The following is a 57,671-nucleotide window of genomic DNA, read 5'->3' as shown; positions in this document are numbered from 1 at the left end:
TATAACTACAGTTTATGGAAACAATCTGATGATGTTATAAAAGCGGCATTAGATGCGGAAATGGGATTGTTGCGAAACATGGGCGTAAATGCAATTAGACAGTACACAGGTATTCAGCCTAAATGGATCACGTATATCTATGAAAACTATGGTATCTATACTATGCTTAATCATTCATTTGGACGATATGGTTTAACTATCAATGGTAGTTGGGTTCCTGTTACAGATTATAGAGATGATGCAACTCAAAAAATATTAATGTCTGAAATCACTGAATTATCAAAGACTTACAAGGATACTCCTGGATTATTAATGTTTCTATTAGGAAATGAAAATAACTACGGTTTGTTCTGGGCTGGTTCAGAAACTGAGGATTTTCCGGATGAAGAAGCTAAAAGAAAAGAAGTTGGTGAAAAACGTGGGAGACCAATGTATAAGCTCATGAATGATGCTGCAATTAAAATGAAGGAAATCAATTCTTCTATTCCAGTAGCTATTTGTAATGGAGATGTTTTGTTCATTGATATTATTGCCGAAGAATGTAAAGACGTAGACATATATGGAACAAACATGTATCGTGGTGTCTCTTTCGGTGATGCATTTCAAGTAGTTAAAGAAAAATTAAATAAACCAATACTGTTTACTGAGTTTGGAGCTGATGCTTTTAACGCTCTTGAAAACCAAGAAGATCAAAAATCTCAAGCGTTTTATATGGTAAATAACTGGAAAGATATTTATGAGAATGCTGCAGGTTTAGGAAAAGCTGGAAATGCTATTGGTGGTTTTACATTTCAATTTAGTGACGGTTGGTGGAAATTTGGTCAAACCAAAAACTTAGATGTTCATGATAATAATGCATCATGGGCTAATGGTGGTTACTACTTAGATATGAAGGATGGAAGTAACAATATGAATGAAGAATGGTTTGGAATTTGCGCTAAAGGACCAACAAATGAGAGAGGGCTATATACATTATATCCACGTGCAGCATATTACACCTTAAAAGAAGCACATCAATTAAATCCTTATGATGAGGATATGACTAATGATTTTATTGGAAATTATTTTTCTAATATTAATTTAATGGATGGTGTTTTAAGAGCTAGGGGAGATAAAGCATTACTAGGTGGTAATGATTCTCAAAAAATAAGAATTAGTAGACTTACTGCAGAGTATTCTACATTTAGTACTGGAGGAAGTTTAATTACAACACCAGATAACATAGATGAGGATTCAGATGCTTACCCAAATCAATTAGGGTTTGATCATATGGAATCTTATTTTATTGGTATTGAAGCTAATCCTGCTGCTAATATGAGAGCCAATGTAAACTTTAACGTTGTTGGTAATGTAGCAGGAAATCCTATAGATGAAATTTTTTATGAAAACAGATCTAGAGCAGTAACCGTAAATTCGGATGACGGTGAAGTAACGCTTACAGATGTAAATAGAGTGAACATATATGATGCTGAATTTGAGTGGAATGCTAAAGACTTTGATTTAAGAGGTTTTTACCGTACAGGTCATTATCATTGGGCTTATGAAGGCGATTTTTTCAACCTATATCCAGAAGCAAATTATGGACCAAACTTAGATATTTATGGTGGTGAAATTCTAGGATTAGAAATTGATGGAAAAGGTGATTTAGATGGTTTAAAAGCGGCTTTTGGTCCTCAACTTTGGTGGGGAGCAAATCCAACAGCTTTACTTAAGTACAGTCGTAAGGTTGGAAAATGGGATATGACTGGTGTTTACCATAGAGACCTTCAAACGTCACTTAAATTTGATGAAAATGGACAACGTATATTGGATGCAAATCAAGTTAGTAGTGGTATAATTCCTGCATGGCCAACCGAGAGAGCAACAATAGCTATAGAAAGAGATTTTGGTAAGTTCGGAATTACTGCTGGAGCTATTTGGGCAGGAAGTCCTTTAAATGGTAGTTCATTTCAAGATGTAACTGGCAGTTCAGGAAACTATACGGTTTATGAAGATAAAGTGACGAGTAAAGATAATTGGGGTGGAAAGGCCAAAATTACATTTCAAAGTGGAAAAATAAATGCTTATGCTCAAGGTGCTGTTATGGGGCTGGTTGCTAATGCAGGAGCAGACCAAACACAAACATTTACTGGTTGGAAATTAAAAGATAACGGAAGTGGAAACCAATCTAATATCCTTGCAGGATTTACATATACAGTTGGAGATTTTCAAATTGCGCCTAATTTCTTATGGCAAAAACCATTAGTAGATGCAATGCCAAGTGATGTTGAAGCTCCGGGAAGATTAAGAAATGTAATTTCAGATCCATTTGCTGTTAGAGGTAATAGAGAAACTACGGCAGGTGAAATGTTAATTACTTTCGATCCTACACCAGGAACATGGATGTACGAATGGGATAATGATCGTTCTGAAGACGCTAAATTCGCAATGAATCTTGGTTTTGTTTATCGTCACCTTCCTACACAGCAAGATGCACATATTGGTTTCTTAGCTAATCGACAATTCTTTGCATTTGCAGAGTCTGCACCAGCAGAAGATTTATGGGAGGCAAGCACAAGAATGGTTTCTAAGTTAACTCCAAATCTAGGGCTTATTGGAAATTTCTACTATGGTAACGGTCAGGCAAATGGTGATAGTGACAGATTGATTAAGAGATTTGGTGGAGATGTAAGAATGATTTATAATAATATGAAAGTTGAAACACATGTCAAAATTAATGATTGGGGACCTTTTGATTACCATAAAGATTTTAACCTAACGTATCCAGTACAGTTAATGCTAGATGTTTCTACGTCATTAGGAAAACCAGATTGGTTCATCTTACCAAGTACTAGAGTTGGTATAAGAGGAACTTGGCGTTCACTTGATGCTAATTCGCCAAGATATTCTCCTTTGGCAGCATCAGAATTTGAAGTTGCACCTATAAGTCCTGTTGGGTTCCCTGACGGTTCGGAATGGGAGATTAGAACGTATGTGCATATTAATATTGGAAAATAAAAAAAGCGAAAAATGAAAAATAAAAGATTAATTAAAATTAAAAGAGCATTCGTTTTAGGGTTGGTTTTAACACTAACATTAGGATGTGAAAGAGATCTTACTGATGATGCTGTACCTGCAACTTTCGCAAAGGTTGGTCAAGTATTTATTGATGACTTTATATCTATGGGAAGTAATTTTTATTTTCCTTTTGAAGGTTCAAAATTAGATGCATTCTCAGTAGACACTGAAGAAGGTTATGATAGCTCATCGTCTTACCGTATAGATGTACCTAATTCAAATGACCCAACAGGTAATTATGCAGGTGCTATTTTAAGAATAGATGGAGCCGGAAGAGATTTATCTGGGTATGACGCATTAACATTTTGGGCAAAAGCATCTCAAGGAGTTAGTGTAGATGCTGTTGGTTTTGGACAGGATTTTTTAGAAAACAAATTTCAGGTCAATGCTAGTGATTTAAGTGTAGGAACTAACTGGGCAAAGTATACAATCCCTATTCCCGATCCTTCTAAATTAACAGAAGAGCGTGGTGTGTTTTGGTATGCTGCAGGTACACAAGCAACAGGTGGTTCCGGTTATGTGGTTTGGTTCGATGATATTCAATTTGAAAACCTTGGAACAGTAGCTCAACCAAGACCAGCAATTTTATTTGGTAACAATCAAGCTGAGGAAACTTTTACAGGTGCAACAATTGAATTAACAGGTCTTACACAAACCTATCATTTAGCGTCTGGTATTGATCAAACAGTAGAAGCAGCACCAAATTATTTTGCTTTTACATCTTCAAATATTAGTGTTGCAACAGTCAATGAATTAGGAGTAGTTTCAATAGTTGGTGGTGGTGAAGCAATAATAACGGCCACTCTAGATGGAGTAGATGCGGATGGATCTTTAAATATTACATCTTTAGGTAGTTTTAGTCCAGCTCCGGTGCCTACCGTAAATGCCACGAATGTTATTTCAATTTTTAGTGACGCTTATACAAACGAACCTGTAGACTATTACAATGGGTATTGGGCTCCTTATCAAACCACACAAGGCCAGGATGATATTGAGGTTGATGGTGATAATATTATAAAATATACAGAACTTAACTTTGTTGGAGTTCAATTTGCTGTAGATGTATCAACGATTGATGTATCTCAAATGACGCATTTTCATGTAGATATTCAAGTGCAAGGTAATATTGGCTCAGGAGATTATTTACAAGTCAAACTTCAGGATATTGGAGCAGACAATGCGTTTGGTGGTACTGATGATTCTGCAGACCAATTAACATTAACTAATACGACTTTAGTAGCAGATAATTGGGTGAGTATAGATGTTCCAATCTCAGATTTTGCTGCTTTAACAAGTAGATCAAATTTGGCTCAAGTGGTATTTATTTCTGACGCAACGATTACAGATGTTTTTGTAGATAATATATATTTTTATGAATTATCTGCGGTGCCTTCTGAGGCAGCACCTACACCAACTTTACCAGAAGCTAACGTAATTTCAGTTTTTAGTGATGCTTATGCTAATGTAGCAGGTTCTGAATTAAACCCTGATTGGGGACAAGGTACTGTAGTTACACAAGAATCTGTTGTAGGTAATAATACGTTAAAATATGCAGGCTTAGATTATCAAGGTCTTCAATTGGGTACTACCCAAGATGTATCTGGAATGACGCATTTGCACATCGATTATTTCACAGCAAACTCTACAGCACTCAATGCTTTTTTAATAAGTTCTGGGCCAGTTGAGAAGGCTAAAGCTCTAACAGTGCCTACAACTTCTGGTTGGGTAAGTTTAGAAATTCCATTAGCTGATTTTAATCCTGTAGATCTTGCAGATATTATTCAATTAAAATTTGATGGAAATGGGGATGTTTACTTAGATAACATTTATTTCCATAATTAAAATCAGAAAATTAAAAATATTTAAAAACAAATTAATATGGGATCATCAATAAAGAACAAATTATCTATAACAGTATTTTTATTTACTGTTGTTACATTAGTTACATTTATTAGTTGCTCAACTGATGAGACACAAACAGTAACAAACTTAACAAGTTTAACTATGTCTGACGAGTTTAATGCGCCAGGTACGCCAGATCCTACAATTTGGGGTTACGATATTGGTACAGGTCAAAATGGTTGGGGAAATAATGAATTACAATATTACACAGACCGTTCAGAGAATATTATAGTAGAAGATGGCATGCTTAAATTTACAGTGCGTCAAGAATCTTTTGAAGGCTCTAACTATACTTCGGCTAGAGTATTAACTAGAGGTAAATTCGAACAAAAACACGGACGTTTTGAAGCTAGAATACAATTACCTTGGGGACAAGGCATTTGGCCAGCGTTTTGGTTGTTGGGTGATGATAGTAATGGTACAGAAGTTTGGCCACAGATTGGTGAAATAGATATCATGGAAAATCGAGGGCAAGAGCCAACTTTAGTAAGCGGGGCAATTCATGGTCCTGGTTATTCAGGAGGAGAATCAATTTTTAAATCTTATGAATTAACAAACGATCGTTTTGATACTGGTTTTCATGTTTTTGGTGTTGAATGGGGAGAGAATTATATCAATTATTATGTAGATGATGTTCTTTATAATCAAATTACACCAGCAGATGTTCCAGGAGAATGGGTATTCAATGATGATTTTTATATCATTATGAATGTTGCCGTAGGAGGAGGATTTGTTGGGTCACCGACAGATTCTACTGTGTTTCCTCAAGAAATGCTTGTAGACTATGTGAGAGTTTACCAATAAAATATAAATAATTATTAGTGTTATTTGATTAATGCATTTAAATAACACAAACTTTTTGTAAAATTTAAGATTAGAAATATTGAAATTACCAATGACTAAAAACGCCATTTATATAGGAAATAAATTAGCTTCAAATGATGAGTTTGAAGTGAAAGGAGAGCTTGTTTCACTTCATAACGAAGACTATTACAAAATCTCTAATAGTGATAAAATGAGACCGTTTTTTATGAGTCTTGTTAGCAATTCTAACCACTGGATGTTTATTTCAAGTAATGGAGCATTAACTGCCGGAAGAAAAGATGCCAATAATGCATTGTTTCCATATTACACAGATGATAAGATAACGGAATCATTAGAGACTACAGGCAGTAAAACCATAGTTCAGGTTCATAAAGATGATAAAACCTTTTTATGGGAACCGTTTTCAGATCGCTATCAAGGTGTTTATACAACAAATCGAAATCTTTACAAAAACAGCTATGGTAACAAGGTGCTTTTTGAAGAAGTAAATGAAGATTTAGGATTGACATTTCAATACCAATGGAACACTAGTGATCAGTTTGGTTTTGTGAGAAGAGCTTACGTTCTAAACAACAGTAATGAAAAAGTTGAGATAACTATTTTAGATGGAATTCAAAATATTCTGCCATACGGTTTAACGTCAGTTTTTCAAAACTCTACAAGTAATTTAATTGATGCCTACAAAAAGTGTGAATTAGAAGCAGATTCTGGAATGGGAATTTTTGCTTTGAGTGCAATAATTGTTGATAAAGCAGAACCAAGTGAAGCCTTAAAGGCGAATACCGTTTGGTTTTCAGGATTAGACAATCCAAAACATTTAATATCGTCTTTGCAGTTAAATGCTTTTAGAAATGGTAAAGCTATTTCACAAGAAATAGATATTAGAGCAGAAAAAGGAGCCTACTTTATATCTAAAGATTTAAGTCTAGAACCAAATAGCGAAAAGAGTTGGATGTTTGTTGCAGATGTTAACCAAACGATAAGTGCTATAAATAATATTTCAGAAAAAATTAAAAGTAATACAAATCTTGAAACGCTTATTCAAGACGATATAGATGCTGGCACCAAGAATCTTTTAGAGTTAGTAGGAGCTTCAGATGGCATTCAATTAGGTGATGACCAATTAAGAAATACAAGACATTTTGCAAACACACTTTTCAATATTATGAGAGGTGGAATTTTTGATGATGATTATAAAATCGAAAAAGAAGATTTTGTAATATATATAGCTAAGGCTAATAAAAAAGTATCTAAAAGCAAAGAAGCTATTTTAAATAATTTGCCTAAGCTTTTCAATGTAGATTTTATCAAAAATATTGCAGACAACGATGATGATAGCAATTTTAAAAGATTGTGCTACGAATATTTACCATTAAAATTTAGTAGAAGACATGGAGATCCAAGCAGACCTTGGAACAAGTTTTCAATTAATACAAGAAGTGAAATAGACGGTTCTAAAATTCTAGATTACGAAGGCAACTGGAGAGATATTTTTCAAAATTGGGAAACATTAGCACATTCATATCCAGCCTTTATGGAGGGCATGATCCATAAGTTTTTTAACGCAACAACTTTCGAAGGTTACAATCCATACAGGGTTACAAAAGATGGCTTTGATTGGGAGGCTATTGAACCTGATGACCCATGGTCTTACATTGGATATTGGGGCGATCATCAAATTATATATTTGTTGAAGTTTTTAGAATTTATTGAAAAGCATTACCCCAAAAAATTAGCAAACAGTTTTACGCAAGATGTCTTTGTGTATGCAAACGTTCCTTATAAGATTAAGAGCTATCAAGATACTTTAAATAATCCTAAAGACACGATTGATTTTGATTACGAATTGCATGATAAAATTAATGTTGTAAAAGAAAGATTAGGAGCAGATGGTGCTTTATTGCGTGATAAAAATTACTTCATTCATAAAGTTAACTTAATCGAAAAATTATTAGCAACCGTTTTAGCTAAAGTTTCTAATTTTATTCCAGAAGGTGGTATTTGGTTAAATACACAACGACCAGAATGGAATGATGCCAACAATGCTTTAGTTGGTAATGGAGTGTCCATGGTAACGTTATATTACCTGAGGCGATTCATCAATTTCTTTGAAAGTATTGTTGAAAAATCTTCAGAAACAGAATATAATCTTTCAATAGAATTAAAAACGTTCTTTGATGCTGTGGTTTCAACACTTCTTACTAATGAAAACGTATTATCTGGAAAAGTATCAGATAAAGAACGTAAAACAATCTTAGACGGTTTAGGATCTGCTGGAAGTGATTACAGATTAAAAATCTATGAAGCAGGATTTACGAGTGATAAAAAAGCAATTTCAAAAGCTGATTTACTAGAGTTTTTCAACGTATTAAAACACTATTTAGATCATACTATTAAAGCCAACAAGAGAACAGATAACTTATATCACGCTTATAATCTAATGACTGTTGAAAATGATGCGGAAGTATCTATTTCATATTTGCCAGAAATGTTAGAAGGCCAAGTGGCTGTTCTAAGTTCTGGTTATTTAAAACCAAAAGAAGCTTTAGAATTATTAGACGGATTAAAAGCAAGTGCGTTGTTTAGAGAAGATCAATACAGTTACATTTTATATCCTAATAAACAATTATCTCGTTTTGTAGATAAAAATAATATTCCATCTCAATCTGTTGAGAAGTCTAAATTGCTGAAGCAGCTTATTGCAGATAATAATACGCAGCTCATTGAGAAAGATGCAACTGGTCAATTTCATTTTAATGGTAATTTTAATAATGCAGAGAGTTTAAAAGCAGCTTTAAATCAATTGCCAGAAGGAAAATATGATGCCTTAATTAAAGCTGAAAAGTCATTGTTGTTAGATGTTTTTGAAGAAATGTTTAACCATAAATCTTTTACAGGTCGTTCAGGAACTTTCTACGGTTATGAAGGTTTAGGGTCTATCTATTGGCATATGGTTTCTAAGTTGTTATTAGCAGTACAAGAAAATTGTTTGTTAGCTGTAAATACTAATGAAAGTAAAGCAACTATAGGCGGATTATTAGAGCATTACTACGAAATTAATGAAGGTATTGGGGCACACAAATCACCAGAGTTATATGGTGCATTTCCAACAGATCCATATTCTCACACACCAGGCGGAAAAGGAGCTCAACAACCAGGAATGACTGGTCAAGTTAAAGAAGATGTGTTATGTCGTTTTGGGGAATTAGGTGTTTTTGTTGAAGACGGAAAATTATTTTTTAATCCAAGACTTTTAAGAACTGAAGAATTTTTAAGTGAACAAAAAGATTTCACCTTTACAAATATCAATAAAGAACTAAAAACAATTCAATTAGAAAAAGGCGCACTTTGTTTTACGTATTGTCAAGTGCCAATCATTTATAAAAAGGATGGTGATAATAATATAACCGTTTTATTTAATGATGGATCTGTCACAAAGTTTGATACCCTAAAATTAGATGAGACTATAAGTGATAAAATTTTTAATCGTACAGGTGAAGTGAATCAAATTATAGTGTCATTGAAGAAGTAATTAATAACGGTCAACATGAGTAAGAGGTTAAAATTAGTGCTGTCCGTTTTTTTAATGCTCTTGGTGTTTTCATGTAATGATGCTAAAAAGGCAGTTGGCAACGAAAAAACTATAAAAGAACAACAAATTGTGAATGCAAAAGAGATATTAGGAAATCCAGAGTATTTGGCAATTTCTTACGGTGGTTATAGAGAAAAACAGAGAGAAGTACAACCCACAATCTCGGAACTTAAAGAAGATCTGAGAATCCTAAGTGCTATGGGGATTAAAGTACTTAGAACTTATAATGTTCATTTCGATCAAGCAGCAAATCTCTTAAAAGCAATTGACCAATTAAAGGCTGAAGATTCAACCTTTGAAATGTATGTTATGCTCGGTATTTGGATTGATTGTAAAAACGCATTCAATTGGGAAAACGGAGAGCCAGACCATAATCAAGAAAGTGAACGGAACCCTGTTGAGGTAAAAACGGCTATAGAATTAGCAAAACAATATCCAGATATCGTTAAGGTTCTGGCTGTTGGAAATGAAGCTATGATAAGATGGGCAACCAGTTATTACGTAGAACCATGGATTATTTTAAAATGGGTAAATCATCTTCAAGATTTAAAACAAAAAGGTGAATTGCCTCAAGATTTATGGATTACCAGTTCAGATGATTACACATCTTGGGGAGGTGGTGATGAAAGTTACCACACTGAAGATTTAGTGAAATTGGCGCATGCTGTAGATTATATTTCTATGCATACGTATGCATATCACAATTCTCACTATAATCCAGAATTTTGGAAAGTTCCTGAAGCAGAAGAAAGTTTATCTGATAAAGAAAAGATTGATGCAGCAATGCTACGAGCATTAGAATTTGCAAAAGTTCAGTACAATAGTGTTTCAAGTTACATGAAAAGTATTGGTATTAATAAACCTGTACATATTGGAGAAACAGGTTGGGCGTCTATTTCTAGTGGTCACTATGGAAAAAATGGATCAAGAGCAAGTGACGAATACAAACAAGGACTATATTTTAATCTTTTACGTGAATGGACCAATAAAGAAAAAATTTCGGTATTCTATTTTGAAGCCTTTGATGAACAGTGGAAAGATGGCACAAATGATTTAGGTTCAGAAAATCACTTTGGTTTAATTAATTTAAAAAGTGAAGCGAAATATCCATTATGGAATATGGTAGATCAAGGATTTTTTAATGGTTTAACAAGAGACGGAAAACCAATTACAAAAACCTATGATGGTAATATTGATGAATTAATGAAAGATGTATTAGTGCCCAATACAGACTATCCTAGACAGTAGTTTTTTACAAAATAGGTAGGTGTAGCTATTGTTTCGCTGTTTATTTCATCGAAACAAGGTTAATAATGAATAAGTAGTTGCATTTAATGAAGTATAGGTATTACGATAAATGCGCAATAAAAATAAACACATGAAAATATCAAGAAATAGCATATTGGTGCTCTTAATTTTTACTGTAATGAGTTGTACTACCCCAAAAAAAGAAATTAAAAGCTTAATTGTTGAGGTTTATGAAACTTCAGAAAGTGGAAACAAACTCACTAGAATTACTGAATTTTCTAAAGTAGATTCCTCTGCAGTAATTAAGATTTTACCAGAACAGAAATTTCAAACAATAACTGGTTTTGGTGGCTCATTCACGGAATCATCAGCATACCTATTAAACAAGCTTAGTCAAAAAAATAGAGATACAATTCTTCGAGCTTATTTTTCTAATGAAGGTGCACGTTATTCATTAACGAGGACACATATCGCTTCTTGTGATTTTTCATTAAACAATTATACGTATGCACCAGTTGCGGATGATATGGAGTTAACAAGCTTCAATATAGATGAAGATCGTAACGATTTAATTCCAATGATTAAAGATGCTCAAGCAATTTCAAAAGAGGGATTTAAGATTATTTCTTCACCTTGGACATCGCCACCATGGATGAAGGATAATAAAGAATACGTCGGAGGAAAATTATTACCTAAATATTACGACTCTTTTGCGCTTTATTTTTCTAAATACTTAGAAGCTTATAAAGCTGAAGGAATTAATATTTGGGGTTTAACACCCGTAAATGAACCTCACGGAAACGGAAATAATTGGGAAAGCATGCATTTTTCACCAGGAGAAGAAACGGATTTTGTGCAAAATCACTTAGGCCCAAAATTAGAGGCTGATGGATTTGGAGAAGTCAATATTCTAGGATACGACCAAAACAGAGCAGGATTAAAAGAATGGGTAGATGTAATGTATGCTACAGAAGCATCTTCTAAATATTATGATGGTACTGCCATTCATTGGTACGAGAGTACTTATGATTTCTTTCCAGAAGATTTACAGTATGCACATAGCAAAGCACCAAATAAATATTTAATAGAAACCGAAGGTTGTGTCGATTCTGAAATTCCTAAATGGCAAGATGATGCGTGGTATTGGAAAAAAGAAGCGACAGATTGGGGTTGGGATTGGGCTTCAGAAAAGGATAAACATTTACACCCTAAATATGCACCTGTTAATAGATACGCGAGAGATATTATAGGTTGTTTAAATAACTGGGTAGACGGTTGGGTAGATTGGAATATGGTACTCGATAAACAAGGTGGTCCAAATTGGTTTAAAAACTGGTGTGTAGCTCCAGTGATTGTAGACACGGATAACGATGAGGTTTACTTTACTCCATTATACTATACTATGGCACACTTTAGTAAATACATAAGACCAGAAGCTAAAGTTATTGGTGTAGATAAAACAGATGATGCACTTATGGTTACTGCTGCTAAAAATCCTGATGGATCAATTGCTGTTGTCGTGTTTAATGAAGGAGATGTCGCAAAAAACTTTGTTTTATCATTGGATGAAAAAAATGTAGCTATTAAAATTAATGGGAAAGCCATACAAACAATTTTAATACCAAATAAATAACAAAAACTATGTCAACGTCAAGTTCTTCTTCAAAAGTACCAATGAGCAAAAAGATTGCTTTTGGATTAGGCATGTTGGCTAATCAAATGTTTCCTGCCGCTTTAGGAATTTTTATGGTGGTGTTGGTTAAGGATTTAGGTTTCCCGACTTGGATGTGGGGAATTTTATATTTCTTACCTCGAATTTTCGATTCTATTACAGATCCAATAATGGGTTTTATTTCTGATAATACAAGATCTAAATGGGGAAGACGACGCCATTATGTATTCATTGGTGCCGTAATTATGGGGATTTCATTTGCATTAATGTGGCAATTGCATAGAGAGAATAGTCTCGATTATAATTTTTGGTATTATTTAATTTGGTCGTTAGTATTCTATCTTGGTTTAACCATTTTTAGTGTGCCTTACGTTGCTATGGGTTATGAAATGAGTGATGACTTTCATGAACGGACTAGTATTATGGCTGTATCGCAATGGATTGGACAATGGGCTTGGGTGCTTGCACCATGGCTATGGGTTATTATGTACGATCCTGCTTGGTTTGAGTCTGGTGATGTAGCAACGCGGACTTTAGCAATTTGGGTCGCTATTATTTGTGCACTTTTAGCAATGGTTCCTGCGTTATTTATTAAGGATGAGTCTACGCTTAATGATAAAAGTTTAGTGCCATTAACCATGAAAAATATTGGAAGTAGTTTAAAGGAAATCGTTAAAGGTTTTCAGGAAGCTTTCAAGATAGTACAATTTAGAAAATTATGTATTTCAACGTTCTTTATTTTTAATGCCTTTAATACGGTTGCAGCATTCTCTTTTTTCATCATTGTATATTATTTATTTAATGGAGATGCAGGTGCGGCTTGGATTTGGCCAACATTATTTGGAAGTATTGGTGCATTGATTACAACATTCTTAGTTATTCCTGTAGTGGCTAAGATGTCTAAGAAAATGGGTAAAAAGAATGCCTTTTTAGTATCTCAAGGGATTTCGATTATCGGTTATATTTTACTTTGGTTTCTATTTATTCCAGGTAAACCTTATATGTTTCTATTGGCGTTACCATTTTTCTCTTTTGGAATTGGTGGTTTATTTACGCTTATGATGTCTATGACAGCTGACGTTTGCGATTTAGATGAACTTAATTTTGGACAAAGACGTGAAGGTATTTTCGGAGCTATTTACTGGTGGATGGTGAAATTTGGTTTTGCTATCGCTGGTGGTTTAAGTGGTCTAATTATGTATTTGGTAGATTTTACGCCAGATGCACCTACGCAACCCGAAGGAGCTGTTTTTGGGTTAAGAATTTTCTTTTCTGTTTTTCCAATTGTTGGAACAGCCATTGCGATGTATGTGATGCGTAATTATGATCTCACAGAAGAACGTGCTTTAGAAATTAGTAAAGAATTAGATAATAGAAAAACTAAAAAGAAAATGATGGGCTTATCATCCTCTCATGGTATAGGTAATTTTTTGTCGATATTAAATAACACAATTAAACTAGAAGATTATAAACAAGTAGACTTTAGTAATCTTAAGCCAGAAGAAGTTAAGAAACTTTATAAGAAACGATTGAATGCTAAATTACATGGTTTAAGCTTTAGTCCTTATGTAGAAGGCCAAGATACGGACGATATTTTATCAGAAACTCAAATACGTCGTCGTATGAATATTATTTCTCCGTATACCAATTGGGTAAGAGCATTTTCTTGTACGGAAGGTAATGAGCTAATCCCAAAAGTAGCTCATAAAAAGGGATTAAAGTCTATTGTAGGCGCTTGGATTAGTAATGATAAGGAAAGAAACGAAAGAGAGATAGAAGCATTAATAAAACTTGCAAAATTAGGACATGTAGATATTGCCGCCGTTGGTAATGAGGTATTACTTCGTGGCGAAATTACAGAGGAAGAATTAATAACTTATATCAAAAGAGTTAAGGAAGCATTATCAGGATTACAGATTCCTGTAGGCTATGTAGATACATACTACGAATATTATAAACGTCCTGAATTAGTTGAAGTTTCAGATGTGATTTTAGCGAATTGTTATCCGTTTTGGGAAGGCTTCAGTATCGATGATTCCTTAGATTATCTAAGACAAATGCATGCAATAACCAAGGAGGTTTCAAAAGGAAAACAAGTGATAATTGCAGAAACAGGTTGGCCAAGTCAAGGTCAAACAGTAGAGGATGCACATCCATCGCAACTAAATGCCATGAAATATTTTATTCAAACTCAAGAATGGGCAAATTCTAAAGGTGTAGAAATCTTTCATTTCTCTTCATTTGATGAGTCTTGGAAAGTTCGTTTTGAGGGAGAATTAGGTGGACGTTGGGGAATTTGGGATAAAAATGAAAAACTAAAGTTTTAAAAGCTTAAAAATCAACCATACAATAACACAACATTAACACAACATAGTAAAAATAATGACGAAAAATAATAATTAAAAAATACTTGAATGCTTTTGTTTTGTTGAGATACCGAGTATCAACCATGTAGAGTTACGATATCGTAATAGTTGTATGTTTTTTGTTGTGGTTAAATTATTCAATACTCAATATTTAATATGTAAATTTATAAAAACGCAATTTTAACCTGTAAAAACTAAGAATAATTAATATAAACTTTAAAAACAATGATTATGAAAAAATTTACTTTTTTATTTATGATGCTAACAGTAGCATTAGGTTACTCGCAAGGGCCGTCAGACAATGCAGCAACACCACCAACGAGAGATGCAGTCGATGTTATTTCAATTTTCAGTGGGGAATACACGGATGTAGCAGGTTCGGATTTTAATCCAAATTGGGGTCAATCTGGTTTCGGTGTAGCAAATACTGCTTTTGACCCAGGTACTGGAAACCTAGTTTTAGGTTATCCTACTTTTAATTATCAAGGAGTTCAGTTTGGAAGCGCTCAAAATGTAGCAGCTATGGAGTTTTTGCATGTTGATATTTGGATAGATGGTACATTTAATCCTAATGTATTTGTAATTAGTTCAGGAGGAGAAATTGCTCACCCAATAACAAATGCAGGTTCAGGTACGTGGACAAGTGTAGATATTCCTGTATCAGGAATTACTGGTGACACATCAAATGCTATTCAATTTAAGTTTGACAATGGTAATGGATCTTCTGATGGGATTTATGTAGATAACTTATATTTTTGGAAAAATCCAACGGCACCTGGATCAGATGCAACTTTAAGTGATTTACAAATTGATGCTTCAACAATTAGTGGTTTTAGTTCTGGTGTTTTTGATTACACTTATGGTTTAGCTCCTGGAATAACAGATATTCCTCAAATTACTGCTGCGACTTTAACAGATGCAACAGCAACATCTGTAACTATAACTCAAGCTACTGTACTTCCTGGTGATGCAACGGTTGTGGTTGTTTCACAAAATGGAATGTTTACAGAAACCTATACTGTTTCGTTTATTTTCGAAGGTCCTCCTTCAGCGGCAACAGATCCAATAGCTAGAAATGCTTGGGATGTTATTTCTTTGTATAGTGATGCTTATACGGATGTTGCAAGTACGTTTGATGCAGGTTGGTGTGGTTTTTCTTCAGTTGAAGAAGTTATGGTTTTTGGTAATCCAACTCAAAAATACTTAAATAATGCTTGTCAAGGAATCGTATTAGACACAGCTGTAGATGCTAGTGCTTTTAATACTGCTGCTGGCACTAATTTACATGTTGACGTATACATAGAAGCTGGTACAGATTTAGTTTCTTCTGTTTTTAATTTGAAATTTGTAAACCAACCAGGTGGTGCAGCATTCGAAATTAATTTAAATGCTGGTTCTTCTCCTGCTTTAGTAGCTGGTAGTTGGATGTCAATTGATATCCCTGTGGATTTAACAACTTTCACTGGTTTTAAGGAGTTTGGTATCACTTCTAATCTTCCTAGTAAAGTTTGGTATGATAACTTATATGTGTATAGAGCACCTACGTTAAGTACTAACGAATTTGAATTAGAAAATGTTAGTGTATATCCAAACCCAACAAATTCAGTTTGGAATATTAAAACAATTAATCAAAACATTAGTTCAGTGCAAGTTTTTGATATCTTAGGAAAACAAGTTCTTACTTTAAATCCTAATTCTTTTGAGGTTACACTTGATGCTTCAGAATTAAATAATGGAATTTATCTAGCTAAGATTGTATCTGCAAATAGAACTAAAACAATAAAACTGGTTAAAAACTAGTTTAAATAATTTTTATTACTAATATTAAAGAGCGTATATTATACGCTCTTTCTTGTTTATATAAAAGATTTAAAATAATGACAACACTTAAAGAATTAGCAGCACTTTTAAATATATCAATTTCTACCGTTTCCAAAGCTTTAAATGATAGTCATGAGATAAGCGAAAACACCAGAATTCGGGTAAAAGAATTAGCCACAAAGTTAAACTACAAACCCAATAGAATAGCGCAGCAATTAAAAACTAATACATCTAAAACTATTGGTGTTATACTCCCAACGGTTACCAATCCGTTTTTTGCTGAGGTATTACACGGTATTGAAATGGCAGCTACAAATAATGATTATGATATTATTGTTTGTCTGTCTAACGAAACCTTACATAAAGAAAAACGAAGTCTCGATTTGTTATCTAACGGAAGTGTAGATGGTTTTATAATGGCCGTAGCTAGAGAAAGCCAAGTGACAAAGCAAACCGACCATATTAAGGATGTTATAGAAAGTAAGCTACCTGTTTTAATGTTCGATCGTGTTGTGGATGATATCGAATGTAATAAAGTTATAGTTGATGATTTTCAATCTGTTTATGACGCCGTAGAACATTTAATTGTAAATGATAAACGTAAAAATATTCTTTTGGTAAGTAATATTGAAGAATTAAGTGTTGGTCAATTAAGAATTAGTGGATATACTAAAGCCTTAGAAGATCATAATTTGAAACCTAATATTTTAAAATTAGATCACGCAGTAGATGTTGATGTTGAGAAAAAAATATACAAATATTTAAAAGCTAACCCAACAATTGATGCTATTCTATCTATAGACCATGTTACAGGAATAGTTGCTATTAACATGGCGAAAAAAATAGGAAGAGAAATTCCTAAAGATTTGTCAGTAGTTGGTTTTGGTTATGAGCATACGCAATTATTATCAAGTCCTAAAATTTCAATTATCCATCAGAAGGCTCATAGAATAGGAGAGATGTCTACGCAATTGTTAATAGATAGTTTAAAAGGAGAAAATCATAAACTTCAAACTATAGTGGTTCCTAGTGAACTTCAATTGAGTGAGTCTTCGAACTAAATCTCAATTTTGAGCATAAAAAAAGCCTGATTTTCATCAGGCTTTTTTGTGTTTGTAAAATGAGGAAATTACATTCCTTTTACTTTATTTACAGCATCTGTACCTTTAGCTTTAGCCGCATCTATAGCGTCTTGACCTTTAGTTTTTGCTGCATCAACTGCATCTTTACCTTTTTCTTTAGCTGAATCTACTGCACTATTAGCAGCATCTTTAGCGCTATCTACTGCATTTCCAGCAGCATCCTTAGCACCTTCAACAGCATCACTTGCAGCTCCTGTAGCACTTTCAACGGCGTCACCTGTAGCGTCAACAGCATCATTGGCAGCACCTTCTATAGCATCACCAGCTTCTTCCATAGCATCACCTGCAGAATCAACAGCATCTTCCATAGCGTCACCAGCATCTTCTAATGCATCTCCTGTAGCATCAGCAGCTCCTTCCATAGCGTCAGTAGCTTTGTCAGCAGTTTCTCTACAAGATGTAAATGATAATCCTAATACAGCAACTAGTGCTAAACTTAATACAACTTTTTTCATTTTAATAGTTTTAGTGTTAATTTATGTTAATATGCGAAAATACTAATTTCAATGAATCTTTAATATGTTTTATTCATTTATTCATCGTATTGGTGTTCTATATACGTTGCGCATAGGGATTTGGATGTTGTTGGTGTCACTTTTTTTTAATTAAAAATCGAAAGTAAAGCTGATGTCTTCAATATTGAATTTATATTTACAAAGAGGAACTTTCATAATAAATTAATAAAATGAATTTAAAATCTAATTCTAAACAAATACTTTTCATTGCTTTTTTGTGCTTATCAATTCTAGGATTTTCTCAAACCAATAGAAAAGAACAAAAAATTATAAAAGCAGTAGATGCACATTCTGAGGATGCTATTAATTTAATTAAAACAGCAGTTAATATTAATAGTGGGACTATGAATTTTGAAGGTGTGAAAGAAGTGGGCAGGCTATTTCAAAAAGAACTCGATAAATTGGGTTTTTCAACGCAATTAACTAATGGTGATGCTTATGGTAGAGCAGGACATTTAATAGCGACTAGAAAAGGAAAAAAAGGACCAAAGTTTTTAATGATAGGTCATTTAGATACCGTTTTCGAATTGGAAAGTCCATTGCAAGAATATACTATGCTCAACGATTCTATAATAAAAGGACCTGGAGTTGCAGATATGAAAGGTGGAGATGTTATTATCATTTTGGCTATGCAAGCTTTAAAGGAAGCAGGAGTTTTAGATGACATGTCTATTGAAATTATAATGACAGGTGATGAAGAGAAAAGTGGTTCACCCTTAGAATTGTCTAAGAAAGATTTGATTGATGCTGCAAAACGTGCAGACATAGCTTTGGGTTTTGAAAATGGTGATAATAACCCAAAAACAATTGTGGTGTCTCGAAGGGGTTCTACAGATTGGAAAATTAAAGTAACAGGTAATCCTTCCCATTCATCTCAAATTTTCACAGAAGAAATTGGTGCAGGAGCCATTTATGAAACGTCTAGGATTTTAAATGAATTTTATCTTCAACTCGCAAAAGAAAAGGATTTAACTTTTAATCCAGGGTTTATTATTGGCGGCACCACATTAAATCCTGATGGAGATAGCACTGGAGGTCATGCTTTCGGAAAAACAAATGTAGTATCTCAAGAAACAATTGTTCGTGGAGATTTAAGAGCTGTGTCTTTAAATCAATTGACAAAAGCTAAAGCAACTATGAAAAAGATTGTATCAGAGAATTACCCTAAAACGAATGCGGAACTTATTTTTTCAGCAGGTGGCTATCCACCTTTAACTTTAACAGAAGGCAATACTAAATTATTAAACTATTTTAATACGGTTAGTCAAGATTTAGGCTTCGGATCTGTAACGGCCGTAAACCCAAGAAATGCAGGTGCTGCAGATATTTCCTTCACATCAGGATTTGTAGATATGGCTATCGATGGTTTAGGGCTTACAGGTGGAGGTGGAGATCATACTGTTAATGAATCAGGGAATTTAAATACCGTAGCAAGACAAGCAAAAATAACCGCTGTTTTGATGTATCGATTAGTGAATTTAAAACTATAAAACATTAAAATATGTAGTGCTAAAGCTTTATTAATGAGGTTGTAAATCTTGTAAGGAAATAGTTGATTAGCAGATTAATTATCTAAATAATCCATAATCTGAAGTACAGCACCTGTGTTAGAATCAATATAGGATTTCGTAATGTTTCCTTGCTTGTTTCGCAATACATTGTCTGTGATTAACGCGTTTAAAGTGGAGTTAAAAGCGGTAGGACTTGCAATACTTGTAACTCCACCTAATTCAATTAAGGTTTTAGCCTCAAGAAATTTGTCGTAATTCTTGCCAATAAGAATCGGAATCCCAAAAACTGCAGGTTCTAATATATTGTGTAAGCCTGTTGTGCCAGCTCCGCCACCAACATATGCAATATTGGCATAACTGTAAACTTTACTTAAATAGCCAATGGTATCTAAAATAAAGACATTGTAGTCTGCTAAATTTTCATTTTTAGTTAACTCAGAATAACAGATCGTTTTTACTTTTAATTGCGTTTTAAGTGAAGCAATATAATTCGGCTTTATATTATGAGGTGCAATTACAAACTTTACATTTTTGTTTGTATTCGTATTAATAAAATCAAGATATAATTTATCGTCATCTGGCCAAGAACTTCCAAAAACCACACATAATTTGTCGTCTTTAAACGCTTCAATAAAAGAAACAGAATTATTTGTTTTTAGTTGATTCGAAACACGGTCAAAACGAGTATCTCCAGAAACAGAAACTGAATTATAACCAATACCATCCAATAATAATTTCGAGTTTTCGTCTTGTGTAAAAATATGTTTGAAACCAAATAAAGCAGATGTTATATAACTGCCATACCATTTAAAAAATGCTTGGTCTTTACGGAATACAGCAGAAATTAAAATGGCGTTTAAATCACGTTTTTTAATTTCATTTAAAAAGTTTGGCCAGATTTCATATTTCACAAATAAGATATAATCTGGATTAACAAGATCTAAAAAACGTTTAGCGTTAACTGTCGTATCCAATGGAAGGTAAACCACAACATCTGCGATTTCTGCATTTTTTCGGACTTCATATCCAGAAGGAGAAAAGAATGACAATACCACTTTGTAATTTGGATGTTTAGCCTTTAAAGCCTCGAAAACGGGTAAGCCTTGCTCGTATTCTCCAAGAGAAGCAGAGTGAAACCAAAATGTTTTATCTTCTGGTTTTATAACTTTTTTTAATTCTGAAAAAGTGATTTTTCTACCATCGTTACCTTGTTTCAATTTAGTGTTGAAAAAGCCTAAGATATATAAGACAAAACGAGCAATATAAATTCCTATGGAATAGAGTCCTTTCAAAAATAAAGATTTGTGCTAAAATACATTTCTTTCATTTAATTGCATTGCCATAGCGCTTACATTTTTGTATTTTCGTTGAACTCATCTTGACTTTTTGTTTTTAACCGAAAATGATATAGAATATTTATAGATAGAGCTATTTTTGAGGTGCATAGCATTGTTAATTATAAGGAAATAGCTAAAACATAAACTTGTTTTATCCGTTTTATAGGAAATAGAATAAATGCTTATGAGTTTACATGAAGCTTCATGCTTTTTATTTATACACTAAAATGTAGTCTTTAGAATGAAAAAAATTCAAATGGTTGACCTTCAGAGTCAATACGCAAAAATAAAAGATGTTGTAGATCCTTCAATCGCTGAAGTGATGGAAAGTGCAGCATTTATAAATGGCCCCAAAGTTCATCAATTTCAAAAAAACCTTGAAGAATATTTAGGAGTTAAGCACGTCATCCCTTGTGCTAACGGAACAGATGCATTACAAATTGCAATGATGGGTTTGGGTTTAAAACCTGGTGACGAGGTTATTACGGCAGATTTTACATTTGCAGCAACAGTTGAAGTTATTGCATTATTGCAATTAACTCCCGTGTTAGTAGATGTAGATCCTATTACATTTAATATTGATGTAGATGCTATTAAAAAAGCCATTACACCAAAAACAAAAGCCATTGTGCCTGTTCATTTATTTGGTTTACCAGCAGATATGGATGCTATAATGGATTTGGCAAAAGAACATAATTTATATGTGATCGAAGATAATGCGCAAGGTATTGGAGCAGATTATACGCATCGCGATGGTACTAAAACTAAAACCGGAGCAATAGGTCATGCAGCATCAACGTCATTTTTTCCTTCCAAAAATTTAGGTTGTTATGGAGACGGTGGAGCAATTTTCACTAACGACGATGATTTGGCTCACAAAATTCGAGGTATCGTAAATCATGGTATGTACGAAAGATATCATCATGATGTGGTTGGAGTCAATTCGAGATTAGATTCTATACAAGCAGCAGTTTTAGATGCAAAATTACCGCATCTTGATGAGTATAATACAGCAAGACGAAATACAGCTAGAAAATATAACGAAGCATTTAAAAATCATCCTAATATTACCATTCCTGGTGGTATAAGCGATTGCGAGGGTATATGCGATACTTGCGATTGTCACGTGTTTCACCAATATACACTAAACTTAATAGACATAGATCGTGATGCTTTAGTGGCACATTTACAATCTAAAAATATTCCTTGTGGAGTCTATTATCCAATTCCTCTACACCGACAAAAAGCGTATTTAGATGAACGCTATAACGAAGCTGATTTTGGTGTTACAAATCAGTTAGTTAAATCGGTAATGTCTTTACCAATGCATACGGAACTTGATGATGAACAAATTGAATGTATCACAACTACTGTGCTTAATTTTATAAATAGTAATTCTTAAATATGAAAATTTTAGTAACAGGAGGTTTAGGCTTTATTGGCTCGCACACCGTTGTAGAATTACAAAACGAAGGTTTTGAAGTCGTTATTATCGATGATTTATCTAATTCTTCAATAGAAGTTGTAGACGGTATTACCGCTATCACTAACAAAAAACCAATTTTTGAAAAGCTTGATTTGAAGGTAAAACTAGACGTTCAAGATTTTTTTAAGCGTCATAATGATATTATTGGAGTTATACATTTTGCGGCAAGTAAAGCTGTTGGAGAAAGTGTGGCAGAACCATTAATGTATTATGAAAATAATATTACTACGTTGGTTTACATGCTTCAGGAATTGTGTGGTTTAACTAAAAAGAATTTTATATTTAGTTCGTCTTGTACAGTTTATGGACAAGCTGATGAATTGCCAATTACAGAAAATGCACCTATAAAACCAGCTGAATCTCCATATGGAAATACCAAACAGATTGGTGAAGAAATTATAAGAGATACTTGTAAAGTAAATAGTGATGTTAATGCTATTGCTTTACGTTATTTTAATCCTATAGGAGCACATCCTTCGACCGAAATTGGTGAATTGCCCATTGGAGTACCACAAAATTTAGTGCCTTATATTACACAAACAGGTATTGGTATGCGAGAGCAACTTTCTGTTTTTGGAGGAGATTATCCAACATCAGATGGTACTTGTATTAGAGATTATATTCATGTGGTTGATTTGGCTAAGGCACATGTTATTGCTTTGCAACGCCTAATTGCAGGAAATAATGATTCTAATTTTGAATATTTTAATTTAGGAACAGGAACAGGAAGTACAGTTTTAGAAGCTATTCAATCTTTTGAACGTGTTTCTGGAAAGGCCTTAAATTATAAAATTGTCGATCGAAGAGAAGGTGATATTACAGCAGCTTACGCAGAAACATCAAAAGCTAATAATGTCTTAGGTTGGAAAACGGAATTGACATTAGATGATGCTATGGACTCAGCTTGGAAATGGGAACAAAAAATCAGAAACAAATAAATTTTTAGATATGAAAACTTTACTTAGAGTCTTAGTATTGCTCTGTACTATAACTGTTACGGCACAGGATACGTATTTGCATTGTGGAAAATTGATTGATACTAAGTCTGGTAAAGTTCTCAAGGAAAAAACAATTGTTGTATCGGGAAATAAGATTATATCGGTTGAAAATGGTTATGTTAATCCAACTGATGATAAAGACGCAGTCATAGATTTAAAATCTAAAACTGTAATGCCAGGATTAATTGATATGCATGTTCATATTGAAGGCGAAACCAATCCAAAATCGTACTTAGAAGAGTATACGTTGAATGATGCTGATGTGGCTTTCAACTCCGTAAATTATGCAAAAGTTACTTTGATGAGCGGTTTTACAACGGTTAGAGACTTAGGAGGTTCTGGGGTAAATGTATCTTTAAGAAATGCCATAAGCGCTGGAAAAATTGTTGGACCAAGAATCTTTACAGCAGAAAAGGCTTTAGGGACAACAGGTGGTCATGCAGATCCAACTAATGGTTATAAGAAAAGTATCGTTGGTAATCCTGGACCAAAAGAAGGTGTTGTAAATGGAGTAGAGGATGCCGTAAAAGCAGTGAGGCAACGTTACAAAAATGGAGCCGATTTAATTAAAATCACTGCAACTGGAGGTGTATTAAGTATGGCAAAAAGTGGTCAGAATCCACAATTTACAATCGAAGAAATCAAAGCCATTTGCGAAACAGCCAACGATTACGGTTTTCATGTGGCTGCACATGCGCACGGAGATGAAGGCATGCAACGTGCTATTTTAGGTGGTGTAAAAACAATAGAACACGGAACTTTGATGAGTGCAGAAACCATGGAACTCATGAAAAAACACGATGTTTATTTAGTACCAACCATTACTGCCGGAAAATTTGTTTCAGACAAAGCCAAAATTCCTGGATATTATCCCGAAATCATTGTGCCTAAAGCCTTAAATATTGGACCTAAAATTCAGGGTATGTTTGGTAGAGCTTATAAAGCAGGAGTTGGAATTGCATTTGGTACTGATGCTGCTGTTTTTTATCATGGAGATAACGGAAAGGAGTTTGGATATATGGTTGAAGCTGGTATGCCAGAAATGGAAACTATTCAAAGTGCGACTACAACGAATGCCATGTTGTTAAAAATGGAAACTGAAATAGGGCAAATAAAATCAGGTTTTATAGCCGATATTATTGCTGTAAATGAAGATCCTACAGCAACCATTTCTACAATGGAAAACGTCGTTTTTGTAATGAAAGATGGTGTTATTTATAAAAAATAGTCCGTTTTTATCTAATAATCGATTATTGTATCTACAATTGATGCTTAAACCAATTACGAATCTGCTAAAGGTTTTGTAGTCTGATTTTCAATATGATAATACTAAAAGGACTTAACGAGGTTTTAACGTCTATTCCTTGGGATTGGTTCTCATTCTTTGTTGCTTTGCAGTGAATGATAATTGAACAACATGAAATTGATTAGTATTAAAAGAGAGACCAGAATTGAAGGTCGTTTCACGAAAAAAATGGGAGCATTACAAACGAATGTTACCTACATCAAAAAACAATTTTTAAGTATTCCTTATAAGACAATTCACAAATATCGTGAAACTTACTATGGAGAAATTAAAGATTGTGAAGACTGCTTATTAGCACGATAAACACTCTAAGCGATATCTTTAACTTTTTTTCTGTTTAAAATCCCACCAAATAGTAACATTACCATTCCTGTGGTTACAGAAATATCTGCGATATTAAAGATCCCTGTTTTAAATACGCCTCCTAAATTAATAAAGAAGAAGTCGGTAACTTGTCCAAATACAATACGGTCAAAAACATTGGCTATGCCTCCTCCTGCTATACAACAGAATGCAATAAGACTTAAGCGGTCTAATTCTTTTGTTTTTACGATGTAATAGATAACATAGCCTAAAACAATAGTAGGTAACACTAATAAGAATATCAATCTTAGTGTAGGATTCATATCACTTCCCATGCCCAGAAAAGCACCTTTATTTTCAACCCAAATTAATTGAAAATAATCGCCAATAACATCTATTTCTTCTCTAAAAACTAGAGTATTTCGGACTACAACCTTAGATATTTGATCGATTGCAATATTAAAAATAATGAGTAATGTGATAAATAAGTTTCTATTCAAAACAGTAAGAGAGATTAAGCGTTAGTTTCAAAAGTGGCTGAAGCAGTATCTGCTTCTCTATTTATTTTCTTAACAAGACCTTGTAATACTTTACCAGGACCAACTTCTGTGAAATGTGTAGCACCATCTGTAATCATTTGCTCTACCGATTGTGTCCAGCGTACAGGTGCTGTTAATTGTGAAATTAAGTTCGCTTTAATTTCGTTCTCATCTGTAATTGCAGATGCTGTAACGTTTTGGTATATAGGACAGTTTGGTTTGCTAAAAGTCGTGTTTTCTATGGCAGCAGCTAATTCTTCACGAGCAGGCTCCATTAGAGGTGAATGAAAAGCTCCACCAACAGGTAATACCAATGCACGTCTGGCACCAGCTTCTTTCATGGCTTCACAAGCTTTATTTATAGCTTCAACATCTCCAGAAATTACTAACTGACCTGGACAATTATAATTAGCAGCGACAACAACGCCATCAATCGTTTTACAAACGTCTTCTACAACAGCATCTTCTAATCCTAAAACAGCAGCCATAGTACTTGGTTGTAATTCGCAAGCTTTTTGCATAGCTTGAGCTCTCTGAGAAACCAATTTTAATCCGTCTTCAAAAGTTAACGCTCCTGCAGCAACTAAAGCAGAAAATTCACCAAGTGAATGACCAGCAACCATATCAGGTTTAAAACTATCTCCTAGGGTTTTAGCTAGGATTACAGAATGTAAAAAGATAGCAGGTTGTGTTACTTTAGTTTCTTTTAAATCTTCCTTTGAACCTTCGAACATAATATCTGTAATATGAAAGCCTAATATGCTGTTGGCTTTTTCAAACAATTCTTGTGCTAAAGGAGAATTTTCGTAAAGATCTAATCCCATTCCTGAGAATTGAGCACCTTGACCTGGAAATATATATGCGTTCATTTTGTTCTAATTTTAGAGTTGCAAAAATAGGAATAATATCTTGAAAAAGAAGGAAGACTCCGTTGCTGTTAGAATCTTGTTAGACTATAGTTAGATTCTGTTTTATTGAAGGTTAAATTAAACACAAGCTGCCTCAGCACAACGCTCTCCATCCATTGCAGCAGAAACAATACCACCAGCATAACCACCACCTTCTCCACATGGAAATAAATTAGTGATTTCAGGATGTTCTAAAGTTTCTGTTCTTGGGATACTTACAGGCGATGAGGTACGCGATTCTACACCAATAATATTCGCTTCTTCCGTATAATAACCTTTCATTTTTTCGCCAAAAGCTTTAAATCCTTTTCGTAAAGAACCACCAATTATTTTTGGTAATAAAGAATGTAATGGTGCGGATTTTAAACCAGGTTGATAAGAGGTTTCGTTTAAGCTTGAAGATAATTTACCTTCTACAAAATCCGTCAGTCTTTGAGCAGGAGCAGATTGTCTTCTGCCTCCAGCAGTGAAGGCTAAACGTTCTAAATCTTTCTGATATTCGAGGGCTTTTAAAGGGCCAAAATGTTCGTATTTATAAAGATCTTTATCAGCATTGATTTCTGTTACAATTCCTGAATTTGCAAATTTGTTATTTCGTTTTGAAGGAGACATGCCATTAACAACAACTTCACCGTTTGCAGTTGCAGCAGGAACTATAAATCCGCCAGGACACATACAGAAGGAATACACACCTCTATCATTTACTTGTTGCACTAAACTGTAAGGCGCTGCAGGTAATAACTCATCACGTTGTTTACCTTCGCAGTGATACTGAATGCCATCAATAATTGCTTGAGGATGCTCTACACGAACTCCCATAGCAAACGATTTTGCTTCTAATTTGATTTTTTTGTCATTCAATAAATAGAAAATATCTCTAGCCGAATGTCCTGTGGCTAAAATCACTTTTTCAACATCAATCTCTTTTTCGTTTTGAAGTTGAATGGCAACTATCTTATTATCCTTAATTGTAAAATCGGTAACACGAGTTTCAAAATGAACTTCGCCACCAAATTTGATGATATTCTCTCTTATATTCTGAACTACTTTGGGTAATTTATTAGTCCCAATGTGTGGATGTGCATCAACTAAAATCTGATCCGTTGCACCATGATACACTAGGTTTTCAAAAATTCTACGGACATCACCACGTTTTAAACTTCTGGTGTACAATTTACCATCACTATAAGTTCCGGCTCCACCTTCTCCAAAGCAGTAGTTAGAATCTTCATTTACAAAATGATCTTGATTAATGGCTTTTAAATCACGACGACGGTCTTGTACATTTTTACCACGTTCTAAAACAATAGGTTTAAAACCCAATTCTATACAACGCAATGCAGCATACATTCCTGCAGGTCCAAAACCAATGATATGAACAGGTTTACCTTTAGAGACATCTTTATAATCAAAATGATAATCTGAAGTCTCAGGCATGGGTTCATTGATGTAAACTTCAACTTTATAGTTAAACATAATGTTGCGCTTACGTGCATCAATAGATTTTCTTAAAATCTTGACTCCTATAATTTCAGAAGGTTTCATGCCTAGATCGTAAGCTGCTTTGTTAAGCAAGCCATCTGGTTTTCCTTCTTGATGTAAATTGATGCGTAGTTGTAAGGCTTTTATCATGTTGCAAAATTAAAGAAAAGAAATGTCTTCAAAACTTTTTAAATCGTATTAAGTGATACTATTTGTATTTGGATTTAAAGCTGAAAAAACCACGTTAAATAACGTGGTTCTTTTTCTACTTCTAATATGTTGAATTAAGATTTTGTTTTAGGTTGATCTCTATTCATTTCTGTAATATCAATGTCTGTAGCTTCAGAATTAAGAAAGTGCTTACTAAAATGATCTGCTCTTAACCAAAACGAATATTCTGTCATTTTTCCAAAGCTATGGCGTTGTCCTGGCATTAGCATAAAATCGAAACGTTTGTTGGCTTTTATTAAAGCATTTGCCATACGAATGGTTCCTCCTGGATGTACATTATTATCAACATCTCCTGTAATCAGCATTAAATTCCCTTTAAGGTTTTGTGCTAAAGATGGATTGGTGTCTATTAGATATTTGTACTTCACATTTCCATCCTCATCCATTTCTTCTTGCACACCATGATGTGTTTCACTCCACCAGCTATTATAAATATTATTATCGTGATTTCCTGCTGAAGAGACTGCAGCTTTAAAGAAATCTGGATATACTAACATGGCAGCTGTAGACATAAATCCACCACCGGAATGGCCGTAAATACCTACTTTATTAATATCAATAAAATCGTGCTTGTCTGCCAATTGTTCTGCAATATGTCTTTTATCTGCTAAACCGTAATCTCTTAAGTTTCCATAACCATAATTATGATACCATTTAGAACGGTCTGGATGTCCACCACGATTTCCTGTGGTTACCACGATAAAACCAACTTGAGCCATACGATCTAAACGATCCATACGAACTGAAAAAGATTTGTTAACCGCTTCGGTTTGTGGACCTGGATATACGTATTCTAAAAGTGGGTAAGATTTAGTCTCATCAAAATCGAAAGGTTTATACATTACACCATAAATATCTGTAATTCCATCATCGGCTTTCATCTTAAAAGTTTCTGGGAATTGATAACCCGCCGCCATAAGTTGAGACAAATCAGCTTCTTCTAATTCCATGATTAGTTTTCCTGTATTCGATCTTAATTCAGATTTAGGAACTGTGTTTACTCTAGAATAATTACTTACAAAATAGCCATTTGAATCTGCCATGTTTGTACTAGAATTATAGTCACCAGGATTTAAAGCTTTAAGTCCTGTTCCGTTCAAATTAATTTTATAAAGGTGTTCGTAATAAGGATCTTGATCTTTAGGAATACCATGTGCAGTAAAGTAAAGTGTTCTACTTTTTTCATCTACACCAATAGCATTTTCAACATGATAAGAACCGGAGGTGATTTCGTTTTTTAAATTCCCTTCTGTATCATATAAATAGTAATGTGCCCAACCTGAACGTTCTGCCCAATGTAGCATTTCAGTTTCATTATTGAGTAATACTAAAGGACGAGATTCTATATAGGTGTTAAAACGTTCTTCTATTAAAACTTTAGTTTCACCTGTGTTTATATCGGCAACGCATATATCTAATTTCTTACGATCTCTACTAATAGTATTATAATAGATTTTTCCTTTTTTAGATAAAAGTAATGAAGGTGCGAAATCATCATCGTAACTCGATTTTTTTCTTGGTTCTCTATATACCTGAATACTTTGTTGTTTTACCGTATCGAGTTGTACCAAAATGTTACTTTTTGAAGGAATATCGAAAACATGAAGTTCAGTTTTGTAATAGTCATCTTCGCCAGGCATGTGGTATTTGTAAGTTTCTAAAGTTGGGCGTTTGCTAGAAGTGGTGTTAATAACCCATAGGTCATTTATGTGTCTAGAATCGGTTCTTTCAAAAACGAACTTTTTAGAATCGTGAGACCAAATACCACGTACATATTTACGTTTATCTTTATTTTTTAATTTGGTTTCATTGTTCTCACCACGACTGCTTCCTCCAAAATCGTAATTCTCTTCGCCGTCTTTTGTCCATTGGTTTTCTACAATAGTGGTGTCTTTTTCATTTTTTACAGCTTTAAGAAAGTTTTCTTTGTCCATCCAATATAAATTGTAATGTTTAGAAAATAAAACTACAGAACTGTCTGGTGCAATATTTGCCCATTTTTTCCAATCTTCTTTTTCCTTCTTTTTGTTATCTAAAACAGTTAAGCCATTACTACCTAAGCGGTATTCAAAATGATATACTTTATTGACTTTTTTAGCCTTCTTCGCTTTTCCTTTTTTCTTTTTATCTGTTTTAGTTGAATCCGTTTTTATAGTATCCTCTTTTTCTTCATCTGAATCTTCATCTAAATCTTCGTCTTTTTTGTCCTCATCAACTTTTTCAGTTGAAGTGACATAGAAACGAATAGCCGTTTCATTTTTTACAAACTCGAAATTAAACTTTGGTAAATGCTGAGCGTCATAAGGATCTTTAGTGATTTCAGTTAACCATTTTGCCATTTTTTCATTATCAAAAAGCTCTTTTTTGCTGCTATTGTCTGCATTAACAATATAATATTTAGAACCTTCAGTGGTTTTGTATTGGTACCAAAATTGATTACCGTTTTTTAACCAATGTGGTCTTACAGAAGTAGAGTGCACTAATTTCCCTAAATTGTTAGGAGAGAATTTTGCTGCAGCTCTGTAATTAGGCGTAGGTGTTGTATTTTCTTGTTCGTTTTGCTGCGCATTTATTAACGTAAATGACAAGCTTAAAAATAGTAGAAGTAGTAATCTTTGCATATTTAGTGGGTTGGTTTTAGATGTGTTATTTTCTAGATCTGACTAAAATACTTTGAATAATATATAGTTGGTAAATATTTAACATTAGACTAACGAATTACTTTAGTAAGTACGTCTCATATAAATTGATTTTACTATCTTGAAAATTCTAAAAATTATCTTCAATTGGGCTGGTTCAAAAAAGATCCTTTACAAATTATCGCGTTTCAGAGTTATGGAACAAATTCGCATTTTTATGGTCGAGGTAGAGCTTTGGAGGATGAGTCTATTGATTTAGACGACCAGCATATTTGGCACCTTATTGTTAATACTTGGAAACGTTTTGAAACGGATGAAATTAAAAATGTTAGTTTAGATTTAAAGTTACCCAACAATAAAATCATAAAAGTTACTACAGACGAAAATGGTTATTTTATTGCAGAAGAACCTTTAGATAATTTATGTGAATTAACGAACGAAGAAGGTTGGTTACCTTTTGAACTTTCTTTTAATGATGGTACTCTTAACCGAAAAATTCAGAATAAAAATAGGTTTCCTGGTGAGTTATTAATTCCTTCTACTAAAGCAGAATTCGGTGTTGCAAGCGATATAGACGATACTATTTTGCATACAGGAGTTGTCTCTATTTTAAAATGGCGCGTTATTTATAATTCTATATTTAAGCATGCTAAGAATAGAATTCCTTTAGAAGGTTCTGCAGAGTTTTATCACAAATTGCATCGTGGAGCTTCAGGTAAAAATGCGAATCCTATTTTTTATGTAAGTCATAGTCCTTGGAATTTATACCGTTATTTAGAACTTTTTTTAAGACAAAATGATTTCCCAAAAGGGCCCATTTTATTACGAAGTCTTAGTAATCTTCTGCGGAAAAAACCTCAAGACGAAAAACCTCAAAAACAAAAAGAAATTCTTAATCTCTTAAAGACCTATCCTAATTTACCTTTTATTTTAATTGGAGATAGTGGAGAACACGATCCTGATATCTATATAGAGATAGCTGAAAGTTTTCCTAATAGAATTTTAGCAATTTACCTAAGAAGTGTAAAACATAAAAAGAGAATGTTGCGTGTTAAAGGTATTGTAGATAATTACAAAACCACACCAATCTTACTTGTAGAAACAAGTAAACAAGCTATAGAACACGCTAAGAAACATGGCTTTATTTCTTAAAATAAACCGTTGATTTGAGCATCAATTTTATTTAAAATACTCCCTAAATCTTCAGGATTAGCAACAAAATCAAGATTGTCTACATCTATGATTAATAAATTTCCTTTATCGTATTTAGAAATCCAAGCTTCGTAACGTTCGTTTAATCGGCTTAAATAATCAATACTAATGGTGTTTTCATAATCGCGTCCACGTTTATGAATCTGACTCACTAAATTAGGTATTGAGCTACGTAGATAAATTAATAAATCTGGTCCTTTTACAAACGATTCCATTAATTCAAAAAGAGAAGAATAATTTTTAAAGTCACGATTTGTCATTAAACCCATAGCATGTAAGTTGGGTGCAAAAATATGCGCATCTTCATATATGGTTCTATCTTGGATAATATCTTTTCCGCTATCATGGATTTGATTTACCTGACGAAATCTACTATTTAAGAAATAGACTTGCAAATTAAAACTCCAGCGTTCCATCTGATTATAAAAATCATCTAAATAAGGATTGTCAACTACATCTTCAAGTTGCTCTTCCCATTTGTAATGTTTAGCGAGTAGTTTTGTAAGTGTTGTTTTTCCAGCACCTATATTTCCAGCAACAGCAACATGCATAATCTATTTTATTTTTAATTGGTAATGACGTAGTAAGTTTTCGTCGTAAAGATACACTGTTTCATTGGTTACCAAAAACTGTTTTATAAACATTTTAGGAAGTTGAATAGGGAGAATTTCGGATTCATTTTTTCCTAAGATATAAAGACGATTTTCTTTTTTTAGAATTAAATGTGCTTTGCTGAAAGCCAGACTTTCAAAACCTGAATTCTTTGTTTTTTGAATTAAACTGCCAAAGTAATTATATACGTAAAGAAAATTCTCAGTGAGTAAATAACAATAGTTATAGTCACTCTTTAGATCTAAAACATTAGACTGAACAGGCATTGTTTTTAGTTTTACCTTCTTGGTTTTATAGTCGTATAATTCTAAATATTGAAAATCTTGATTAAATAGCCACAACGAACTATCGTAGCCAGAAGACACAAAAGATATATTTTTATAGGGTTGAATAGTATTAAAATTCACTTTTGAAATTTCAGCCAAACGATTATCTAAAATCACAATAGTATTAAAGTCCTTATAAAAGAGGTTTATTTTTAAAGGGTTAAAGGTGTTTGCAGATGTGATTTCTCCCAATTGAAAATTAGAATACGTAATTGTGGTATCCTTTGATTTTTTATGAAACGAATTGTTTTCTGTAGAATAGTATAGGGTTTTAAAATTATCTATTCCCCATATGGTTTTAGCAGTAAGTGCAGTTGAGTCTGTTAAAGTCGCAGAAATTTTAGGTGTTGTCTTATTTTGCGAAAAGCAGAATAAACTACAGAAAAGAAACAGAGTGATTAACTTATGCATAATTTTGGGTGAATAAGCTTGAAAAATACAACAATTGCATCAGTTTTGAAGAAAAGACCTTGTAGGTTTTTTAAGTTTAGCAAGGGAGCATTAGCCTTAATCCGTTAATTTATATCCAAACCCACGCACATTAATAATTTGAATGCTGTCATCTCTTTTAAGTTTTTTACGCAGTTTGGTTATAAATACATCCATACTTCTAGCGGTAAAAAAATCGTCTGTTCCCCAAAGTTTATTGAGAATAAGCGAACGGTCTAAAACTTGGTTTTTGTTTTTAATGAGATGAAATAATAAATGTGCCTCTCTATGAGTTAATTGCGTACAATCTTCATTTTTGAATTTTAGTTGTTGTTTAGGGAAATCAAAACTAAATGCGCCAATCATTATCGTTTCTGATGCTTTTTGAGTCTTAGTCCTATCCACTAAATTATGAACTCTAACAATGAGTTCTTCTATACTAAATGGTTTTTTAAGGTAATCATTTCCTCCAATAGAAAAGCCTTCAACTACATCTGCGGTTTGCGATTTTGCCGTTAAAAATATAATAGGAATAGCATCATCAATAGCTCTAATGTCTTTGGCTAAAGTGAAACCATCTTTTTTAGGCATCATAACATCGAGCACCAAAATATCTGGAGATTCAGATTGATACTTATTAAAAGCGACGTCTCCGTTTTCGCAGAGAATAACATCAAAATCTCTAGTTTCAAGACTTTCTTTAATGATGAGTCCTAAAGCTGCTTCGTCTTCAGCTAATAGTAATTTAATTTTATTAGCCATTTGGAAGTGTGATTTTAAATGTGGTTAAATTTTTATTCAAAACTAAAGCTATTAAACCGTTGTGCTTTTCAATAATAGATTTTGTGTAATATAAGCCAATACCAAAACCTTTTACATCATGCGTGTTACCTTTTGGGACACGATAGAATTTATCGAAAATCTGATGTTTGTTTTCATTGGTTAAGCTGTTGCCATTATCTGAAACTAAAATGTCAAAGTTGGTTTTCTGCGCTTTTAATTCAATAGAAATTAGATTACCTCCATATTTTACGGCATTATCTAAAATGTTATTTAAGGCATTTTCAATATGAAAGATATCTGCATTAACAACTAAACTTTCAAGCTGAATATCACTCTTGAATGTTTTATCAGGAAATTGAATAGTATACTTACTAATTAAAGCGTAAACTAAACTGGTAACATCAAAATTTTCTTTATTCAATTCTAAATTGTTGCTGTCTAAAGTTGCGGTTTCAAGTAGTTTCTCGACCATAGTATTTAATTTCCCTAATTGAGTGGAAGACATATTGAGATACTTTTTGGTTTTTTCTTTATCATCGATAGCATTAAAATTACTAATGCTTTCTAATGCTGCGCTAATGGTAGCGATAGGCGTTTTAAACTCATGCGTAATATTACTGATAAGGTCATTTTTCACTTCGGCTAATTGCTTTTGTTGTTTTATGATTTTTAGGAGGTAGAATAAACTGCTAATTACGGCTAAAACTAATAACGTTGAAATTAAGATGCCTCCAAGAATGCGATATAAAATAGTTTTAGTGGTGTTAGTAAATAGAATGGTTAAAAAAGTACCTTTTGGAAGGAATCTAGATTTTGTGTCTGTTTGCAAATAATTATCAGACATATGGTTAGGGTCCAATTCTGGTAAGGATCCGTTTACCTTAAAATAGTTAACGTCACGTTCAATGTCTTTATAATCTAAATAAAAATCGACATTAATGCTTTTGCGTTCTAATTCTTTAGCTATTAATTCTTCAACAGCCTTAACATCGAGTGTGTCATTTTTTATCGATATCATCACTTTAGAGGTGAGAAATTCGGCGTTTTTTAAATTGACATCTTTATTGTTGTTTTTTAGACTATCTATTTTTAATTTAAATTGCTCTGCTGATAAGGGATTATGTTTTTTATTATGTGCTTCTGACATTGAATCTGCCTTGAATCCTCTAAACACAGTTATGCCTTCAATAGTATTTTTATCTAAAGAATCAAGGTTTGTAAACTCATTTTTAGATTCATCAATGGTTTTAAAAATTTTTTCTAGTTCACTACCTTCTTCGAAAGCTTTTTTCTGTTGGTCGCCTTCAAGAATAAAACCAAAAGTGGTGCGCTCTGCTAAAGCTGCGTAATAATCATCTACCGCTTTATCTAAGCTGACTTGTACATCGTTTATTAATTGCTGTTTATTGGTTTGGTAATTTTTGTAGTTCCAATAGACTTGTATGCTAATCGTGGCAACAATTACGACAACAATGGTATATAAAATCCACCTGTATCTTTTATTATTCATATTTCAAATGTATAACGTAAAAATTTATAATCAACGCTCGGTTAACAGACGTTAACACTCGTTAACTTATAAAACTAAATAGTGTTCTGATATTTGTAAGGTATTAATTATAAAACCATATTAAAATGAAATCAAAGATTCATGACTGTTTTAGTCTAAAAAAAGTATTCACGTGTTTAGTCTTATTAATTTCGGTTGTTGGATATAGTCAGTCTAAAGTTGAAGACAAATCAGTAAAAATTGATGCGATTAGTATTGAGGTTACAATTGATTCCTTTGAAGAATTAGAATCTACTTTTAAAGCGGAAGATTTAGATGGGTTATTTAAAATGATGGATGGAAATGAAGAATTAAGTTTTACTTTAAACTGTAGCTTTTCAGAGGGTAAGGATAATTTAAAAGGTAGCATGACTTATACTGTTGTAGGAAGTACAAATGAAAAGTCAAAATTTCTAAAGAATATTGAAAAAATGAAAGCTACAGTATTGAAATTTTATAATTTAAAAAACAGAAAATAATGACAACAATTACTAGAATTCTAATTTTTATATTAATAGGAGTCGTTTCGTCTGTTAACGCTCAAGATTTTCAAGGTGTAGCGACATACAAAACCCAACGAAAAATTGATATTAAGATGGATAGCACCAAAATGAATGATGCTATGCAGAAGCAAATGATGGAAATGATGAAGAAGCAATTCCAAAAAACCTATACATTAACTTTCGATAAATCTTCATCTTTATACCAGCAAGAAACGGAGTTAGATAAACCACAAGTAGGAGGCGGTTTTCAGATGTCTTTTGGTAGTAGTGGGTCTGATGTGTTTTATAAAAACGTCAAGAATAAAACTTATGTTGATCAAAAAGAAACTATGGGGAAAAATTTCTTAATTAAAGATTCTATATCTCCAATTGAATGGCAATTAGAATCTGATACTAAACATATTGGTGAGTACATGTGTTTTAAAGCCACCTTTACAAAACAAGTTCCTAAAATAAATTTAAACTTTAATAGTAATTCAAAAATAGATAATGAAGATGATGAAGAAAAGAAACCTGAAATGGAAGATCGTACTATTACAGCTTGGTACACCCCTCAAATTCCAGTGAGTAATGGTCCAGCAAAATACCAAGGATTGCCAGGATTAATTTTAGAAGTGCATGATGGAAAATTAACTATTATCTGTAGTCAAATTGTTATCAATCCAAAAGAAAAAGTAGAGATTGAAGAACCAACGAAAGGTAAAGAAGTTAATCAAAAAGAGTACAATGATATCATGGAGAAGAAAACTAAAGAAATGATGGAGCGGTATGCACCAAGCAGAGGATCGAAAGATGGAGCAATTCATATATCAATAGGTGGTTAATTTTCTTAACACAAGTTTAACAAGTTGAGGCTTTACTTTTCTTCATTTAGGGAGTCTTATTGAGGTAAGATTAACTTAATTCGTTATTGAATTTAACTAGAATACTAAAAATGAAGAAATTACCGCTAAAAATAGCATTGTTGCTAACTGTACTTTTTGCAAGTTCTAATTTATTTGCACAAGATTTTCAAGGAAAAGCATATTACATATCTAAAACGACTATGGATATGGACCAATTTGGAGGACAAGACATGACTCCAGAACGAAAAAAGCAAATTCAAGAACGAATGAAGAGCTTTTTAGAAAAGGAGTATACGTTAACGTTTACAAAATCAGAGTCTATTTATAAAGAAGAAGAAAAGTTAGAAGCTCCCGGTAGTGGAGGTGGAAGAAGAGGTTTTGGAGCTAGTTTAACGGGAGGTCCAAAATATAAAAACATTCAAACTAAAGAGTTACTTCAGGATCAAGAATTTTTTGGTAAACAGTTTTTAGTTAAAGATGAATTAAAAGATCTGGAATGGAAAATGGGTACTGAAACTAAAAAAATAGGTCAGTATACATGTTTTAAAGCTACAGCAACTGTAGTGCCTAGTGGGATTAGTTTACAGAGTTTTAGAGGTCCAAGAGGAAGAAACCAAAGTAATAACACTGAAAAAAGTAAAGATTCTGCAAAATCTAAAGAACCTGTAGCACCTAAAACAATAGAGGTTGTTGCATGGTATACACCTCAAATCCCTGTAAACCAAGGTCCAGATGATTATTGGGGTTTACCAGGATTGATATTAGAGATTAATGCAGATCGTACAACCATACTTTGTACTAAGATTGTTTTAAACCCTACAGAAAAGGATACTATTGATAAGCCTAAAAAAGGTGAAGAAGTAACCCAAGCGGAATACACTGAAATCACAACTAAAAAGATGGAAGAAATGCGCGAAATGTATAGTGGACGTAATGGTCGAGGTGGCGGACGCGGTAGAAACTAAAAATGTAACAAATTAACTCTTATGAAGCACAGAGTTTAAACCACGCTCTCAATTACCAACCCAAAGAAATTATTTATATGAAAAATATTTTAGCACTGCTATTTACATTAGTGGTTATGAGTTCTTTTGCTCAAATTAAAATGCAAGGTATCGTAAAAGATAGTATTGGTTCACCTTTAGAACTGGCAAATATTATAGCTATTAATAAAGATACTAATACTTTAGAGTCCTATGCTATTACTAATGCTAGCGGGAAATATGTTATTTCTTTAGCCGAAAATGGATCTTACAGTATTCAAATAAGTTATATCGGTTTAAAATCGCTCGATGAAACCCTAGAAACTAAGGATGTTGATATCACAAAAGATTTTCAGATGTATTCTGATAACATGCTAGACGCTGTAGAGTTAACTTATGATATGCCAGTAACTATAAAAGGAGATACATTAATCTATAATGCAGATTCTTTTAAAAACGGAACAGAACGAAAACTTGAAGATGTTTTAAAAAAATTACCTGGTGTAGAAATTACATCTGAAGGAAAGATTGAAGTAGAAGGCAAAGAAGTGACAAAACTTATGGTTAATGGTAAAGATTTCTTTGATGGAGACTCTAAACTAGCAACTAAAAATATTCCTTCAAATGCTGTAGATAAAATTCAGGTGTTGCGTAATTATGCAGAGGTAGGACAATTAAGTGGTGTTCAGAATAATGAAGATAGTGTAGCTATAAATATTAAATTAAAAGAAGGTAAAGAAAACTTTTGGTTTGGAGATGTTACTGCAGGTGGAGGTGTTGCACCATCGCCAAATGACAATTTGTACTTGGTACAACCAAAGCTTTTTTACTACAGTCCTAAATATAGTATTAACGTTATAGGGGATTTAAATAATGTAGGTGAAGTAGCATTAACAGGTCGTGATATTCGAAATTTTGGTGGTGGTTTTAGAAGCCCTAGTTCTAATAGTGGTACAAGTATAAATCTTGGAGATAACGGATTAAGTGGTTTAACAAATGTAGCAGATTCACAATCTATAGAATCTAAATTAACCGCAGTTAATTTTAGTTATGCACCCAATAAAGCGTTAGATCTTAGTGGTTTTTTAATATATAATGCCAATCGTTTAAAAACGAAAGAAGAAAGTTTTGTGCGTTATACAAATCCAGAACTAGAAATTCCGGATGAAGAAACAGTTCAGACAGGAAGAGAAGCTACAAACCAAGGTTTGGCAAAATTGAGTGCAAGCTATAAGCCAAATGCAAATAATCAATTAAACTATGATGTTTTAGGTCGAATCTCTAATGATTCTGAAACGCAAAATGAATTTTCTAGTGTTGTTGGTGCTACCAACCAAATAGATAAAGCAAAACCATTTAGTATTAATCAAAATTTTAATTACTACTATACCTTAAACGAGAATAATATTTTTGCTATTGAAGCACAACATTTAATTAAAGATGAAGATCCTTTTTACAATGCGGTGTTGGTAAACGATCCTACTAATAACACTGCTACTGATCTAGATGATAGAGATGCTTTTGATAACACGGCAGCTGAACTAGGATTAGATGGAAATCAGTTGGGTTATGATTTGAATCAAGAACGTCGTATAAAATCGAATCAACTTGATGCTAAATTAGATTACTACAACATTCTAAATTCAAAAAGTAATATCAACCTTACATTAGGGACTATTTTAAGTACTCAAACCTTCAACTCTAATATTTTTCAATTTTTAGATGATGGTTCTTTTTTCGATCCTGTATCTAGTGTAACCAATGATGATGGAGAGGTATTGTTAAATGAAAATGATGCGGAGTATAATTTTAGCGATGTTTATTTAGGGCTGCATTATACGTTAAAAACAGGTAAATTTACATTTACACCTGGTTTTTCTGTACATGCTTATGGAAACAAAAACACACAATTTGGTGAAACTTATGAAGATAATTTCTTAAAAGTATTACCAGATTTTGAAACCCGAATTCAATTTAAAAAGAGTGAAAGTTTAACCTTACGTTATAATATGAAAAACTCATTTACAGATGTAACGAGTTTAGCTGAAGGTTTGGTTTTAAATAATTATAATAGTCTTCAGTATGGAGAAGCATCGTTACAAAATGCTTTATCGCACAATGTAAGTTTACGTTACTTTAGTTTCAACTTATTTAATTACACTAATATTTTTGCAATTCTTAATTATAACAAGAATATTGATCAAGTAAGATCATCTACAGATTTTGATAACGTAATTAGAACCAATACTTATTTTAATTCAAATTTTGCAGATGAAAGTGTTACTGCAATAGGTCGTATTCAACGTACATACGGTAAGTTAAGAGCGAGTATGCGTGTTAATTTAAATTATAGTAAGAGTAACCAATTTGTTGAAGATGTAAGATCTGTAAATGAAACATTTTCTCAAAGTTATACTCCAGAATTAAGTACTAATTTTAGAGACGCACCAAACGTATCTTTAAAATATAGGTACAGTATTTCAGATACAAATCAAGGAGATAATGATACTCAGTTTATTACTAATGCACCATCAGTAGAATTTGATGCATATATATGGAAAGCATTAACCTTTAGAACCGATTATTCATATACAAGTCAAAGTAGTAACGTTCAGGATACATCGTCTTACCAAACATGGAATGCGAGTTTAGCTTACAGAAAAGATCAAGACGCTAAATGGGAATACCAACTAAAAGCGACTAACTTATTAAATATAGATTCTGAAGTTAGTAATGGTTCTAGTAACATTTCTGTTTACAGTTCAGAAACGTTTGTTTTACCTAGATTTCTTACGTTTAGATTAACTTATACGCTTTAAGAAGCAGTTGTAATTATATAGAAAAAGCCTCACATTCTTAATATTGAATGTGAGGCTTTTTTACATCTTGTTTAGAAGGTTAGTTAATAGCTTCCGTATCTTTTATTGCGATAATAAGCGTGTCTTCAGCTTCAACAGAATTGGTTGTTGTAACCATAACTTCTTTAGTGGTGTTATCGTCATTAACTGTAACACCTTCTTCATTGGCATGGCCACCTAAAATTGGAGCAATGACTAAACCAATTAAACACGTTAATTTAATTAATATATTCATTGAAGGTCCAGAAGTATCCTTAAATGGATCGCCAACAGTATCACCAGTTACAGCAGCCTTATGAGCTTCAGAACCTTTAAAAGTCATTTCTCCGTTAATCTCTACACCAGCTTCAAAAGACTTTTTAGCATTATCCCAAGCTCCACCAGCATTATTCTGGAAGATTGCCCAAAGCACACCAGAAACCGTAACACCAGCCATATAACCACCAAGCATTTCGGCAATAGCGAGATTATTCATTCCAAAAATCATAGGAACAAAAGCAATAACTAAAGGAAATCCGATTGTTAATAAACCAGGTAGCATCATTTCTTTTAAAGAAGCTTTAGTTGAGATCGCCACACATTTATCATATTCTGGTTGCCCAGTACCTTCCATGATTCCAGGAATATCTCTAAACTGACGACGAACTTCTTCAACCATTTCCATGGCTGCTTTACCTACGGCATTCATTGCTAAAGCAGAGAATACAACAGGTACCATTCCTCCAACAAATAACATGGCTAAAACAGGAGCTTTAAAGATGTTAATTCCGTCAATTCCTGTAAAGGTTACATAAGCTGCAAATAAAGCTAATGATGTTAATGCAGCAGAAGCGATTGCAAATCCTTTTCCTGTTGCAGCTGTTGTATTACCAACGGAGTCTAATATATCTGTACGTTCTCTAACGATTGGTTGTTGTTCACTCATTTCTGCAATACCACCTGCATTATCTGAAATTGGACCAAACGCATCAATTGCTAACTGCATAGCGGTTGTTGCCATCATTGCAGAAGCCGCTAAGGCAACTCCGTAAAACCCTGCAAAAGCATAGGATGCCCAAATGGCTCCAGCAAATAATAATACTGAAGGGAAGGTAGAAATCATACCTGTTGCTAAACCTGCAATAATGTTAGTTCCTGCTCCTGTAGATGATTGTTGTACTATTTTTAAAATTGGCTTTTTACCTAATCCTGTGTAATATTCGGTTACAGAAGAAATAACAGCACCTACAACTAAACCAACTAAGGTAGCATAGAAAACGCGCATTGCCGAAATTTCAACTAAGCCCTCACCAAAGAAATTCATATGCATGGTTTCTGGTAACATCCATGTCACTAATACAAAACATGATATGGCTACTAAAACAATAGAGGTCCAGTTACCTATATTTAAAGCGCCCATGACTTCAGATTCTTTAGCATCATTACTCTTTATTTTTACAAGCATGGTTCCTATAATAGAAATTATAATACCCACACCAGCAATTGCCATTGGTAATAAGATTGGGCCAATGCCGCCAAAAGCATCAGAAATAGAACCACCCATATCTTTAATAACATAATTACCAAGAACCATGGCTGCTAATACTGTAGCGACGTAAGATCCAAATAAATCGGCTCCCATACCAGCAACATCACCTACGTTATCACCAACATTATCTGCAATTGTAGCAGGATTACGAGGGTCATCTTCTGGAATACCAGCTTCAACTTTACCTACTAAATCAGCTCCAACATCTGCAGCTTTAGTGTAAATACCTCCTCCTACTCTTGCAAAAAGAGCAATAGATTCAGCTCCTAAAGAGAATCCTGCTAATGTTTCTAATACAATTGTCATATCCATTGTATTAGTCCATTCACCTCCCATAAAATATTGAAAGAAAAAGATAAAGAAACCTGTTAAACCTAAAACAGCTAAACCAGCAACACCAAGTCCCATAACAGTACCACCTCCAAAAGATGTTTTAAGAGCATTTGGTAAACTTGTTCGAGCGGCTTGTGTTGTTCTTACGTTTGTTTTCGTTGCTATTTTCATTCCAATGTTTCCAGCGAAAGCAGAAAACATAGCTCCGAAAATAAATGCAACAACAATGAGGATATGAGTTGTAGGTACTATATAAGATACTATGGCGAGTAAAATACTAACAACAACTACAAAAATGGCGAGTAAACGATACTCAGCGTTTAAAAAAGCAAGAGCACCTTCGTAGATGTGATCTGAAATTTCTTTCATCTTACCATCACCTGCATCTTGTTTCATTACCCATGATTTTTTAATAACCATGTAGATTAATCCTAAAAGCGCCAAAGCTATTGGCATATAAATCATCATTGCTTCCATATTCTATTTTTTGATTAAAATTAGTAAGGTAAAAGTAACGAAATGAATTATATTTTACGAAAAAAGCAATATCAATTGCTTGATACTGCTTTTTTAATAATTATACACTTAAAAATCTCCGATTCTTAAATTAGCTTAACTTATATGGTAAACGTTCTTTTCTTTTTGTGTTCGCTTTCATCATAACGTTGTATACATTCATGATAAATCTTTATTGCTTCTTCTGCACCTCCCCAATCTCCAACATCTACTTTCTTTTTTTCTAAGTCTTTATATACTCTAAAAAAGTGTTCGATTTCTTTTAATCTATGTGGATTTAAGTCACTTATGTCTTTATTGTTACTCCAAATAGGATCTGATACAGGAACACAAATAATTTTTTCATCTGGTCCTTTTTCATCCGTCATATGAAATACACCAATAGGTCTAACTTCCATTACAACCATTGGGAATGTAGGTTCGTGACCTAAAACTAAAACGTCTAAAGGATCACTGTCTAAAGCTAAAGTTTCTGGTATAAAGCCGTAATCTCCAGGATACATCATAGATGAAAACAACATACGATCGAACCTTATTTTGTGTAAAGCAAAATCATATTCGTATTTATTTCTACTCCCTTTAGGTATTTCTATTAATACATCGAAAGTTAATTCTTCTGTTTCTGACATGTTAAATTTGTTTTATTTTTCTAGAAAACACAATGCTATTATTGTGCGATTTGTGTTGACAAATATAATGTAATACTCAGTTTTTGCCAAAATTAAATGGCCCTTAAATATTGATTAGGTATTGATTAGAAGTAAAAGCCAAAACTACCTGTAATACCAAAAGGTCTTGCATCTTGTTGGTCTAAGTAATTACCTCTGAAGTTAAAGTCTAATCGTAATACTTTGAAAATGTTAGCAACACCAAAACTGTATTCATAATACATACGTGTATTTGGTGCAACTAAAGGAATCTGAAATAAATTATCAGTAGTATTAAGTGCTCTATTTTCTTCAGATAACTCTCCCCAAACACCTCTTAAGCCTACAATAGCTCTAAGATTGTATTTTTTTAAGAATGGAATACGAGAAAATATACGACCATTAAAGTTATGTTCTAAATGCACAGAACTATATGTATCTGTAACAAACTCGTAATAATCTAATTGTGTAAATGTGTTGTATATTGAAAAATAGGATTGGTTACCAGGAACAATACTAAGTAATCCAAGAGGTACGTCTCCAAATGTTTTACCTAATTCTATAGATGTGGTTAATCTCCCAAAACCACCAACTTGCCATGGCTGTATATATGAAAACTGTAATTTAGTGTAGTCAAAATCACTATCAAACCAATCGCGATCTCCGCGACTTACTTGTGCAAATAATCGAGCAAAATTATCATTCTTATTTTTTCGTTCTACTCCAAAACCTGTCATTTGACGTTTTGGAAAGTAACCTAACGATAATCGGGTTTCAAACTGACTGACTTCTGAAGATACTCCTGTAATCGACTCAGGATCATCGTAGTCTAAGCTAAATGTTGGTGATGCAGAGCTGAGCGTTCTATAACTTCCATCTACACGAATCTCAAGATTACGGAATGGTTCAATAGAAACACCAAGGTTAGTTAAATTAATATTTGAAAGCTTATCATTTGTACCTGTACCAATGACAGCTGAAGATGCTAAACTACGACCTAATACATCTGAAGAACTCGTTAAACTAGCTCCAATTTGCTCTACATCGCGTCTATTGCCGCCAAAAACAGTGAATCTGCTGCGCTTGTCTAACAACCACTTTCCAGAAATACCATATTTAAATTTATCATCTTTAAAGCCATAGGCCAAAAAGCCTTCAATTCTCCACAAATCATTTGGTCCAAAGTAGGTTCGTCCACCTGCTCGTAATCGTACTCCTTCAACTTCATTATAACCAAATGTTGAAAATATAGGACCGTAATCTAAATTTGCCGCTGGAAACTCTACGTAACCAGACGCTAGAATACTACCTAGATTATATAAACGTTTAAATTTCTTAACGGTCTTTAAGGTATCCAACATTTTATAGACGCCTTTTTCATCTTTATTTAAGGCTTCTAATCTGTTGGTTTGCCAAAAATCATCTTCTCTATTATAGATGTCTTCGTCATAATTATAAACAACCTTATCATAGAATTTAGGATCTTTGATTTCGTTAAATTTATAATTATCATAAATCGTTGTTCGCTTTCCATAAACACCTCGTGATTGTTCTTTCTTATTTACGGCGAAATCTGAAAGAAAATAATCACGTTTTATAAGGAAAAGAGAATCGTTGAGAACTTCAAACTCTTGTTCTATATAGATTTCCTTAACCCAGTTTATATTGGCGCTTTTAGATGCTTGAAGGTTTATTTCTTTTATAGCGTAAGTAGAATCGTTAACCCAAAAATCTCCTTTAAAAGTCAGTTCGTTTTTACGTCTAGGATAGTAGATAATGTTATAACACCATTTGTTATCTATAAAAGCACTATCGGATAATACATAATTATACGTTTGAACACCTGTTCTACTCAACGGGCTAACAAAACTTTTATCAAAGAATTTTAAGTAATTATCGTAGATATTGTATTCAGAATATAAATCGTCTATAAAATCTATTATGATTTGATTATTACTAAAACCAGAGTTTTTATTCCCTTTTAAATCTTCGTGTTCTTTATTAAGAATGTTATCTCCTGAAATTTTCTTTACAGATTCATTTAAGAAGATAGGTAAGTAGGTTTTCCCTGTAACGTTAGACGTATCAACTTCGTTAAAAACAAATTCCATACCCTTAAAAAGTTTACTCTTAATTAAGGTGCTGTCAATGGTGTTGAGGTCAAATTCTACTTTTTCGTATTGGTCGTATTCATATTGTTTAAACTGGCTTAAACCATTTTGACGTTTACGTTCCCAGATTTTTTGTAGAATTCTTATGGCTGGATTTTCAGAAGCCTTTTTAGATTGCTTCCCTGTAACAATAAGTACTTCATCTAGTGATGATGCTTCCTCTTTAAGAATGAATTTTAAATCGTAATTAACACGTTTGGTAAGTGGTATTTCTAATATTTCGAAACCAATAAATGACACAATTAAGTTGTCCCAATTATTCTCTGATTCTAAATAAAATTTACCGTCTTCATTTGAAATGGTTCCTTCTGTAGAGCCTTTAAATAAAACATTGGCAAACGGGATTGGTACGTTGTATTCATCAAATACATATCCGCTAACTTTTGTCTGCGCAACGGCAGACATAAATCCAAGAACTAGAAATGGGATGAGAAGTTTTAGTTTCATATTAAAAAATAAACTTCATCAACAACCATGCTAAACTAGTGTTTGAGGGTTGCAAATGAAGTTTATTAAATGCAGATATCTGCAATTTATTTATACATTACTTTTCTTACTGCTTTAAGAACATCGTCACTATTAGGTAACCATTCTGCTAATAAAACAGGTGAATAAGGTGCAGGTGTATCTGCTGTGTTTATTTTTATTACTGGTGCATCTAAATAATCAAAAGCTTCAGATTGCACTAAATATGTAATTTCAGTAGCAACATTTCCAAAAGGCCATGCTTCTTCTAAAACAACAAGGCGATTTGTTTTCTTTACAGATTTCAAAATTGCATCTCTATCCATTGGACGTACAGTACGTAAATCAATGATTTCGCAAGAAATACCTTCTTTTGCTAATTCGTCTGCAGCAATGTAAGCTTCCTTTATAATTTTACCAAAAGAAACGATAGTAACATCTGTTCCTTCACGCTTAATTTCTGCAACGCCTATTGGCACTGTGTATTCTCCTTCAGGAATCTCTCCTTTGTCTCCATACATTTGCTCACTTTCCATAAAAATAACAGGATCGTCATCTCTAATGGCAGCTTTTAATAACCCTTTTGCATCATAAGGGTTAGAAGGAATAACAACTTTTAAGCCTGGAGTGTTAGCAAACCAGTTTTCAAAAGCTTGAGAATGCGTTGCACCTAACTGACCAGCAGAACCTGTTGGACCTCTAAATACTATAGGACATTTAAATTGTCCACCAGACATTTGTCTAATCTTAGCTGCATTATTTATAATTTGGTCAATACCAACCAAAGAAAAGTTAAATGTCATGTATTCTACAATTGGACGGCAACCAGTCATTGTAGATCCAATAGCAATACCTGCAAAACCAAGTTCTGCAATAGGTGTGTCAATAACGCGTTTTGCGCCAAATTCATCTAACATACCTTTTGATGCTTTGTATGCACCATTATATTCTGCTACTTCTTCACCCATAAGATAAACACTTTCATCTCTGCGCATTTCTTCGCTCATGGCTTCGCAAATAGCTTCTCTAAATTGAATTGTCTTCATTGTTTTGTTTTTAATCGATTAGCAAAAATAATAATTCTATACTATATATCGACATTAAATGTACTGCGAAAAACGAAAATATTTAGAAGGTTAATCTTTTTTTGTTTTATAAATTTTTGAAAAGGTATATTTTAAATTAAACAACAGGCCAATTGTGATAGAATCAGCAGAAAATCTTTAAATTTTTGAAAAATTAACAGTAAAACGGTATTAAATTGTCTTTTTGAAAAAAAATACTATGCGTGCATAGCAAAATTAAAAAATATATATTTATCTTCGTACACAAGAAAGAGACATTTAATTAAATCATTTTTATATGAAGATATTAGTATGTATTAGTCATGTACCTGATACAACATCGAAAATTAATTTTACCGAAGGAGATACAAAGTTTGATACTAACGGTGTTCAATATGTTATTAATCCTAATGACGAATTTGGTCTAACACGCGCTATGTGGTTTAAAGAAAAACAAGGAGCAAGTGTAGATGTTGTTAACATAGGTGGAGCAGAAACAGAACCAACACTAAGAAAAGCATTAGCAATAGGTGCAGACTCTGCAATTAGAGTTAATACACCAGCAACTGATGGTTATGCTGTAGCAAAACAATTAGCAAAAGTGTTTACAGATGGTGGTTACGATTTGGTAATTGCAGGAAGAGAATCTATTGATTATAATGGTGCCATGGTTCCAGGAATGTTGGCAAGTATGATTGGTGCTAACTTTGTTGCCAATTGCATAAGTTTAGAAGTTGATGGTACCAGTGTAAAAGCGGTTAGAGAAATCGATGGAGGTAAAGAAACTGTAAGTACAGCATTACCTTTAGTTATTGGAGGTCAAAAAGGATTGGTTGAAGAAAGCGATCTACGTATTCCAAATATGAGAGGGATTATGATGGCACGTAAAAAACCTTTAAACGTTGTTGAACCTACAGATGCAAGTGAAGAAACTAAGGCGGTAAGCTTTGAGAAACCAGCTCCTAAAGGTGCGGTAAAATTAGTAGATGCAGATAATATAGACGAATTAGTAAGTTTACTTCATAATGAAGCTAAAGTGATTTAATTTTTAATTAAATCATTCCGAACTTGTTTCGGAATCTCATGATGTTATAGATAATATTAACAAGATCCTGAAACTAGTTCAGGATGCCAAAACAAAAAATTATGTCAATTCTAGTATATACAGAATCCGAAAACGGAAAATTTAAAAAGGCAGCATTAGAAGTGGTGTCTTATGCAAAAGCTATAGCAGACCAAATGGGAACTACAGTAACTGCTGTTGCTGTTAATGCAAATGATACTGAGGCGCTTGGAAACTATGGTGCATCAAAAGTACTTTTAGTAAAAGACGATTCATTAGATGCATTTAATGCAAAAAAATATGCAGCAATCCTTGAGGATGCCGCAAAAAAAGAAAGTTCAAAAGTAGTTGTCGTTAGCGCTAGTGCAAATAGTAAATATTTGGCACCATTGTTAGCTGTAGGCTTAGAAGCAGGTTATGTTTCTAATGTTGTTGCGGCTCCATCTAACGTGTCACCATTTACAGTAAAACGCTCTGCATTTACAAACAAAGCTTTTGCCAATACAGAAATAACTACAGACGTGAAAATTGTTGGTTTATCTAACAATTCATTCGGATTAGTAGAGTCAGGTGGAAGTGCTTCTGTCGAAGACTTTTCTCCTTCAATTCCAGAATCTGGAGTTAAGGTAGAATCTGTAGATAAAGCAACAGATAAAGTAAGTATTGCAGATGCAGAAATCGTTGTTTCAGGAGGAAGAGGTTTAAAAGGTCCTGAAAATTGGGGAATGATTGAAGAACTTGCAGAAGTTTTGGGAGCAGCAACAGCATGTTCTAAACCAGTATCAGATTTAGGCTGGAGACCACATGGTGAGCACGTTGGCCAAACAGGAAAACCTGTAGCTTCAAATTTATACATTGCAATTGGAATCTCTGGAGCAATACAGCATTTAGCTGGTATTAATTCTTCAAAAGTAAAAGTGGTGATCAATACAGACCCAGAAGCTCCTTTCTTTAAGGCTGCAGATTACGGTGTTGTTGGTGATGCTTTCGAAGTTGTTCCAAAATTAATTGAAAAATTAAAAGCTTTTAAAGCTGCAAACGCATAATTTTATTACCTTGTAGTCTTCAATACTAAATCATCATTAAAATCGATGAGGTATTAATTAAGGACTGTTTAAATTTAGAAGTTCTTTTTTTGCTTGCGTTTTATCGAAAGTAAAAGAGAATTAACCAAATCTGCACATTGCAGTTGGTAAAGTCCAAATTTAAACAGTTCTTTGTGTTTTATAAATTATGAGTTTAGTTCGTTTAAATATCAAAGGCATTTCATATAGTCAAACCCAAAATGGTGCCTACGCTTTAATACTTAATGAAGTAGATGGAGACCGAAAACTACCAATTGTTATTGGTGCTTTTGAGGCGCAATCTATTGCTATTGCTTTAGAAAAGGAAATTCGTCCTCCACGTCCACTTACCCATGATTTATTTAAAAATTTTGCCGACAGATTTGATATTGTTGTAAAACAAGTTATCATTCATAAGTTGGTAGATGGTGTGTTTTATTCAAGCTTAATTTGCGAACGCGATAAGATTGAAGAAATTATTGATGCAAGAACGAGCGATGCTATTGCTTTAGCCTTACGTTTTAAAGCTCCAATTTTTACTTATAAAAATATTTTAGACAAAGCTGGTATCTATCTTAAAGTAAACCCTAAACAGGAAGACGAAGAAGAACAAGATAGTATTCTTGTAGATGACCTTATTGTAGAAGAAATAGAAGCTGCTTCAGTAGAAAAAGAAGGTTATAAAAACACTCCATTAGAAGAGCTTAATACACTTTTAGAAGAGGCTGTTAATAATGAAGATTATGAAACGGCTGCCAAACTAAGAGACGAAATTTCTAAACGTTAACTAACCCTTTTTACTTATGAATTATTTTTTCAAGGCTTTTCTGGCTATTTTTATTGGACTTTCATCAATTACAGCTCAGGAACTTGAAAAAACGTGGGAGTCTACAGCTCCTGAAAGTATCTACAAAACCTTAAAGTTTAGTAATGGAGAATTCAATTTTTCTTCAAATGCTATAGGAGATTTAAAAGGAGATTACATGTATCAAAATAATTTATTGGTACTCTATCACAACGATTCTTTAAACTCAATAAAAAGGTATAAGATTACTGAACTTACAGATTCTACATTGGTTTTTTCTGGTAAAGAATTGCGTTTTAATTTAGTGTCAAAAGAAGAAGTTGAAATTGTAGCAGAACCAGAGGTAGTTGGTGCTAAAATTATACCAAATCAAGGCTTTTCTTTTACTAGTTTATGGCGAGGTATTTTAGGAATGGTAACTCTAATTTTTGTTGCTTTTCTATTTAGTAGTAATCGTAAAGCTATTAACTGGAAAACGGTTGGTGTTGGTTTACTTTTTCAACTTATTATTGCCGTTGGTGTATTAAAAATAGATTTTGTTAAGACTGTTTTTGAAGTCATTGGACAAGGCTTTATTGCTATTCTTGGCTTTACACAAGCGGGTAGCGAATTTCTATTTGGAGGCATGTTAGATATTAATTCTTTCGGGTTTATTTTTGCTTTTCAAGTATTACCAACAATCATATTCTTTTCAGCATTAACATCAGTTTTATTTTATTTAGGATTGATTCAAAAGGTGGTAAAAGGTATGGGTTGGTTATTGTCTAAAGTACTTGGTATTTCTGGTCCAGAAAGTTTAAGTGTTGCAGGTAATATTTTCTTAGGTCAGACGGAAGCTCCATTGCTTATTAAAGCGTATTTGGAGAAAATGAATAAGTCTGAAATTCTATTAGTTATGATTGGTGGTATGGCAACTGTGGCAGGTGCTGTTCTTGCTGCTTATATTGGCTTTTTAGGAGGTGAAGATGAAGCTTTACAATTGTTTTATGCTAAACATTTATTAGCCGCTTCTGTAATGGCTGCACCTGGAGCGATTGTGATTTCAAAAATATTATTCCCACAAACAGAAGAGGTAAATACAGATGTTGCGGTATCTCAGGAAAAAATTGGTTCTAATATCTTAGAAGCTATTGCCAACGGAACAACAGAAGGCTTAAAACTAGCCGTTAATGTTGGTGCTATGCTACTTGTATTCGTTGCTTTTATAGCTATGATTAATGGAATTTTAGGAGCAGTTGCAGGTTTTGATGGCTTTACGATTGAAGCTTTAAATGTTGATTGGCATTTTACGTCTCTTAACTCGCTTATTGAAGAGAATACACCATATAAGAGTCTTTCTTTAGAGTTTCTTTTAGGTTATTTATTTGCACCGTTAATGTGGTTAATTGGTGTTGCAACAGAAGATATGGCTTTAATGGGACAATTGTTAGGGATTAAACTAGCAGCAAGTGAATTTATAGGATATATTCAATTAGCAGATTTAAAGAATGCAGCTAATGCTACACACCTTACTTATGAGAAGTCTATTATTATGGCAACTTACATGTTATGTGGTTTTGCAAACTTTGCCTCTATAGGTATTCAAATTGGAGGTATTGGATCTTTAGCACCAGGACAACGTACACAATTATCTAAATTTGGAATTAAAGCTTTAATTGGTGGAACCATTGCTTCTTTGATTTCTGCTACAATTGCAGGAATGATTATTGGGTAACAAATTCTTGCGAAAGCAAGAATCTTATAAAATATAGATAAGAACGTATTTATTATAGTGAAGCATCAAATATTAAATTTTGATGCTTTTTTTATTTATTTTCGCTACAGTGATGCTCAGAGTTGTTATAGTGTAATTTGGTATCAAAAATTTAGTTTAATTTAATGAGATTCCTACTTTTGTAGGACGTAAGTATGAAACAATATCACGACTTAGTAAAACATATTTTAGCAGAAGGAAACGAAAAAGGAGATCGTACAGGTACAGGAACAAAAAGTGTTTTTGGTTATCAAATGCGTTTCGACTTAAGTGAAGGCTTTCCAATGGTTACCACCAAGAAATTGCATTTAAAGTCTATTATTTATGAATTACTTTGGTTTTTAAAAGGAGATACTAATATTGATTACCTTACTGAAAACGGAGTAAAAATCTGGAATGATTGGGCCGATGAAAACGGTGACCTTGGACCAGTTTATGGTCATCAATGGAGAAACTGGGCAAGCGAAGATATTGACCAGATTAAAGAAGTTATTGAAACTTTAAAGAATAATCCCAATAGTAGAAGAATGTTGGTTTCTGCTTGGAATCCTTCAGTATTACCAGATACTTCAAAATCATTTTCAGAGAATGTAGCCAATGGAAAAGCAGCATTGCCTCCGTGTCATGCCTTTTTTCAGTTTTATGTTGCAGATGGTAAATTATCTTGTCAGCTTTACCAGCGTAGTGCAGATACATTCTTAGGTGTACCTTTTAATATTGCATCTTATGCATTATTTACCATGATGATGGCGCAAGTCTGTGGCTATGAAGCGGGTGATTTTATTCACACCTTTGGAGATGCTCATATTTATAATAACCATAAAGAGCAGTTAGAATTACAATTGTCTAGAGATATTAGACCACTACCAAAAATGATTTTAAATCCAGAAGTGAAAGATATTTTTAACTTTAAATTTGAAGATTTTACATTAGAAGATTATAATCCGCACCCACATATTAAAGGTAAAGTGGCTGTTTAAATTTATAACATGAAGCACTTTTTTATTCTTATTATAATTTTTGGAGGTTTAGTCTTATCTGCACAAGAAAAAGCTATTAAACCATCTAAATTAGATTCTATATCAGTTACAAAAGATTCAGAAAGCTATAGTATCATTGAAGACGTACCTATATATAAAGGGTGTGAGAAAATGATGACTTACGCTGATAAAAAAGAATGTGCAAATCAAAAAATAGGCGATTTTTTTAAAGAAAATTATAATACAATACTATCAAAAGGTTCTAAAGTCGCTCCCGGAAAGGCTAGAATATTAGTTACATTTAATGTTGATGAGCAAGCTAATATTGTTGATGGCAAAGCAGAAGGGCCAAATAAATATTTGGAAAATGAAGCGTTACGTGTTTTAAAATTATTACCAAAATTCTCATCGCCTGGTTATTTTAAAGGAAAACCTGTTAAAGTTCCTTTTTCTATTCCTGTAGTATTTGTTGTAAGGAATAAAAATATAGAAACAGTAAACGCAACATACCCTGTGTATAGAGGTTGTAACCAAGAATTAAGTTTTGAGGAGACCAAAAAATGCACTTCAGATAAAATTATAGACTACATTAAAGTGAGTCTTAATTATGAATTAGCAGATAAAGCCTTTCCTACAGCGTTGACTACAAAATTCTACGTGGAATTTACCATTAATAAAAAAGGGAAAACAGAACAAATTAATGTAAAGGCACATCATAAAGCTGTGGCTACTGATGTTATTCAGCTTATAAAAAGAATGCCAAAATTTAAAGCGCCAGGAACAAGTAATGAGGAACCTGTTGAAACACGCTTTGGTGCATTAATAGAGGTTAGATTGTTAGGCTAAAATAAAAAAAGCATCCCAATTTCTTGGAATACTTTTAGTAAATTGTTGTTATATAGAGAAATTCTATAAGTTTATAACACAGTTTTCTGCCGATGCAAAATCGTTATAAGCAAAAGCATCTGCTTGCTCATCATTAACGTAAGCACCATCTATAAGATATCTAAACTCGTATGATGCATCCTTTGCTAGATCTAATGTACCTTTAAAAGTACCATTTTTTTGTTTTTTCAATTCAGTAGCTTCAGTATTCCACTCGTTAAAGCTTCCAACAACCGCTACACTTTTTGCCTCTTTTGCAGGAACAGAAAATGTTACTTTACAAACTGGCTTAGTCTTTAAATACTGTTTTTTGATGGCCATAATAAATATATTTAAATAAATGAATTAATTATACAGCAAAAGTATAAAAGAATCCAATATTTGAGAGTTATTAATTATCTAAAAACTAAAGATTTATCGATTTATTAGAATAGTCTTTAATTAATGTTAGACTACGTAAAATATAGATACAAATTTTATAAGATTAATAATATAGAAATTTATTTATATTGTATTGATTTTCAGTTATATCGTTTTCGGAATCAAAAAAAGTTAAAACCATAAGAATCTTCCAAATGGTTTAGCGAAAAACAAGTATCTTTATCTTATTAATTTACAATTATGTTTGGTAAAAAAAAACAAGTTTCATCTATAGATAAAGAGCAGTTAGAGCTCATTGAAAATGCTCAAAAACGCATTAAGCAAAAGAAGCGTTTGTATATTCATTTCGTTATCTTTTTAATTTGTTCAGTCTTTTTTATTGTTGCAAATAACTTTTTAGGAATAGGCGAAACTTATATAATAGCTGGTCAAGGCTGGTGGTTTTATATCGTTTTACTGTGGTTACTTGTTTTAATATACCATTTTATCACTGTCTTTATTACTAATAAATTTATGGGTAAAGATTGGGAGAAACAACAGCTAGATAAATTAGTAAATAAACAACAAGATAGAATAGATAAACTTAAAGAGAAGTTTGTGAAAGAAGAATCTAAAATAGCACAAACGCAAGCTTACACTGAAACAAGAGAAGATGTTGTTGCAGTTGAAAAAAAAAAGACTTCTGAGTTAACTATTATTGTTGCCGCAGGAGAAAACAATGCTATTGGCAAGGACAATGATTTAATTTGGCATTTAAGTGATGACTTAAAACATTTTAAATCGTTAACCAATGGTCATCATATTATTATGGGACGTAAAACATTTGAAAGTTTCCCCAAACCGTTACCCAATAGAACTCACATTGTAATTACAAGACAAAAGGATTATAAAGTACCTGAAGGTGTGATTATTGTAAATTCTCTTAATGATGCCATAGATGCTGCAAGGCATGATAAGACTCCGTATATAATTGGTGGTGGCGAAATCTATAAGCAAGCCATGTCTTTAGTGGATAAGCTTGAAATAACTCGTGTTCATGCAGATTTCGAAAATGCTGATACATTCTTTCCGGAAATAGATGAAACGAAATGGCAAGAAGTAAGCAGAACAACTCATGATGCTGATGAGAAACATGCCTTTGCGTTTTCATTTATTACTTATATAAGAAAGTAATAGACTACACTTTTTTCAGTATTTCCTAAACCTCAATTATTAAATTGAGCAGGCAACCATTTGCCTGATTTTTGCGTCTTTAATTATAAAGGCATAACTTGTTATGCTATAAATTGTTGCAGTTTTTGTAACGCTTATCAATTATGGTCGTCATATATTAAATTAATCAATCAAAAAATCACTTACACATGAGTACGCTAAAAATCAATAATTTATCAAAAACCTATCCTAATGGTGTAAAAGCTTTAGATAATGTAAGTCTAGAATTAGAAAATGGGATGTTCGGACTTTTAGGTCCCAATGGAGCTGGGAAATCGTCTTTAATGCGAACCTTATCAACACTACAAGATGCAGATTCTGGAACAGCTACATTAGATGATATTGATATTTTAAATGATCCAGCGGAACTTCGTAAAGTATTAGGCTATTTGCCGCAAGAGTTTGGAGTGTATCCTCGTATTACTGCAGAACAACTGTTAACGCACTTAGCCATATTAAAAGGAATTACAAACTCTAAAGAACGTAAGGAGTTAGTAAATTATTTATTAGACAAAGTAAACCTTTATGAAAAGCGTAACAAATCTATAAAAGGTTTTTCTGGTGGAATGAAACAGCGTGTTGGTATCGCTCAAGCCTTAATTGGAAACCCGAAACTTATAATTGTAGATGAACCAACAGCCGGTTTAGATCCAGGAGAACGGAATCGGTTCTATAATTTATTGGCAGATGTTGGTAAAGAGGTTATTGTGATTCTTTCCACACATATTGTCGAAGATGTAAGAGAACTTTGTACCAAAATGGCAATTATGAATTTAGGTGAAATTGTCTATCATGGTTCGCCTCAATCTGCAATTGAAGATCTTAATGGTAAAGTTTTTCAAAAGATAGTGAGTAGAGAACAACTTCAAAATTATGCTAACGATTATAAAGTAATTTCAAATAAAATGGTAGGAGGACAACCATTGATTCATGTGTTTAGTGAAGAACATCCTCAGAACGGATTTGAGCAAGTTGCTCCAGATTTAGAAGATGTATTCTTTTCAAGAATCAACACATCAAACGTATTAGTTTAATCCTTCCTAACCATTTTCAATCATGTTTAAAACATTCTTTTTATCAGAATTAAAATATACCCTCAAACAACCAATGGTGTATATTTTTATCTTCATATTGGCATTAATGGAATTTTTCGCGACAGTTAGCGATAATGTTCAAGTTGGTGGAGCTATAGGTAACGTGTATCGTAACTCTCCATATACCATTACCATTCATATTACTATTTTTTGTGTTTTTAGTTTACTTATGGCTGTTGCTTTTTTTAATAATGCGGCTTTAAGAGATCACAATAATGAGTTTAATGAAATATTATTTACAACACCCTTAAGTAAACCTGGCTACTTTTTTGGTCGCTTTTTTGGAGCACTTTTGGTTTCTACATTACCATTACTTGGTGTTTTTATTGGAATGCTTTTGGGTACGTATATGAATTCTATTTTTGGATGGATGGATACATCCCGCTTTGGTGATTTCTACCTTGAAACCTTTATCAATAATTATGTATTATTTATACTTCCAAATATGTTTTTGGCTGGCTCAGTAATTTTTGCCATGGCTAACAAATGGAAAAGTACGGTTATATCTTTTGTTGGTGGCTTAGTGATTATTGTGGCTTACATTGTTTCAGGTTCGTTAATGTCTGACGTAGATAACGAAACCATTGCTGGTTTATCGGATATCTTCGGAATTAACACGTATGCAATAGAAACTAAATATTTTACACCAGCAGAAAAGAATACTATAAGTCCAGGCTTTTCAGGTATTTTATTTTGGAATCGTTTGATTTGGACAGGAATTGGCATTCTC

General features: G+C 33.1%; 43 protein-coding genes (2 of these 43 running past the window's edge). 28 read left to right on the top strand and 15 right to left on the bottom strand.

Features of this window, described 5'->3' with window-relative positions:
* The 9 genes from HM981_RS15950 to HM981_RS15910 form a co-directional block, all read left to right on the top strand.
* On the top strand, positions 1–2,997 hold the 3' portion of the coding sequence (locus tag HM981_RS15950) for a glycosidase (RefSeq protein ID WP_179339800.1). Its footprint begins 171 nt before the window's first position; 2,997 of the gene's 3,168 nt are visible here — the last part of the coding sequence; the start codon falls outside the window, past its left edge; its stop codon occupies positions 2,995–2,997.
* Positions 2,998–3,009: 12 nt separating this feature from the next.
* The gene (locus HM981_RS15945) at positions 3,010–4,899 is read left to right on the top strand and encodes a glycosyl hydrolase family 16 (protein WP_179339799.1); all 1,890 of its coding nucleotides are present in this window, start codon (positions 3,010–3,012) and stop codon (positions 4,897–4,899) included.
* A gap of 36 nt (positions 4,900–4,935) precedes the next feature.
* Positions 4,936–5,763 carry a glycoside hydrolase family 16 protein gene (locus HM981_RS15940; RefSeq protein WP_179339798.1) on the top strand — a complete coding sequence of 276 codons (828 nt, stop codon included), beginning with the start codon at positions 4,936–4,938 and terminating at the stop codon, positions 5,761–5,763.
* Positions 5,764–5,854: 91 nt separating this feature from the next.
* Entirely contained in the window at positions 5,855–9,316 is a 3,462-nt protein-coding gene (locus HM981_RS15935) for a hypothetical protein (RefSeq protein ID WP_179339797.1), read from the top strand.
* A 15-nt stretch (positions 9,317–9,331) separates the two neighbouring features.
* Positions 9,332–10,624, top strand: coding sequence for a glycosyl hydrolase family 17 protein (locus tag HM981_RS15930; protein WP_179339796.1), 1,293 nt, complete (start codon positions 9,332–9,334; stop codon positions 10,622–10,624).
* A 130-nt stretch (positions 10,625–10,754) separates the two neighbouring features.
* Entirely contained in the window at positions 10,755–12,257 is a 1,503-nt protein-coding gene (locus HM981_RS15925) for a glycoside hydrolase family 30 protein (RefSeq protein ID WP_179339795.1), read from the top strand.
* Between the two features lie 8 nt (positions 12,258–12,265).
* Positions 12,266–14,623 (top strand): MFS transporter, encoded by a 2,358-nt coding sequence (locus tag HM981_RS15920; RefSeq protein WP_246286321.1) that lies wholly within the window; start codon positions 12,266–12,268, stop codon positions 14,621–14,623.
* 270 nt (positions 14,624–14,893) lie between these two features.
* Positions 14,894–16,462 (top strand): T9SS type A sorting domain-containing protein, encoded by a 1,569-nt coding sequence (locus HM981_RS15915; protein ID WP_179339794.1) that lies wholly within the window; start codon positions 14,894–14,896, stop codon positions 16,460–16,462.
* A 77-nt stretch (positions 16,463–16,539) separates the two neighbouring features.
* Positions 16,540–17,544, top strand: a complete 1,005-nt coding sequence (locus HM981_RS15910; protein ID WP_179339793.1) for a LacI family DNA-binding transcriptional regulator — start codon at positions 16,540–16,542, stop codon at positions 17,542–17,544.
* Positions 17,545–17,612: 68 nt separating this feature from the next.
* Here HM981_RS15910 and HM981_RS15905 read toward each other — a convergent pair whose 3' ends face one another.
* On the bottom strand, positions 17,613–18,080 hold the full coding sequence (locus tag HM981_RS15905) for a hypothetical protein (protein WP_179339792.1): 468 nt from the start codon (positions 18,078–18,080) through the stop codon (positions 17,613–17,615).
* 230 nt (positions 18,081–18,310) lie between these two features.
* Between HM981_RS15905 and HM981_RS15900 the strand changes: the two genes are divergently transcribed.
* The gene (locus HM981_RS15900) at positions 18,311–19,630 is read left to right on the top strand and encodes a M20/M25/M40 family metallo-hydrolase (protein ID WP_179339791.1); all 1,320 of its coding nucleotides are present in this window, start codon (positions 18,311–18,313) and stop codon (positions 19,628–19,630) included.
* 74 nt (positions 19,631–19,704) lie between these two features.
* Here the strand turns inward: HM981_RS15900 and HM981_RS15895 are convergent, their stop codons facing one another.
* The gene (locus HM981_RS15895; RefSeq protein WP_179339790.1) at positions 19,705–20,943 is read right to left on the bottom strand and encodes a 3-deoxy-D-manno-octulosonic acid transferase; all 1,239 of its coding nucleotides are present in this window, start codon (positions 20,941–20,943) and stop codon (positions 19,705–19,707) included.
* Between the two features lie 286 nt (positions 20,944–21,229).
* On the opposite strand from HM981_RS15895, the gene HM981_RS15890 reads away from it, so the two are divergent.
* The 4 genes from HM981_RS15890 (at position 21,230) to HM981_RS15875 (ending at position 25,081) form a co-directional block, all read left to right on the top strand.
* On the top strand, positions 21,230–22,390 hold the full coding sequence (locus tag HM981_RS15890; protein WP_179339789.1) for a DegT/DnrJ/EryC1/StrS family aminotransferase: 1,161 nt from the start codon (positions 21,230–21,232) through the stop codon (positions 22,388–22,390).
* A gap of 2 nt (positions 22,391–22,392) precedes the next feature.
* Positions 22,393–23,412, top strand: a complete 1,020-nt coding sequence (gene galE, locus HM981_RS15885) for a UDP-glucose 4-epimerase GalE (protein WP_179339788.1) — start codon at positions 22,393–22,395, stop codon at positions 23,410–23,412.
* A gap of 10 nt (positions 23,413–23,422) precedes the next feature.
* Positions 23,423–24,700, top strand: coding sequence for a metal-dependent hydrolase family protein (locus HM981_RS15880; RefSeq protein WP_179339787.1), 1,278 nt, complete (start codon positions 23,423–23,425; stop codon positions 24,698–24,700).
* 189 nt (positions 24,701–24,889) lie between these two features.
* A complete protein-coding gene (locus HM981_RS15875; protein WP_179339786.1) occupies positions 24,890–25,081 on the top strand; it encodes a hypothetical protein in 192 nt (63 codons plus the stop codon).
* A gap of 5 nt (positions 25,082–25,086) precedes the next feature.
* Here the strand turns inward: HM981_RS15875 and lspA are convergent, their stop codons facing one another.
* The 4 genes from lspA to HM981_RS15855 form a co-directional block, all read right to left on the bottom strand.
* The gene (gene lspA / locus HM981_RS15870) at positions 25,087–25,581 is read right to left on the bottom strand and encodes a signal peptidase II (protein ID WP_179339785.1); all 495 of its coding nucleotides are present in this window, start codon (positions 25,579–25,581) and stop codon (positions 25,087–25,089) included.
* 14 nt (positions 25,582–25,595) lie between these two features.
* Positions 25,596–26,489: an ACP S-malonyltransferase gene (fabD, locus tag HM981_RS15865; RefSeq protein WP_179339784.1), complete on the bottom strand. Its 894-nt coding sequence runs from the start codon at positions 26,487–26,489 to the stop codon at positions 25,596–25,598.
* Between the two features lie 117 nt (positions 26,490–26,606).
* Entirely contained in the window at positions 26,607–28,160 is a 1,554-nt protein-coding gene (locus tag HM981_RS15860; protein WP_179339783.1) for an NAD(P)/FAD-dependent oxidoreductase, read from the bottom strand.
* Positions 28,161–28,294: 134 nt separating this feature from the next.
* Positions 28,295–30,862, bottom strand: coding sequence for a S9 family peptidase (locus HM981_RS15855; protein WP_179339782.1), 2,568 nt, complete (start codon positions 30,860–30,862; stop codon positions 28,295–28,297).
* A gap of 165 nt (positions 30,863–31,027) precedes the next feature.
* Between HM981_RS15855 and HM981_RS15850 the strand changes: the two genes are divergently transcribed.
* Positions 31,028–32,032, top strand: a complete 1,005-nt coding sequence (locus tag HM981_RS15850; RefSeq protein ID WP_179339781.1) for an App1 family protein — start codon at positions 31,028–31,030, stop codon at positions 32,030–32,032.
* Here HM981_RS15850 and HM981_RS15845 read toward each other — a convergent pair.
* The 4 genes from HM981_RS15845 to HM981_RS15830 all read right to left on the bottom strand — a co-directional run bounded on the left by HM981_RS15845 (position 32,029) and on the right by HM981_RS15830 (position 35,752).
* On the bottom strand, positions 32,029–32,643 hold the full coding sequence (locus HM981_RS15845; protein WP_179339780.1) for a deoxynucleoside kinase: 615 nt from the start codon (positions 32,641–32,643) through the stop codon (positions 32,029–32,031). The genes HM981_RS15850 and HM981_RS15845 overlap by 4 nt on opposite strands.
* 3 nt (positions 32,644–32,646) lie before the next feature.
* Positions 32,647–33,441: a hypothetical protein gene (locus tag HM981_RS15840; protein ID WP_246286319.1), complete on the bottom strand. Its 795-nt coding sequence runs from the start codon at positions 33,439–33,441 to the stop codon at positions 32,647–32,649.
* A gap of 96 nt (positions 33,442–33,537) precedes the next feature.
* Positions 33,538–34,221, bottom strand: coding sequence for a response regulator transcription factor (locus HM981_RS15835; RefSeq protein ID WP_179339779.1), 684 nt, complete (start codon positions 34,219–34,221; stop codon positions 33,538–33,540).
* Complete coding sequence (locus HM981_RS15830; protein ID WP_179339778.1) at positions 34,214–35,752, bottom strand: sensor histidine kinase; 1,539 nt, start codon at positions 35,750–35,752, stop codon at positions 34,214–34,216. Before HM981_RS15830 ends, HM981_RS15835 begins: the two co-directional genes overlap by 8 nt.
* Positions 35,753–35,877: 125 nt before the next feature.
* Here HM981_RS15830 and HM981_RS15825 point away from each other — a divergent pair, with 125 nt between their 5' ends.
* The 4 genes from HM981_RS15825 to HM981_RS15810 all read left to right on the top strand — a co-directional run bounded on the left by HM981_RS15825 (position 35,878) and on the right by HM981_RS15810 (position 40,941).
* Positions 35,878–36,270: a hypothetical protein gene (locus tag HM981_RS15825; protein WP_179339777.1), complete on the top strand. Its 393-nt coding sequence runs from the start codon at positions 35,878–35,880 to the stop codon at positions 36,268–36,270.
* Positions 36,270–37,118 (top strand): GLPGLI family protein, encoded by an 849-nt coding sequence (locus tag HM981_RS15820; RefSeq protein ID WP_179339776.1) that lies wholly within the window; start codon positions 36,270–36,272, stop codon positions 37,116–37,118. Before HM981_RS15825 ends, HM981_RS15820 begins: the two co-directional genes overlap by 1 nt.
* 110 nt (positions 37,119–37,228) lie before the next feature.
* Positions 37,229–38,104, top strand: coding sequence for a GLPGLI family protein (locus HM981_RS15815; protein WP_179339775.1), 876 nt, complete (start codon positions 37,229–37,231; stop codon positions 38,102–38,104).
* Positions 38,105–38,181: 77 nt separating this feature from the next.
* A complete protein-coding gene (locus HM981_RS15810; protein ID WP_179339774.1) occupies positions 38,182–40,941 on the top strand; it encodes a TonB-dependent receptor in 2,760 nt (919 codons plus the stop codon).
* A 79-nt stretch (positions 40,942–41,020) separates the two neighbouring features.
* On the opposite strand, the gene HM981_RS15805 is transcribed toward HM981_RS15810, so the two are convergent.
* From HM981_RS15805 to HM981_RS15790, 4 genes are all read right to left on the bottom strand, one after another.
* Positions 41,021–43,318 carry a sodium-translocating pyrophosphatase gene (locus HM981_RS15805; protein ID WP_246286317.1) on the bottom strand — a complete coding sequence of 766 codons (2,298 nt, stop codon included), beginning with the start codon at positions 43,316–43,318 and terminating at the stop codon, positions 41,021–41,023.
* Positions 43,319–43,458: 140 nt separating this feature from the next.
* On the bottom strand, positions 43,459–43,986 hold the full coding sequence (locus HM981_RS15800; protein ID WP_179339773.1) for an inorganic diphosphatase: 528 nt from the start codon (positions 43,984–43,986) through the stop codon (positions 43,459–43,461).
* A 125-nt stretch (positions 43,987–44,111) separates the two neighbouring features.
* Positions 44,112–46,622 carry a DUF5686 and carboxypeptidase-like regulatory domain-containing protein gene (locus tag HM981_RS15795; protein WP_179339772.1) on the bottom strand — a complete coding sequence of 837 codons (2,511 nt, stop codon included), beginning with the start codon at positions 46,620–46,622 and terminating at the stop codon, positions 44,112–44,114.
* A gap of 86 nt (positions 46,623–46,708) precedes the next feature.
* The gene (locus tag HM981_RS15790; protein ID WP_179339771.1) at positions 46,709–47,686 is read right to left on the bottom strand and encodes a pyruvate dehydrogenase complex E1 component subunit beta; all 978 of its coding nucleotides are present in this window, start codon (positions 47,684–47,686) and stop codon (positions 46,709–46,711) included.
* 316 nt (positions 47,687–48,002) lie between these two features.
* Between HM981_RS15790 and HM981_RS15785 the strand changes: the two genes are divergently transcribed.
* The 6 genes from HM981_RS15785 (at position 48,003) to HM981_RS15760 (ending at position 54,215) form a co-directional block, all read left to right on the top strand.
* Positions 48,003–48,749, top strand: coding sequence for an electron transfer flavoprotein subunit beta/FixA family protein (locus tag HM981_RS15785; RefSeq protein WP_179339770.1), 747 nt, complete (start codon positions 48,003–48,005; stop codon positions 48,747–48,749).
* Between the two features lie 101 nt (positions 48,750–48,850).
* Positions 48,851–49,813 (top strand): electron transfer flavoprotein subunit alpha/FixB family protein, encoded by a 963-nt coding sequence (locus tag HM981_RS15780; RefSeq protein ID WP_179339769.1) that lies wholly within the window; start codon positions 48,851–48,853, stop codon positions 49,811–49,813.
* Between the two features lie 187 nt (positions 49,814–50,000).
* A complete protein-coding gene (locus tag HM981_RS15775) occupies positions 50,001–50,618 on the top strand; it encodes a bifunctional nuclease family protein (RefSeq protein WP_179339768.1) in 618 nt (205 codons plus the stop codon).
* A gap of 16 nt (positions 50,619–50,634) precedes the next feature.
* Positions 50,635–52,350 (top strand): NupC/NupG family nucleoside CNT transporter, encoded by a 1,716-nt coding sequence (locus HM981_RS15770; protein ID WP_179339767.1) that lies wholly within the window; start codon positions 50,635–50,637, stop codon positions 52,348–52,350.
* A 194-nt stretch (positions 52,351–52,544) separates the two neighbouring features.
* Positions 52,545–53,369, top strand: a complete 825-nt coding sequence (locus tag HM981_RS15765) for a thymidylate synthase (protein ID WP_179339766.1) — start codon at positions 52,545–52,547, stop codon at positions 53,367–53,369.
* 9 nt (positions 53,370–53,378) lie between these two features.
* Positions 53,379–54,215, top strand: coding sequence for a hypothetical protein (locus HM981_RS15760; RefSeq protein ID WP_179339765.1), 837 nt, complete (start codon positions 53,379–53,381; stop codon positions 54,213–54,215).
* A gap of 63 nt (positions 54,216–54,278) precedes the next feature.
* On the opposite strand, the gene HM981_RS15755 is transcribed toward HM981_RS15760, so the two are convergent.
* Positions 54,279–54,575, bottom strand: coding sequence for an isoamylase early set domain-containing protein (locus tag HM981_RS15755; RefSeq protein ID WP_179339764.1), 297 nt, complete (start codon positions 54,573–54,575; stop codon positions 54,279–54,281).
* A gap of 300 nt (positions 54,576–54,875) precedes the next feature.
* On the opposite strand from HM981_RS15755, the gene HM981_RS15750 reads away from it, so the two are divergent.
* The 3 genes from HM981_RS15750 to HM981_RS15740 form a co-directional block, all read left to right on the top strand.
* A complete protein-coding gene (locus HM981_RS15750) occupies positions 54,876–55,808 on the top strand; it encodes a dihydrofolate reductase (RefSeq protein WP_179339763.1) in 933 nt (310 codons plus the stop codon).
* Between the two features lie 188 nt (positions 55,809–55,996).
* Positions 55,997–56,881 (top strand): ABC transporter ATP-binding protein, encoded by an 885-nt coding sequence (locus HM981_RS15745; RefSeq protein WP_179339762.1) that lies wholly within the window; start codon positions 55,997–55,999, stop codon positions 56,879–56,881.
* Positions 56,882–56,903: 22 nt separating this feature from the next.
* Positions 56,904–57,671, top strand: the 5' end (the start) of a protein-coding gene (locus HM981_RS15740; protein WP_179339761.1) for a M1 family aminopeptidase. The gene runs 2,814 nt beyond the window's last position; 768 of the gene's 3,582 nt are visible here — the first part of the coding sequence; its start codon is at positions 56,904–56,906; its stop codon lies beyond the right edge, outside the window.

The sequence above is a fragment of the Winogradskyella ludwigii genome (genome assembly GCF_013403985.1).
Classification (GTDB): Bacteria; Bacteroidota; Bacteroidia; order Flavobacteriales; family Flavobacteriaceae; genus Winogradskyella; species Winogradskyella ludwigii.
The sequence above is the reverse complement of the archived record's forward strand: the minus strand, read 5'-3'. Positions and strand labels throughout refer to the sequence as shown.

Bases quoted from the DNA above. Each gene is read 5' to 3' on its own strand.
- HM981_RS15800 (WP_179339773.1), bottom strand. From the start codon at position 43,986: ATGTCAGAAACAGAAGAATTAACTTTCGATGTATTAATAGAAATACCT.
- HM981_RS15900 (WP_179339791.1), top strand. From the start codon at position 18,311: ATGAATTTAAAATCTAATTCTAAACAAATACTTTTCATTGCTTTTTTG.
- fabD (WP_179339784.1), bottom strand. From the start codon at position 26,489: ATGAACGCATATATATTTCCAGGTCAAGGTGCTCAATTCTCAGGAATG.
- HM981_RS15835 (WP_179339779.1), bottom strand. From the start codon at position 34,221: ATGGCTAATAAAATTAAATTACTATTAGCTGAAGACGAAGCAGCTTTA.
- HM981_RS15805 (WP_246286317.1), bottom strand. From the start codon at position 43,318: ATGGAAGCAATGATGATTTATATGCCAATAGCTTTGGCGCTTTTAGGA.
- HM981_RS15930 (WP_179339796.1), top strand. From the start codon at position 9,332: ATGAGTAAGAGGTTAAAATTAGTGCTGTCCGTTTTTTTAATGCTCTTG.
- HM981_RS15915 (WP_179339794.1), top strand. From the start codon at position 14,894: ATGAAAAAATTTACTTTTTTATTTATGATGCTAACAGTAGCATTAGGT.
- HM981_RS15815 (WP_179339775.1), top strand. From the start codon at position 37,229: ATGAAGAAATTACCGCTAAAAATAGCATTGTTGCTAACTGTACTTTTT.
- HM981_RS15785 (WP_179339770.1), top strand. From the start codon at position 48,003: ATGAAGATATTAGTATGTATTAGTCATGTACCTGATACAACATCGAAA.
- HM981_RS15880 (WP_179339787.1), top strand. From the start codon at position 23,423: ATGAAAACTTTACTTAGAGTCTTAGTATTGCTCTGTACTATAACTGTT.
- HM981_RS15945 (WP_179339799.1), top strand. From the start codon at position 3,010: ATGAAAAATAAAAGATTAATTAAAATTAAAAGAGCATTCGTTTTAGGG.
- HM981_RS15935 (WP_179339797.1), top strand. From the start codon at position 5,855: ATGACTAAAAACGCCATTTATATAGGAAATAAATTAGCTTCAAATGAT.
- HM981_RS15855 (WP_179339782.1), bottom strand. From the start codon at position 30,862: ATGCAAAGATTACTACTTCTACTATTTTTAAGCTTGTCATTTACGTTA.
- HM981_RS15840 (WP_246286319.1), bottom strand. From the start codon at position 33,441: ATGCATAAGTTAATCACTCTGTTTCTTTTCTGTAGTTTATTCTGCTTT.
- HM981_RS15755 (WP_179339764.1), bottom strand. From the start codon at position 54,575: ATGGCCATCAAAAAACAGTATTTAAAGACTAAGCCAGTTTGTAAAGTA.
- HM981_RS15875 (WP_179339786.1), top strand. From the start codon at position 24,890: ATGAAATTGATTAGTATTAAAAGAGAGACCAGAATTGAAGGTCGTTTC.
- HM981_RS15890 (WP_179339789.1), top strand. From the start codon at position 21,230: ATGAAAAAAATTCAAATGGTTGACCTTCAGAGTCAATACGCAAAAATA.
- HM981_RS15925 (WP_179339795.1), top strand. From the start codon at position 10,755: ATGAAAATATCAAGAAATAGCATATTGGTGCTCTTAATTTTTACTGTA.
- HM981_RS15830 (WP_179339778.1), bottom strand. From the start codon at position 35,752: ATGAATAATAAAAGATACAGGTGGATTTTATATACCATTGTTGTCGTA.
- HM981_RS15810 (WP_179339774.1), top strand. From the start codon at position 38,182: ATGAAAAATATTTTAGCACTGCTATTTACATTAGTGGTTATGAGTTCT.
- HM981_RS15905 (WP_179339792.1), bottom strand. From the start codon at position 18,080: ATGAAAAAAGTTGTATTAAGTTTAGCACTAGTTGCTGTATTAGGATTA.
- HM981_RS15910 (WP_179339793.1), top strand. From the start codon at position 16,540: ATGACAACACTTAAAGAATTAGCAGCACTTTTAAATATATCAATTTCT.
- HM981_RS15920 (WP_246286321.1), top strand. From the start codon at position 12,266: ATGTCAACGTCAAGTTCTTCTTCAAAAGTACCAATGAGCAAAAAGATT.
- galE (WP_179339788.1), top strand. From the start codon at position 22,393: ATGAAAATTTTAGTAACAGGAGGTTTAGGCTTTATTGGCTCGCACACC.
- HM981_RS15825 (WP_179339777.1), top strand. From the start codon at position 35,878: ATGAAATCAAAGATTCATGACTGTTTTAGTCTAAAAAAAGTATTCACG.
- HM981_RS15795 (WP_179339772.1), bottom strand. From the start codon at position 46,622: ATGAAACTAAAACTTCTCATCCCATTTCTAGTTCTTGGATTTATGTCT.
- HM981_RS15845 (WP_179339780.1), bottom strand. From the start codon at position 32,643: ATGCATGTTGCTGTTGCTGGAAATATAGGTGCTGGAAAAACAACACTT.
- HM981_RS15745 (WP_179339762.1), top strand. From the start codon at position 55,997: ATGAGTACGCTAAAAATCAATAATTTATCAAAAACCTATCCTAATGGT.
- HM981_RS15790 (WP_179339771.1), bottom strand. From the start codon at position 47,686: ATGAAGACAATTCAATTTAGAGAAGCTATTTGCGAAGCCATGAGCGAA.
- HM981_RS15760 (WP_179339765.1), top strand. From the start codon at position 53,379: ATGAAGCACTTTTTTATTCTTATTATAATTTTTGGAGGTTTAGTCTTA.
- HM981_RS15770 (WP_179339767.1), top strand. From the start codon at position 50,635: ATGAATTATTTTTTCAAGGCTTTTCTGGCTATTTTTATTGGACTTTCA.
- HM981_RS15750 (WP_179339763.1), top strand. From the start codon at position 54,876: ATGTTTGGTAAAAAAAAACAAGTTTCATCTATAGATAAAGAGCAGTTA.
- HM981_RS15775 (WP_179339768.1), top strand. From the start codon at position 50,001: ATGAGTTTAGTTCGTTTAAATATCAAAGGCATTTCATATAGTCAAACC.
- HM981_RS15820 (WP_179339776.1), top strand. From the start codon at position 36,270: ATGACAACAATTACTAGAATTCTAATTTTTATATTAATAGGAGTCGTT.
- HM981_RS15940 (WP_179339798.1), top strand. From the start codon at position 4,936: ATGGGATCATCAATAAAGAACAAATTATCTATAACAGTATTTTTATTT.
- HM981_RS15780 (WP_179339769.1), top strand. From the start codon at position 48,851: ATGTCAATTCTAGTATATACAGAATCCGAAAACGGAAAATTTAAAAAG.
- HM981_RS15860 (WP_179339783.1), bottom strand. From the start codon at position 28,160: ATGATAAAAGCCTTACAACTACGCATCAATTTACATCAAGAAGGAAAA.
- HM981_RS15765 (WP_179339766.1), top strand. From the start codon at position 52,545: ATGAAACAATATCACGACTTAGTAAAACATATTTTAGCAGAAGGAAAC.